This is a genomic window from Pseudomonas sp. GL-B-12 (assembly GCF_019955895.1).
GTDB lineage: Bacteria > Pseudomonadota > Gammaproteobacteria > Pseudomonadales > Pseudomonadaceae > Aquipseudomonas.
Window position 1 is genome coordinate 55,796 of the sequence record NZ_JAHBCX010000006.1, and the last position, 57,040, is coordinate 112,835.

Below are 57,040 nucleotides of genomic sequence, written 5' to 3' on the forward strand. Positions count from 1 at the left end.
TTTTTCTTCATAAGACGCTCGTGCAAGGTTTAGATCCTGTTCTAAGCTCTCTGTCGTGTTGTACATGGAAAAGGCCAAGGAGTTTGCATGGTGGTTCCCGGATTGAAAGTAGTAATGGCCTTGAGTGTCGTCACCCTGCTGACGGCTTGCGACGAGAAAAAACCCGTGCAGGAATACCTGCCCCGGGTGTTCGTACAAGTCGTCAAACCAGCGGATTACGCGGCCTCGGTTACCCTCACCGGTGATATCCAGGCGCGGATACAGACGGAGCTGTCTTTTCGTGTGGGTGGCAAGATCATCCAGCGTTCGGTTGACGTCGGTGATCGAGTGACAGCCAAGCAAGTGCTGGCCCGGCTCGACCCGAAGGATTTGCAGACCAGTGTCGATTCGGCCCAGGCGCAAGTCGTCGCCGAACAGGCGCGGGTGACGCAGAGTGCGGCGGCGTTCGTGCGTCAGCAAAAATTGCTGCCCAAGGGCTATACCAGCCAGAGCGAATACGATTCGGCCCAGGCCGCCTTGCACAGTAGTCAGAGTGCCCTGAGCGCCGCCCAGGCGCAGTTGGCCAACGCCAAGGATCAGCTGAGCTATACGGCGCTGATCGCCGATGCGCCGGGGATCATTACCGAGCGTCAGGCCGAAGTCGGCCAGGTGGTGCAGGCGACCATGCCGGTCTTCAGCCTGGCCCGTGACGGCGACCGGGATGCGGTGTTCAACGTCTATGAATCACTGCTGGCCGAGAAGCCGAAAGATCAAACCATCGTCCTCAGCCTGCTCGACAACCCGGCGATCAAAACCACCGGCACCGTGCGCGAAGTCACCCCCTCTGTATCGGCGCAATCCGGCACCGTGCAGGTCAAGGTCGGCCTCGACAAACTGCCCGACGGCATGCAGTTGGGCTCGGTGGTGAGTGCCACGGCCAGGGGATCGGGCAAGTCGGTCATCGAGTTGCCGTGGTCGGCGCTGACCAAAAACATCAGTGCCCCCGCTGTCTGGATTGTCGACGACAAGGGCAAGGCCCAATTGCATTCGGTCACGGTCAGCCGCTACCTGACCGGCAAGGTCATCATCAGCGACGGCTTGAAGGACGGGGACAAAGTCATCATCGCGGGCGGACAACTCTTGCACCCGGACATGGAAGTCGAAATTGCCGAAAACACTTACAAGGATCTGACGTGGGGAGCCAAGCCATGAAGCCTTTATGGGCGTTGTCCATCGGGCTGGTGCTGAGCGCCTGTTCCAAAAGCGAACCGCCGCCGGCACCGGTACGGCCGGTGCTGTCGATCAAGGTCCAGACCTTGAACGAAGAGGACCTGGGCCGCTTCGCCGGCAGCATCCAGGCGCGCTATGAAACCGATACCGGCTTCCGTGTGGGCGGGCGAATCGCCAGCCGTAACGTCGATGTCGGCACCGAGGTGGAGAAGGGTACGCTGCTCGCCACCCTCGATCCTTCCGACCAGCAGAACCAATTGCGCTCGGCCCAGGGCGACCTGGCGAAAATCCAGGCGCAACTGATCAACGCCAAGGCCACGGCCCAGCGTCAGCAAGCCTTGTTTGACCGCGGGGTTGGCGCGCAAGCGCAACTCGACGAGGCCAACACGGACCTGAAAACCACCCAGGCCTCACTCGATCAGGCCCGGGCGGCCGTCAACCAGAGCAAGGACCAATTGGGCTACACCGAGCTGCGCGCAGACCATAAAGCGGTGGTCACCCAGTGGAGCGCCGAGGCCGGGCAAGTGGTGTCGGCCGGTCAGCAAGTGGTGACACTGGCGCAACCGGACATCAAGGAAGCGGTGATCGACCTGCCGGATACCCTGGTCGATCAACTGCCCAGCGATGTGGTGTTCCTGGTCGCTGCGCAACTTGATCCGAGCATCAATACCACCGCCATCATCCGTGAGATCGAACCTAAGGCTCAAAGTGCCACACGCACCCGTCGCGCCCGCCTGACCCTGGCCGAAACGCCGCCCGGCTTTCGCCTGGGTACGGCCATCAGCGTCACCCTGAGCTCGGCGATCAAGCCGCGCATCGAGTTGCCTGTCACCGCGCTGCAGGAGGTCGATGGCAAGCCACGCATCTGGGTGATTGATGCACAAAGTAAAACCGTCTCCCCCCGTGACGTCACCGTGATCAGCCGCACCGACAGCACTGTGGTGCTGGCCGACGGCGTGAAGAACGGCGAGCGGGTGGTCAGTGCCGGTGTGAACAGCCTCAAACCGGGGCAACAAGTGAAAATCGACGAGGACAGTCAATGAAAGGGCCTTTCAACCTCTCGGAATGGGCCCTCAAGCATCAGTCGTTCATCTGGTATCTGATGTTCGTCGCATTGCTGATGGGTGTGTTCTCGTATTTCAACCTGGGGCGCGAAGAAGACCCTTCGTTCACCATCAAAACCATGGTGATCCAGAGCAAATGGCCGGGGGCGACCCAGGAGGAAACCCTCAAGCAGATCACCGACCGGATCGAGAAAAAGCTCGAAGAACTCGACTCCCTCGACTACGTGAAAAGCTACACGCGCCCCGGTGAATCCACGGTGTACGTGTACCTGCGCGACACCACCAGCTCCAAGGACATCCCGGAGATCTGGTACCAGGTACGCAAGAAGATCAACGACATCAAATACCAGTTCCCGCAAGGCATACAGGGGCCGTCGTTCAACGACGAGTTCGGCGACGTCTTCGGCTCGATCTACGCCTTCACCGCCGACGGCCTGACCCTGCGTCAGTTGCGCGACTACGTGGAACAGGCGCGCATGGAAATTCGCGGCGTGCCGGGGCTGGGTAAGATCGAAATGGTCGGCCAGCAGGACGAAGTGCTGTACCTGAACTTCTCCACACGCAAACTCGCAGCGCTGGGCATCGATGAGCGTCAGGTGGTGCAGAGCCTGCAAAGCCAGAACGCCGTGACCCCGGCGGGTGTCATCGAGGCCGGGCCGGAGCGGATTTCGGTGCGCACTTCAGGGAAGTTCGCTTCGGAGAAAGACCTGGCCGAGGTCAACCTCAAGCTCAACGACCGCTACTATCGTCTGGCCGACATTGCCGAAATCAGTCGCGGCTATGTCGATCCGGCCTCGCCGGAATTCCGCTACAACGGCAAACAGGCCATCGGCCTGGCGATTGCCATGCAAAAGGGTGGCAACGTCCAGGCGTTCGGCAAGGCCTTGCACGCCCGTATGGACCAGTTGACCGCCGACCTGCCGGTGGGGGTCGGCATTCACAACGTCTCCGACCAGGCCGTGGTGGTGGAAGAGGCCGTCGGCGGCTTTACCAGTGCCTTGTTCGAGGCAGTGGTGATCGTGCTGCTGGTCAGCTTCGTCAGCCTTGGCGTGCGCGCCGGTTTGGTGGTGGCGTGCTCGATCCCGTTGGTGCTGGCGATGGTGTTCGTGTTCATGGAATACAGCGGCATCACCATGCAGCGGATTTCCCTCGGTGCACTGATCATCGCCCTCGGCCTGCTGGTGGACGATGCGATGATCACCGTGGAAATGATGGTCACCCGTCTGGAATTGGGCGAGACCAAGGAGCAGGCGGCGACCTTCGCCTACACCTCCACGGCGTTCCCGATGCTCACCGGTACGCTGGTCACCGTGGCGGGCTTCGTGCCGATCGGCTTGAACGCCAGCTCCGCCGGCGAATACACCTACACCCTGTTTGCGGTGATCGCCTGCGCGATGTTGGTCTCATGGGTGGTGGCGGTTCTGTTTGCGCCGGTGATCGGCGTGCACATCCTCAGCACCAACGTGAAACCCCACGAAGGCGAACCCGGGCGCATCGGCAAAGCGTTCAACGGCGGGCTGTTGTGGTGCATGCGCAATCGCTGGTGGGCCATTGGCATCACCGTGCTGTGCTTTGTACTGGCGCTATTTAGCATGCGCTATGTGCAGAACCAGTTCTTCCCGTCTTCGGATCGCCCGGAAATCCTGGTGGACCTGAACCTGCCGCAAAACGCCTCGCTCGACGAAACCCGCCGGGCCGTCGATCGCCTCGAAGCCACGCTCAAGGACGATCCGGACATCGTGCGCTGGAGCACCTACGTCGGTCAGGGCGCGATCCGTTTCTATCTGCCACTGGACCAACAACTGCAAAACCCGTTCTACGCGCAGTTGGTGATCGTCAGCAAAGGCCATACCCGTGAAGCCATGATGCAGATGCTTCGCGAGCGCTTGCGCAACGACTTCGTCGGCATCGGCAGTTATGTCCAGGCGCTGGAAATGGGCCCGCCGGTAGGGCGTCCGATCCAGTACCGGGTCAGCGGCAAGGACATCGACCAGGTGCGCCGACATGCCATCGACCTGGCCACGGAGCTGGACAAGAACCCGCACATTGGCGAGATCATCTACGACTGGAACGAACCTGGCAAAGTCCTGCGCATCGACATCGCCCAGGACAAGGCGCGGCAGTTGGGGCTGTCTTCCGAGGATGTGGCCAACCTGATGAACGGCATCGTCAGCGGCCAGACGGTGACCCAGGTCGATGACGACATTTACCTGATCAACGTGGTCGGGCGCGCGGTGGATTCCGAACGCGGTACGCCGGAAACCCTGCAGAATCTGCAAATCGTCACGCCGAGCGGCACGTCGATTCCGCTGCTGGCATTCGCCACGGTGCGCTACGAACTGGAGCAGCCGTTGGTATGGCGTAGGGATCGCCTGCCGACCATCACCATCAAGGCGGCGATACGCGACGAGATCCAGCCGACGGACCTGGTGAAAATCCTCAAGCCGTCCATCGACGCTTTCGCTGCCAAACTGCCGGCGGGCTACAAGGTAGCCACCGGTGGTACGGTGGAGGAAAGCGGCAAGGCCCAGGGCCCGATTGCCAAGGTGGTGCCGCTGATGCTGTTCATGATGGCGACCTTCCTGATGATCCAGCTGCACAGCGTGCAGAAGCTGTTCCTGGTAGCCAGCGTTGCGCCGCTGGGGCTGATCGGCGTGGTGATCGCGCTGGTGCCGACGGGCACGCCGATGGGCTTCGTGGCGATCCTCGGGATTCTGGCGCTGATCGGTATCATCATCCGTAACTCGGTGATCCTGGTGACCCAGATCGAAGAGTACGAGCAGAAGGGCTACGCGCCGTGGGATGCGGTGGTACAGGCCACCGAACATCGACGTCGGCCGATCCTGCTGACCGCGGCGGCGGCGAGCATGGGGATGATCCCGATTGCCCGGGAAGTGTTCTGGGGGCCGATGGCCTACGCAATGATCGGCGGGATCGTCATCGCCACCTTGCTGACGCTGCTGTTTTTGCCGGCGCTGTATGTGGCCTGGTACAAGATTCGCGAGCCGAAGAAAGAGGCTGTTTAAAAAGCGAGCGCATCGCGCTCATCGTCGGAATTGACTACACAGCCTTACGCCAAACACTCGCCAACCAAGGCTGCTGCTCCCGCGGCAGCCCTGCCGGCCGGTAGTAATGCTCCAGCTCCACAAACCCCGCCTCGATCAACAATTGTTGCCAGGCCGCCAGGTCGTGATACGACCCATAACGCGGCCCGTTCCAGCCTTCCTGATTCTCGCCACGGGGATTGGAACTGAACAACACCCCACCCGGTTTCAGCGCTCCCCACAACTGCTTCAACACCCGCGGTAATTCCTGACGCGGAACATGAAACAGCACCGCGTTGGCAAAAATCCCGTCGAAACGCTCGGCCGGCAGATCAAGCTTCAAGAAGTCCTGCTGCCACACCTCGCACCCGCTGTCTTCACGGGCCATCTGCGCGAATTTTTCCGAACCGTCGAGGCCGACCGCCTTGTGGCCCATATGGGTGAAGGTTTGCAAATCCCGACCCGGTCCGCAGCCAAAATCGAGAATGTCGAAAGGCGCCTCGCCCTGAATATGGCGCAACAGGGCATCGATGTTCTGGCTGACGTCGTGATCACGGGTGCCTTCTCGGAAACTTTCGGCCGTCGAGTTGTAGTGGCCCAGGGTCGTGGTGGTGATCTGTTCGAGGTCGTCGGGTGTTTGCTTCATGGTCGGCTGCGCAGGCAATTTGGATTCACCGAATATACGCCATGGCGTCGGGGGCTGCTGCGCAGCCCATCGCGAGCAGGCTCGCTCCTACAATGATTCGCGCCGTGCATAAATTTGGTCTGCACTGAGGATCAACTGTGGGAGCGAGCCTGCTCGCGAAGGCGGTGGTACTGACAACAGATGGCTCAGCTCTTTTTCATCCCCAAACATTCAATGGAGTGATCCACCATCGCCTTGGCAATCTCCAGCAAATGCCAGATCGAGTACACCATCGCCCGGTCGGCGCCCTTGAGTTGATCGCCACACTGATACGCCGTGACCGAAGCACAACGCAGCAGGTCGGCGACATAGAGCTGGGTGTCTTCAAAGCTCACGTCTTTGCTGACGTTGTAGAAGCGCATTTCATCGGGTGGTGCGGGTTGTTTGCCGGTGAGGTAGAAATCAATGGCCCGGTAGAGCGCTGATCGATCCCTGAGAGGGTCTTCAGTTCCGGTTTCGTTGGTGGGATTTTCAGGTGGTGGATCGGGGACAGATCTTTTCATTGGTAAAACTCCGATGTAGTTGGAGCCAACCGATATCGCGACTAAACGAATAGGGGGTGGCGGCTGCACGCAGGTTAGTCGACCGGACACCGGGAACCGGCGCACCCGAAGGTGCCCTGCGCACAGCCACCATAGATTTCAGGCGATAAAAAATACCTGAATATGGGTAGCACTATGCGTCCGGTCCGGGCGACTAAACCCGATCACTGATAAGCAGTGACGGACCGAGACTAGCCACGGAATTTGGCGGGCGCAAGCGAGCGAAATGATCTAGGAAATGTCCTGCAAAAGAAAGGGAACAGGCCTGCAAAACCGCTGATTTTCCTGTACGAAAACTTCCCTCTGGAAGTCTGTGATCACCTGTGGCGAGGGGGCTTGCCCCCGTTGGGACGCGAAGCGGCCCCAAAAACCGTTCAATGAGGTGTGTCAGAAAAACAAGGTCGCAGGTTTTGCGACTGCTGCGCAGTCGAACGGGGGCAAGCCCCCTCGCCACAAAGGGTGTTCGCAATGTGCTTAGCGCTTGTTCAACCCCCGCGCCAACCGGTCCCCACCCAACTGAATCACCGCCACCAACACCTCAATCACCGTCAACATGATCTGGCTGACAAACCACGGATATCCATTCGGCGCGATTCATTGTGGGAGCGAGCTTGCTCCGGGCGGCGTTCCGACGATGGCGATTTCACAGGCGCCGACCTGTTACTTCTTACAGTTTCGCCCCTGCCAAAAAAAGCCCAGTCTTTCCTCAGTCAAAGCGAAGGACCGTCAATGCCGTGAACGCTTATCACCACACCGCGACACCAACACTCTCGGTCATCGATCCACGCGCCCTGACGGTTCGCAGCGTCGGCTATTGCCGTCATCCCGACAGCCCGGAGATTGACCCGCGCATCACCCGGCAACGCTTCGACGCGGCAGGCCGCTTGGTCGAGTCGTGGGACCCACGGTTGTGGGGCACGGCGCCGAAGCCGAACCTGACCACGATTTACGGCTTGAACGATCAACCGTTGCTGACGGACAGCGTCGATGCCGGGTGGCAGTTGAGTGTGCTGGATCAGGCGGGTTCGCCCTGTTCACTCTGGGATGCACGAGGCAGTCAGCGTCATACCGAGTTCGACGAACAACAGCGACCGATCACCGTCACGGAACAGGACGCGGGGGAACGACCTCGTGTGGTGGAACGCTTGACCTACGGAGATTGCAGCCCTGCATTCGCCGAACACAACCAGTGCGGGCAGGTGATCCGTCATGACGATCCGGCGGGTACTCAAATCTTTCCCGACTATGGGCTTGCCGGTGCCGTGCTGGTTGAAGATCGACACTTCCTCGTTGACCTCGACACACCTGATTGGCCCCTGGATATCGCTGACCGCGAGGCGTGTCTGGAAGCTCAATCATTCATCACTCGCCACATCTTCAACCCCACCGGCGAGCTTCAGGAACAAACCGATGCCATGGGCAACGTCAGAACCTTTGCCTACGACGTGGCAGGAAAATCGAGTGAGGCCTGGCTGCAATTGGCCGGAGTAGGGCAGTCGCCGCAATGCCTGGTCAGGAACATTCGCTACAACGCCCAGGATCAGATCGAACGCGAAACCGCTGGCAATGGCGTGCTGACCCGCATCGAATACGCTGCCGAAGACGGCCGGCTGATCCGGTTGTTGGCGGCGGTCGAGAACCAGAACCCCTTGCAGGACCTGAACTACGTCTACGACCCGGTGGGCAACATTGTCGAACTGCACGACCAGTCCCAAGCCGTCAGCCATTTCAACAACCAGCGCATCGAGCCGATCAATCGCTACCGCTACGACAGCCTGTATCAACTGGTCGAAGCCCAGGGCTGGGAGGCCAGCCAGCCGAGTCATGGCCCGGCATTGCCGACACTGCTACCCACGCCGCTGGACCCCAGCCAGCGGCGTAATTACACCCAGCGCTTCGAGTACGACCGGGCCGGGAATTTGATTACCCGCCACCACAGCGATGCGCCCGGCTTCTCGATGTTCACCTCGACACGAAGCAACCGTAGCCTCGCGCAACGCGATGACGGCTCGCTGCCGGGCGAGCCAGATATCGACTCGGGTTTTGATGCCGGTGGCAATCAACAGGAACTGCAACGCGGGCAAGCCATGACCTGGGACAGCCGCAATCAATTGAGCCGCGTGACGTTGGTCAAACGCGAAACCGAGCCCGACGACTACGAATGCTATCGCTACGACCGCCCCGGCCACCGCTTGCGCAAAACGGGGTTCGCCCACAGCAGCGGGCGCACCCTGCGCAGCGAGGTCCGCTACCTCCCCGGCCTGGAAATCCACCGCCAGGCCGATGGTGAGGAACACCACGTCATCAGCGTCGAAGCCGGGTGCAGCAACGTGCGGGCGCTGCACTGGCCCGAAGGTGCTCATGACGATCAATGGCGCTACAGCCTCGGCGATCACCTCGGCTCCAGCACCCTGGAACTGGATGACGAAGCGGGCGTGCTGACCCAGGAGCACTATTACCCCTTTGGTGGCACGGCGTGCTGGGCGGGCAAAAGTGCACTGGTGGCGCAGTACAAGACCATTCGCTATTCGGGCAAGGAACGGGATGCGACGGGGCTCTATTACTATGGTTATCGATATTACGCGCCATGGTTGCAACGCTGGATAATCCCGGATCCGGCGTGGGACGTAGACGGGGTTAATCTGTTCAAAATGGTTAGAAATAATCCGGTGATACTTCAAGATGTAGATGGGCGAATGCCCTTTGGAAAGCCGAATAATAAATCGATTACGACTGGTGAGAATTCTGAGTCATCTGCAAACGCAACAGAACCCTATGTATCAGCGATAGCGCACAACGCTGAAAGCTTGGCAGTTGTAGAGAGCTCAGGGGATGAAGCGTCAATAGAAATTCCGGGGGGAAGTGTAATGAGACCTGACAGGCGAGGACCCAGAAGAAGCAACTCTGTTCGGGAAATAAGTACAGTGTACCGATATGATTTCCGTTCCCCCGGGGAAGTAATGAGAAGCGGATTTGAGGGAACCAATTCTGATAAGCACGCCTTTGCCCGGTACGGTAGTCTGACTGTTTTTACCTCTACCCTTCGGGCAGGAGCTGATATATATCGAAAAAGTTTGGAAAAGGTAGCAAGTAAAAAAAACCCTCTGTTTTTATATGAGATTTCACTTGCGGATATGGAATATTTTGATTTTTATCGTGGATTTACAGTGTCGGGGGATAAGTTTATTGGAGAGGTTTCCAGGTTGCTGTTTGAACAGAAGTCGGAGGAATATATGTCAACGAATAAATACAAAAAAATAGGGCGTGAAGCTTTTGAGAACTATCTATTCGATAAGTTGCGCGATCGAATAGTTGATGGCTTTGTTGTAGTCAATGAGTTACACATTAAAGGTCCTGTGCAGCCTCGGAATATAAGTCCACTCATGCCCCCAAGACTCGAATATCTTGATCTAGCAGTTAAGAATTATAGAGGTAAATCCACTAGTGTGAGCCTCAATCCATGATGTAACTCCGCTGCCACACGTACTTCGGCAATCGACGTTCGGCTCCTCGTTTGTCGAGGGTTAGGCATTGTGATCTCAACGCTTGTTCAACCCCCGAGCCAACCGATCCCCACCCAACTGAATCACCGCCACCAACACCACCAGCAACACAATCACCGTCAACATGATCTGGCTATCAAACCGCTGATACCCATACCGATAGGCGATGTCCCCCAGCCCACCCGCGCCAATCGCGCCGGCCATGGCTGACGAATTGATCATCGTCACCAAGGTAATCGTGAACCCGCCAACAATCCCTGGCAGCGCTTCCGGCAACAACACATGCCAAACGATGTGCCAACGCCGGCAACCCATGGCTTGCGCCGCTTCGACCAATCCATGATCGACCTCACGCAAGCTGACCTCGGCAATGCGCGCAAAGAACGGCGTGGCAGCGATGGTCAACGGCACCACGGCCGCCCACACGCCGTAGGTGGTGCCAACGATCAGGCGAGTGAACGGAATCAGCGCCACCATCAAAATCAGAAACGGAATCGAGCGAAACAGGTTCACGAACGCACCCAGTGCGCGGTTCAGCGCCGGAGCTTCGTAGATGCCGCCCTTGGAGCTGGTGACCAGGATCACCGCCAGCGGAATGCCCGCCAACAGCGCGATCAACGACGACACGCCGACCATCAAGAACGTATCGATGAAACCCTGTAGCAAGCGATCAAACCACATAGCCCAGTACCTCTACTTGTTGAGCCCAATGGGAGGCGCGTTGACGCAACTCTTCGGCACCGAGAGTCGAGCCGGTTACCGCCAGCAGCAGTTGCCCGAGGGCATGGCCCTGAATCCGTTCCACGCCGCCTTGGAGCAATCGCACACGGCCTCCGAGGGCGCTGAACAGTGCCGCCAGGTCCGGCTCGTCGCGTTGGCTGCCGGTGAACTGCAAGCGCAGGACCACGGCGGCGTCCGGGGAATCTGGCTGCGCCTGCAAACGGCTTTGCAGCTCTTTGGGCAATGCGTGTTGCAACGGCGCCAGCAATGTCTTGCTAACCTCATGCTGCGGATTGCCGAACACTTCCCAAACCGGCCCTTGCTCGACGATGTGCCCGTGTTCCAGGACAACCACTCGATCACAGATCTCACGGATCACCGCCATCTCGTGGGTGATCAGCACAATGGTCAGGCCCAGGCGCTGATTGATCTCGCGCAGCAGGCCGAGGATCGACTGCGTGGTCTCTGGGTCGAGCGCCGAGGTGGCTTCGTCGCACAGCAGAATTTCCGGGTCATGCACCAGCGCCCGGGCAATGCCCACGCGCTGTTTCTGCCCGCCGGACAATTGCGCCGGGTAAGCCTTGTGTTTGGCCTGCAAGCCCACCAGCTCCAGCAGTTCACGGACCTTCTGTTCGCGTTGTTCCTTGGGCACGCCGGCGACTTTCAAGGGCAGCTCGACGTTTTGCCAAACGGTCTTGGCCGACATCAGATTGAAGTGCTGGAAGATCATGCCGACGCGCCGACGCAACGCCACCAGGCGGTCTTCGTCGAACTCGCCGATGTCCACTTGATCGATCAGCACCCGACCGCTGCTCGGCTGTTCCAGGCGATTGATGGTGCGGATCAGCGACGACTTGCCGGCGCCGCTGCGACCAATGATGCCGAACACTTCGCCGCGCTGGATGGCCAGGTCGATGCCGTGCAACGCGGCCACCGGGCCTTGCTGGCCGTTGTAGGTTTTACCCAGATTGATGAAGCGCACATGAGCACGATTGAGCTCGGGATGCAGCTCGGTTTGTGCAGCTTTTGCAGGCTCTGGAAGCTCCAGTCGCCGTTGGATGGCGGCGGTCATGTTCAGCTTTCCCAACCGGCTTGATAGAGCTTGCCGTGAGCTTTATCCAGTGCGGCGCGCACAGCGGGTGAGTGCTGGTAGATGTCGACGAACTTGATCAGGCGCGGGTCGGTTTTGCTCTTGGGCTGGATCACGAACTGAATCACGTACTCCTTATGATCGAGGCCGTCGAACAGCAGCGCGGAGCCCGCATCGAAGGTTTTCGACAAGCGAATGTAGGCCGGGTAGCCCTGCACCAGATCGGCATCGTCATAGGCGCGTACCAGTTGCACGGCTTCGACCTGGAGGATCTTGATGTGCTTCGGGTTGGCGATGATGTCTTCTTCGGTGGCCTTGTAGCCGACGCCGGGTTTGAGCGTGATCAAACCGGCCTTGGCCAGCAACTGCAAGCCACGACCGCTGTTGATCGGATCGTTGGCGATGGCCACGCTGGCGCCTTGCGGCAGTTCGTCGAAGCTTTTGTATTTCTTCGAGTAGAGGCCGACGTTGTTGATGATGCCCGGTGCGAACGGCACCAGATCGAAACCGGATGCTGCCTTGGCGTTTTCCAGGAACGGGATGTGCTGGAAGTAGTTCACGTCGATGTCGCCGGCTGCGAGGCTGACGTTCGGCGCGATCCAGTCGGTGAACTCCACCAGCTCGACTTTCAGGCCTTGTTTGGAGGCTTCTTCGACGGCTGCTTCAAGGGGAATGGCGAAAGCGGCGGTGGTGCCGATTTTCAGTGGGGCGTCGGCGGCGAAGGTCACCGAGCTGAACAGGCCGAGGGCCAGGGCCAGTGCTTTGACTGGGTGGGAGAGGTAGTTCTTTTTCATGATGAGTTATCCAGTCAGTGCATTAATTTTTTGGTGTCTGGTGGGGCCTCTTCGCGAGCAAGCCCGCTCCCACATTTGGAATGCATTCCCCTGTGGGAGCGGGCTTGCTCGCGAAGCTTTTAGCGGCGGTAAGCCGAACCGGTATGTTGCTCAGGCAAATGCGCCTCCCGCTGAAACAGCTTTTCGCGCATGGTGCCGCTGTCGTACGCCGTCTTGTACGAGCCCCGCCGTTGCAACTCGGGAATCACCAGCTCGATGAAATCCTCATAGCTTTCCGGTGTGACGATGCGGGTCAGGTTGAAACCATCGAGACCGGTTTCGGCGATCCAGGATTCCAGTTCATCAGCCACTTGCGGCGGTGAGCCGACCACGGTGATGTAACGCCCGCCGAGGGCGTGTTGTTCCAGCAGTTTGCGTCGGGTCCAGTCGTTGTTTTGCAGGTGTTTGGTGGCGGACTGGATCGCGTTGCTCTTCACGTACTGGATCGGCTCGTCGATTTCATATTGGGAAAAATCGATCCCGGTGGACGCCGAGAAGTGCGCCACGCCGGCCTCGGCACTGGCGTAGCTCAGGTATTCGGCGTGCTTGGCCCAAGCCAGCTCTTCGGTGGCGTCAACGATCACGTTCAGACCCATGAACACCTTGATGTCCTCGGGATTGCGCCCGGCTTCGACGGCGCTGGCGCGCACCTTGTCCACCTGCACCTTGGTCGATGCCTTGGTCTGGCCGCTGATGAACACGCACTCGGCATGTCGCCCGGCGAACAGCAAACCGCGATCCGAACTGCCGGCCTGGAACAGCACCGGCGTGCGTTGCGGCGAGGGTTCACAGAGGTGATAACCCTCGACCTGATAGAACTCGCCCTTGTGCTGGACCTTGTGCACTTTGTCTGGCTGCACGTAGATCCGTTGCCGTGGATCGTTGAGCACAGCGCCGTTTTCCCAACTGCCTTCCAGGAGTTTGTAGAGCACCTCCAGGTACTCATCGGCCTGGTCATAGCGACGGTCATGCTCGACCTGTTCGCTCAGGCCCATGGCCTTGGCGGCGCTGTCCAGGTAGCCGGTGACGATGTTCCAGCCGACCCGCCCACGGCTCAGGTGATCCAGCGTCGACAGGCGGCGGGCGAACAGATACGGCGCTTCGTAGGTGAGGTTGGCGGTCAGGCCGAAACCGAGGTTTTTCGTCACCGCCGCCATCGCTGAAACCAGCAACAGCGGGTCATTGACCGGCAACTGGATCGACTCTTTCAGCGGTACGTCCACCGAGTTCTGGTAGACGTCGTAGACCCCGACGATGTCGGCGATGAACAGACCGTCGAACAGCCCGCGCTCTAGCAGTTGCGCCAGTTCGGTCCAGTATTCGAGGGTGTTGTATTGGGTGGATGTGTCGCGCGGGTGCGTCCACAAACCGTGGTTGATGTGCCCGATGCAATTCATGTTGAAGGCATTGAGCAGAATTTTCTTCTTGGCCATCAGATGGTCCCCCGCAGCGGCGGGTTTTCATCGTTGAGGTAGTAATTGCCGACGGCGTGGTACTTCCAGCGCACCGGGTCGTGCAGGGTGTGCACCCGGGCGTTGCGCCAGTGGCGGTCGAGGCCGTGTTCGATCAAGGTCGCCTGGCTGCCGGCCAGTTCGAACAGCGTGCTGCCGGCGGCCAGGGAAATTTCGGTGCTGAGGGCACGGGCTTCGGCGACGGCAATCGACGCAGCCGCGACGGTCTGTGCATGGGTGTCGGCCTGGGCCTGGTCGAGGTATTCACCGGCACGCTCCAGCAGTGCCTCGGTGGCATGCAGGCGAATGCTCAGGTGGCCGAAGCTCTTGAGGGTCAGTGGATCGTCCGTGGCTTTTTCGTGGGTGGCGTCGATCCACGGCCGGGTTTTGGTACGCACGAAGTGCAGCGCATCTTCATACGCGGCGCGGGCGATGCCGGTGTCGATGGCGGCATGGAGAATCTGCGCCAGCGGGCCGACCGGAGTCGGGCGCTCGAAAGCGCTTTGAAAGGGGATGACATCTTCGGCGGCGACGTAGACATCTTCGAACACCACCGAACCGCTGCCGGTGGTGCGCTGGCCGAAGCCGCTCCAGTCGTCGATCACGCTCAGGCCCTTGCTGTTGCGCGGGACGAACGCCAGTTGCTGCACGCCGTTTTCATCCACCACCGAGGTGGGAATGCGCTGGGCGTAGATCGCGCCCGTGGCGTAGAACTTGCGACCATTGATGCGATAGCCGCAGCCGTCGCGAGTCAGGCTGGTGACGCGATCGTGTGCGGTTTTGGTGCCGAGTTCGGCCAACGCATTGCCGAAGCGCTGGCCGGCCAAAACCTCGGCATACAGGCGTCTCTTCTGCTCGTGGCTGCCGTTCACCCGCAGTACTTCGAGGGCGTAGAAATGGTTCTGCGGGATCTGCCCCAGGGAGCCGTCGGCCCGGGCGATAAAGGCGATGACCTTGGCCAGGGTGACGTTGGAAACACCGGCGCCGCCGTATTCCTTTGGCACGCTGATGCCCCACAGGCCCGAGCGGGAGAACACCTCCAGTTCCGGGTGTGGCAAACGGCGCTCGCGGTCGCGTGTGGCGCTGTCGCGTTTGAAGTCTTCGGCAAGGTCGCTGGCGACGATCAGGGCTTGTTCATCGCTGGTGATGACCGCGACGTGGTGAGAACGTGTCATATGTTTCTCCAGATGTCTGGTCGTCAGATCCAGGAATGGCGATTAGGCAGCGTGCCGTTGAGGCGATAGGCGCCGACCGCGTGATACTTCCAGCGCACCGGATCGTGCAGGGTGTGCACCCGGGCGTTGCGCCAGTGGCGGTCGAGGTTGAATTCGGCGAGGGTCGCGCGGCTGCCGGCCAGTTCGAGCAGCTTTTCGCTGGCCAGCAACGAAATCTCGGTGGTCAGTACTTTGGCTTCGGCCACGGCAATCGAGGCGCGGGCGGCGGACTCGGCGGTGAAGGGTGCGGCACTGACGTCATCGAGCACTTGCCCGGCCTTGCGCAGCAGCGCTTCGGCGGCGTGCAATTCGATTTTCAACTTGCCGATATCGGCGATCACGTAGAGGTCATCGCTGGCCCGTTCGACCTTGGCGTCGATCCACGGCCGGGCGCGGGTTTTCACGAAGTCGATGGCGTCGTCGATGGCGCCTCGGGCGATACCGGCGTCGATGGCCGCTTGAATCAGCTGCGAGACGGCACCCTGGATGTTCGGCGTGTCGTTGATCCGCCAGTTATCCACCACCAGTTCGGGATCGGCCTGCACGTTGTTGAGCAAAATCGTGCCGCTGGCGGTGGTGCGCTGACCAAAACCGGACCAGTCATCGACGATGCGCAATCCCGGTGTGCCGCGCCGGATGAACGCCAACACTTGTTTGCCGTCATCGTTCAACGCTTTGACCGCGACCCAATGGGCGAACAGTGCGCCAGTGGAATAGAACTTCTGGCCGTTGAGGACGCCGTCAGCGGTGATGCGAGCCTTCAGTTCCAGGGTGTTTTTGGTGCCGCGTTCCGGTCCGGCATTGCCGATGCGCCAGCCATCCAGGACGCTTTTGAACAGCAGATTTTTCTGTGCTTCGGTGGCGCTGCCGAGTACCAGGTTCAGAATGCCGAACTGGTTTTGCGGGATCTGCCCAAGCGCCGGGTCGGCCGCGGAAATGATCGCGAAAACCTCGGCCAGGGTAACGAACGAAACCTGCGGGCCACCGTACTCGCGGGGAATGAAAATGCTGCCCAAGCCGCTGCGGGTGAACTGTTCGATTTCCGCCCACGGCAGCTTGCGCTGCCGGTCACGTTTGGCCGCATGCAGACGGGCGACTTGCGCCAGTTCGTGGGCCGCCTTGATGGCTTGAGCGTCATTGCGCAAGACTTTTGCGGGCAACAACAGCGGGGCGATGTCCAGGTCACTCTGGACGATTGCATCTGCCAGACTAGACATCAGTGCCGCTCCTTGGCTGCACGCAATGCCCTGGCGATCTGCACTGGGGTGATTGTGTTCCGGACCATACCTACCTCACATCTTATGGAAGCGCCGCTTGTGGCCGCGCATGAAAACAAGGATGTCCGGTGGTCCGGTGTATATACCCTAAACGTGTATAAATATTTTATGAACTAACTTTTAGGAATATACATAGAAGGGTGTTCTCGGGGGTGGCGCAATCCCTGTGGCAAGCCCCTTCGCCACAGGGGTTGTGATCATTTTTCGCGGGGTTCAGCAGCCTTGAGGGGCTGCTTCTTCGGGACTTTCAGATAGGTATTTGCACAACCAATCTTCAGCGTACGGGCCGGCGCCCAGCGGGAGTTGTTGCCCACCCGGTCGAGAATGCAGTACGTCACTTCCAGCCGCAGATCTTCGCCGGCTTCGAGGATGATGGCCGGCGGTATCCAGACCTGAATCGGTTGACCCACATCGGCGGACTTGAGCCGTGGCAGATCCATGCGCACATCGCCCCAGCGCAGGGTGATTTCGTCGTCGACGGCCATGTTCAGGTACGGCTCGATGGTCAAGGGCACACCGCGTTTGACCTGGCTCGGATTGACCCCCTGACGGCGAATCGCCTCGGGAATGCTCACCGGTGCCAGGCACTGGTTTTCATCGCCGCACAGCGCGGAGGGTTGGCCGCCAGGGCAGTCGAGTTTGATCTGCACGTTTCGACTGGCCGAAACCACCGGGTCTCGACCAATCTGCATGACCCGGTAGTAAATGCGCGAAGTACCGTTGGCGACAAAACTTTCAGGCACGCGCAACTGCACCGATCGATCGACATCGCTGGCCGTCAGCACGCGGGAGGCCACGTAGCAGTTGTCCCAGAACAGTTCGATCAGGTCGCCTTCGTCCATGGCGGGGTAGGGCGCTACCTCGATCAGCAAGTGAGCCGCACAAGTGACGCTGATGCCGGTCTTGTTGGATTGCGCCAGGGTCGGGGCCACAAGCCCGGATTTGTTCGAGGTGCTTTTCATGAAGTCTCCTTGAGGTCTTGCAACGAAGTCCGTTTCTGGAATATCAAAAAACTAATAGTCGAACAGAAAACCGTTCATTACTTTGAGTTTAAATAATGATTGAAGCGTGATGAGTATCGCTGGCTGGAGACTAGATAAGAGCCAGGAAGATCAGGTGTCAATAAGATTTGTTAGTTGTGGGTGGTGTGTGGTGCTATTCAGAAAGTTCCTACGATCACAAGTAAGTAAACCACGCCGTTGCGTCGAATTTATCTGCTGAAATCGGGGGGATATGGGCGGGTTTGTGCAAGTCACAAGCACTGTCTTGCGATGGGCGATCTGATTGGATTAGAGCTTTTTAATTGTGGAGATGCATATGTATGTGCCGCGTGCGCGCACAAGATATGCATCTCGAATAGATAAGTTTAGTTTGATATTAATGACGCGTATTTCGAGGGGGTAGGTAACTTCCATCCGTGGAAGATTACCGTTGTTGCGCAGGATTATTAGTTGTGAGCGTTATTCAGGAACTTGCTCAGGAACTGTTTGGTTCGTTCTTCTTTCGGGTTGGCAAACAACGCCTTCGCTTCGCCTTGCTCGACGATCACACCCTTGTCGAAAAACACCACACGGTTGGCCACGTCCCGGGCAAAGCCCATTTCGTGGGTGACGATCACCATGGTGCGCTTCTCTTCGGCCAGGCCGCGGATGGTTGCCAATACCTCGCCCACCAGTTCCGGGTCGAGGGCCGAGGTCGGCTCATCGAACAGGATCACTTCCGGCTCCATCGCCAGCGCCCGGGCAATCGCCACGCGCTGTTGCTGGCCACCGGAGAGGCGACGCGGGTAAGCGTCCTCCTTGCCCGCCAGACCGACCTTGGCCAACAGTTTTTTACCCAGGGCAATGGCTTCGGCATGTGGGGTCTTCTTGACCACGATCGGGCCTTCGATGACGTTTTCCAGGGCGGTGCGATGGGGGAACAGGTTGAAGTTCTGGAACACGAAACCTACGTGCTGGCGCAAACGCCGCACCAGGCTCTGCTGCTGGTTCAGGGGACGGCTGGTATCGACTTCGATATCGCCGACCTTGATCCGGCCGCTGGTGGGTTCTTCCAGAAAATTCAGGCAGCGCAGGAAGGTGGTCTTGCCCGAACCGCTAGGGCCGATGATCGCGACCACCTCGCCTTCCTTTACCTCAAGATCGATGCCGTTGAGCACGACTTGACCCTTGAACTGCTTTGTCAGTTTTTCCACGACAATCATCGGGTCAGGACTCCTGGTCGTGCCGATTGACCCGCGCTTCCAGCTGGTTCTGCAGGTGCGAAAGCACCGTGGCCAGGACCCAGTAGATCAGTGCGGCGGCAAGATACATGGTGAAGATTTCGAAGGTGCGGGCGGTGATCAGCTGTGCCTGACGGAACAGTTCCGGCACCTGGATGGTAGCGGCCAGCGCGGTGTCCTTGACCAGCGAAATGAAGCTGTTGCCCAGCGGCGGCAATGCGGTACGCATCGCCTGCGGCAGGATGGCCCGGCGCAGGGTTTGCGCGCGGGTCATGCCGATACTGGCAGCCGCTTCCCACTGGCCGCGCTCGATGGAGCTGATCGCGGCACGCAGGATTTCACAGGCGTAGGCGGCCATGTTCAGCGAGAAGCCGATCAGGGCCGCCGGCAGCGGATCCAGTTCCAGACCCAATTGCGGCAAGCCGTAGTAGATCACGAACAGTTGCACCAGCAACGGCGTGCCGCGAAAGAACGACACGTAGATGCGGGCGATCCAGCTCACCAGTTTGAAGCGCGACAGGCGCATCAGCGCCAGGCCGAACCCCATCACCAGGCCGAAGAACATCCCGCCCAGGCTGAGAATGACCGTGTAATACGCGCCCTTGAGCAGAAAGGGCGCGGAGTCCAGTGCGAGTTGGAAAGCTTCTCCCATTATTGAGTGACGTCAGCGTTGAAGTATTTTTCCGAGAGCTTTTTCAGGGTGCCGTCGGCGCGCAGCTTATCGATTGCCTTGTTCACCGCGGCCAGCAGTTCAGGCTCGCCTTTACGCAGGGCGATGCCGGCTTCCTGACGGGAGAACGCATCACCGGCGGCGGTGGTGTCCTTGGCCTTCTTGGCGTATTCGAGCGCGGCCAGGCGGTCGATCAGAATGGCGTCAATACGGCCGACACGCAGGTCCTGGAACTTGGTCGGATCATCTTCGTAGGTGCGGATGTCAGCGGTCGGCACATTAGCCTTCACCCACTCTTCGTAGTTGGTGCCCAGGCCTACGCCGACTTTCTTGCCAGACAGGTCAGCGGCGGACTTGATGTTCAGCTCGGCGGCCTTCTTCGTCAGCACCAGCGCCTGAATCCCGGAAACGGTGTATGGCTCGGAGAAGTCATACTTCTTCTTGCGCTCTTCGGAGATGGTCACCTGGTTGATCACTGCGTCCAGACGCTTGGATTCCAGGGCCGCGAGGATGCCGTCCCATTTGGTCGGTTGCAGCTTGACCTTCACGCCCAACTCTTTGGCCAGGGCTTCAGAGAACTCGACTTCGAAGCCGGTCAGTTTGCCGTCGGCGTCGACGAAACTGAACGGTGGGTAAGTGCCTTCCAGGCCAACGTTGATCACGCCGGCGTCTTTGATTTTTTGCAGTTGCTCACCGGCAACCGCCTGGCCAATCAGGCCGGCGCTCAGTGCCAGGCCCAGCGAGCCCACCAGCAGATTGCGACGTAATGCGGAAAAATTCATGACAAGCCCCTGTGTTTTCTTATGGAAGACGCTTTAGGAAAGTTGGCAAATTCGGGATTTGGACGACTGCGATATCCTGCCCTAATGCAGCTTATGCGTCTCGCTGCAAATTCGCCTGCGGCGTGACTATAAGATGATGCCTTTAGATAAGAAAATAATAAATATACTATTTGTTATTCTTATATTGAATATGTCTCGATCCATTTGTGGCGAGGGAGCTTGCTCCCGCTCGGTTGCGCAGCAGCCGTAAAAACCTGCCATTGCGATTTAACTGAAATACCGCATCGCAGGTTTTAGGGGCGCTTCGCACCCCAGCGGGAGCAAGCTCCCTCGCCACAGGCAAGCTCTCCTGCCACGCAAGCGCGTCAACCCGTCAGATAATCCTTATAGGCAAACAAAGCCGGCGCCCCGCCGGTGTGCAGGAAGATAATCGGACCCTCGTCGAAACGCTGACGGCCGATCCCGTCCAGCAAGCCCGCCATGGCCTTGCCAGTGTAGACCGGGTCCAGCAGCAAGCCTTCCTGACTCGCCAGCAGCTTCACCGCTGCCAGTGTCCCGGCATTCGGCTCGCCATAACGCGGGGCGAAATACTCGTCCCACAACTCGACTTTGAAAGCGTCCGGCAGGCTGACGCCCAGCAACTCGGCCGTGCGTTCGGCCAGGCCTTGAACCTTTGGCCGCTGATCTTCATCGCTGCGCGAAACCGTCACGCCGATCACTGGCAGATCCGGCAGTGCTTCACTCAAGGCCAGTGCCAGGCCGCTGTGGGTACCGGCGCTGCCCGAGGCCAGGACCACGGCGGCGAACTTCAGGCCGGTGTCCTTGATCTGTTCGGCCAGTTCCAGCCCGGCGCGCACGTAGCCCAGGGCGCCCAGCGCATTGGAACCACCGATCGGCACCAGGTACGGCTTCTTGCCGTTGCTGCGCAGTCGGTTGGCCAGGGCTTGCAGTTGTTCGTCGGCGTTGTCGAGGTTTTCCACCAGTTCGACCTTGGCATCGAACAGGTCGAGCAACAGGCGGTTGCCGTTGCCGGTGTAATTGCTGTCGTCAGTGCCGAGAGGATTTTCCAGAAGGGCTACGCAGCCCAGGCCCAACTTTGCGGCAATGGCGGCTGTCTGGCGCACGTGGTTCGATTGCAGCGCGCCCGCCGTGATCAAGGTGTCGGCACCCTGGGCCAAGGCATCGGCGGCCAGGTATTCGAGTTTGCGCAGCTTGTTGCCGCCCATCGCCAGCGGCGTCAGGTCATCGCGCTTGACGTACAGGTCTCGGCCCAGCCAGGTCGACAAGCGTTCGAGTTTTTCCAGGGCGGTGGGCTGACCGAGCAGGTCAAGGCGGTTAAAGCGGGCGAGCTGTTGTTTGATCATGAGTCCGTACTGGCGGTTGAAGATCTCAGGACTATAGGCACGCCAAAAAGTTGGGGCAACCGCCAATCGCTTATAGCCAATCGAACTGAGCACAGCACTATTGGTTCTTAATTTGCCTCGCGGCCCTTGCCGTAAAGTAATCGCGGTCAGTGCGGCCAGACAGTCCGGCCGCCCGTGAGGAGTTTTTTACCGTGAGTGAGCGTTCCAGCCATTGGCAATTGCAGACCATCGTCAGCCAGCTGCGCACGGCACGTGAACAGTGGCGAGCACAAAACGGCCGGGCCAGCGGCGAGCAGGGCGGACGCGAATTGCCGTCCCGCGCAGCCATGGCGGACATTCTTGAAGCCCTGTGCGGTGCGTTGTTCCCTATGCGCCTGGGGCCGGTGGATTTGCGTGAAGAGAGCGAAGACTTCTACGTCGGCCACACCCTGGATGTGGCGCTGAATGCGCTGTTGGCCCAGGCACGGCTCGAATTGCGCTACGCCGCGCGCCACAGTGCCCAGGCCGAGACTGAAGTCGAAGCCCGGACCATCCAGATCATTCAGGACTTCGCCCTCGCTTTGCCCGGGTTGCGCAGCCTGTTGGACACCGACGTATTGGCCGCCTATCACGGCGACCCGGCGGCCCGCAGTGTCGATGAAGTGTTGTTGTGCTATCCGGGGATTCTGGCGGTGATTCACCATCGTCTGGCCCACCATTTGTATCGCGCCGGGTTGCCGCTGCTGGCGCGGATCAGCGCGGAAATCGCTCACTCGGCCACCGGCATCGACATTCACCCCGGTGCGCAGATCGGCCGCAGTTTCTTCATCGACCACGGGACGGGTGTGGTGATTGGCGAAACCGCGATCATCGGCGAGCGTGTACGGATTTATCAGGCCGTGACCTTGGGGGCCAAGCGCTTCCCGGCGGACGAAGACGGTCAACTGCAGAAAGGCCAGCCTCGGCATCCGATTGTCGAGGATGACGTAGTGATTTATGCCGGGGCGACGATTCTCGGGCGGATCACCATCGGCCAGGGCTCGACCATTGGCGGCAACGTCTGGCTGACCCGTAGCGTGCCGGCGGGCAGCAACCTGACCCAGGCGAATCTGCAGCATGATGATGGGGCGCAGAAGTAGTCTCCTGAATCTTCGCTGACTGTTCTGGCCTCTTCGCGAGCAGGCTCGCTCCCACAATGGATCTCTGGTGCACACAACGTTGTGGCCAACCAAGAACCCTGTGGGAGCTAGCCTGCTCGCGAAGCTTTTAAATCCTACTTACTTCCTCCCTTGAGCTAGCGTAAGAACACCACCGCCGAGCCCTGCGATTAGTCCTTAGCCCCCTATCCATGTTTAACTTGAACGTTCATTCAAGTTAAACCGGCGGTTCGCTGCCCGCTCACAACAGGAGGCTTGCCTTTGCTGAGTCCGATTTCTACAGCCACGTTTTACCCCTTCGAGGTGCACCGAACATGAGTGCATCGTCCATCCCTCCAAGCGGCCTGATCCGCATGAATCCGCCGGTGTTCTGGTTCTCGGCGAGTTTCATCCTGTTGTTTGGTGTCGTTGTCATCGCCATGCCCGAGCAGGCCGGTGCCTGGTTGCTGGCGGCGCAAAACTGGGCGGCCAATACGGTCGGCTGGTATTACCTGCTGGCGATGACCCTGTATCTGGTCTTCGTGGTGGTCACCGCCTTATCCGGCTACGGCAAGATCAAGCTCGGTGCCGACCACGACGAACCCGAGTTCAGTTATTTGTCCTGGGCCGGCATGCTGTTCGCCGCCGGGATCAGCATCACCCTGTTTTTCTTCTGCGTGTCCGAGCCGCTGACCCACATGCTGCAACCGCCCCAGGGTGAGGCCGGTACGGCGGATGCGGCGCGTCAGGCGATGCAGATTCTGTTTCTGCACTGGGGCCTGCATGGCTGGGGCGTGTTCGCCTTTGTCGGCATGGCGCTGGCCTACTTCGCCTACCGGCATAACTTGCCACTGGCCCTGCGCTCGGCGCTGTACCCGCTGATCGGCAAGCGCATCAATGGCCCCATCGGCTACGCGGTGGATGGCTTCGGCATCATCGCCACGGTGTTCGGCCTCGGTGCCGATATGGGCTTCGGTGTGTTGCACCTCAACTCGGGCCTGGACTACCTGTTCGGCATCGCCCACACCCAATGGATTCAGGTCGGCCTGATCACCTTGATGATGGGGGCTGCGATCATCGTTGCGGTCTCCGGCGTCGACAAGGGCGTGCGGGTCATGTCCGACATCAACATGCTGCTGGCCTGCGCGCTGCTGCTGTTCGTATTGTTCGCCGGCCCCACGCAGCACTTGCTCAACACCCTGATCCAGAACCTCGGCGACTACCTCGGCGCCTTGCCGATGAAGAGTTTCGACCTCTACGCCTACGACAAACCCAGCGACTGGCTGGGGGGCTGGACGGTGTTCTACTGGGCCTGGTGGATTGCATGGTCGCCGTTCGTGGGCTTGTTCATCGCACGGATTTCCCGTGGTCGCACCATTCGCGAGTTCGTCTTCGGCGTGCTGTTGATTCCGCTCGGCTTCACCCTGGCGTGGATGTCGATCTTCGGTAACAGCGCCATCGATCAAGTACTCAACCATGGCATGAGCGCGCTCGGCATGTCGGCCATCGACAATCCGTCGATGACGCTCTACCTGCTGCTGGAAACCTACCCGTGGAGCAAAACCGTCATTGCGGTCACGGTGTTCATCAGCTTCGTGTTCTTCGTCACCTCCGCCGACTCCGGCACCGTGGTGCTGTCGACGCTGTCCGCCAAGGGCGGCAACCCGGATGAAGACGGGCCGAAATGGCTGCGAGTGTTCTGGGGCGCGATGACCGCATTGGTGACCAGCGCGCTGCTGTTTTCCGGCAGCATCGATGCGTTGAAGTCGGCGGTGGTCCTCACCTCGCTGCCGTTCTCGCTAATCTTGCTGTTGATGATGTGGGGGCTGCACAAGGCGTTTTATCTGGAGTCGCAGAAGCAGATTGCGCAGATGCATTCCTTGGCACCGGTGTCGGGTTCACGGCGGGGCGGTTGGCGTCAGCGTTTGAGTCAGGCGGTGCATTTCCCGTCGCGGGATGAGGTCTATCGCTTCCTCGATACGACGGTGCGCCCGGCGATTGAAGAAGTGTCTGCCGTGTTCATCGAAAAGGGTTTGCACGTAGCGACACACCCGGACCCGGCCAATGACAGCGTCAGCCTGGAAATCGGCCACGGCGACCAGCATCCGTTCGTGTATCAGGTGCAGATGCGCGGCTATTTCACGCCGTCGTTTGCCCGTGGCGGCATGGGTTCCAAGCAACTCAACAATCGCCGCTACTACCGGGCCGAAGTGCATTTGAGCGAGGGCAGTCAGGATTACGATCTGGTGGGCTACACCAAGGAGCAGATCATCAACGACATCCTCGACCAGTACGAACGGCACATGCAGTTCCTGCATCTGGTGCGTTGATCAGACCCTCACGTCTCGGTGGTCAACACCATGAACAATACCAGCGCCGCCACCGGGACACCGAACACGGCGCTACCGACCACCAGTTCGGTGCTCAAAGGCTGGCCGGCATGCACTATGCCGACTGCGCCATTGATCAGCGTCAGCGCCAGCCACAGCACGATAAAACTGTAGGCCAGGGTTTGGCGGGTGAAGCCGATGTTCTCGCCGATGTAGACCATCAGCGCCAGGAGGATCAGGCCGAAGGTGATGATGATGGTGGTGTGCATGGTGTGTGCTTCCCATGGATTTTTTTGCCTGACAAACCGCTATCGCGGTGTCTGTCTGAGCATAGTTAAACCAACCCACCATTGACCCGCAAAATCTGCCCATTGACCCACGTCGAATCCGGCCCGGCGAGGAAGGACACGACACGGGCAATGTCTTCTGGCTGAGCCAGGCGTTCCAGTGGCGCCATCCTGGCGAAGGTCTGGATCTGTTCTTCGCTCTTGCCGTGCAGGAACAAGTCGGTGGCCACGGGGCCCGGGGCTACGGCGTTGACGGTGATGTTGCGGCCGCGCATTTCCTTGGCGAACACCTGGGTCAGGGATTCCACTGCCGCTTTGCTGGCGATGTACACCGCGTAGCCCGGCAGGTTCATGCCGACGGTGCTGCTGGAGAAGTTGATGATCCGGCCACCGCTGTTCAGACGGGTCGCCGCTTCACGCAGGGTATTGAAGGTACCGCGAGCGTGGATGTTGAAGTTCTGCTCGAACAGTTCGTCGCTGTGTTGCGCCAGTGGCAGCACCTTGAGGATGCCGGCGTTGTTCACCAAAACATCGACCTTGCCGAACTGGGTTTCAACCTCGTCGAACATCCGGCGCACGTCGTCGGCATTGGCCACATCGGCCTTGATCGCTATGGCCTGGTGGCCGGCCTGACGCAACTCCACCACCCGTTTCGAGGCTTCGGTGGCGCTGCTGGCGTAGTTGATGGCAACGGCGAAACCTTCGCTGGCCAGTTGTTTGGCGATGACCGCGCCGATGCCGCGGGAGGCGCCGGTCACGATGGCAACTTTCAGAGTTTGATGAGCCATGTTGGTGTTCCTGTTGATGGGGTGTGAAGCCAATTTCACATGTTTACTCAGGTCGATAAATGCACGAGAGTTGCCTTGACTGTTCAATAATCGCCAACAATTGAATGCCTGGAGTGAGCTGTGGACCAAGTCAAAGCGATGAAGGTTTTTGTGCGGATCTACGAGCGCAGCAGCTTCACGTTGGCGGCCGATGACCTGAACCTGCCACGCGCGACGCTGACCCACACCTTGAATCAGTTCGAGGCCTGGCTGGGTACGCGTTTGTTGGAGCGCAGCACGCGTAAAGTGCGTCCGACGCTGGATGGCGAGGCCTACTACCTGCGTTGCGTGCAACTGCTGGCAGAGCTGGAAGAAGCGGAATTGGCGTTTCGCGGCGTGGCACCGAAGGGGCGGTTGCGGGTGGACTTGCACGGGACATTGGCCAAGCACTTCGTGGTCCCGGCATTGCCGCAATTCATGGCGCGTTATCCCGACATCGAACTGTCCATCAGCGAGGCTGACCGCCAGGTCGACCTGATCACCGAAGGTATCGATTGCGTGTTGCGGGCAGGAACATTGGGTGACTCCACGCTGATCGGCAAGCGTGTCGCCAACCTGCGTCAGATCACCTGCGCCAGCCCCGCCTATTTGCGCAAATACGGCGAACCGAAAAGCCTTGCCGACCTGAGCCAGCACCGTGCGGTGAACTACGTTTCGCGCACGACAGCCAAGTTGTTCCCGTTTGAATTCATGGTGGACGGTGAACTCAAGGAAGTGGCCATCGACGGTGCGATCTCGGTGTTCGGCGCAGAAATCTACGCCGCCTCGGCGATTGCCGGGCTGGGCCTGATCCAGTGCCCGCATTACCGGATGGAAACGCAAATTGCCCAAGGGTTGATCAAGGAAATCCTCACCGACACCCCACCGCCATCAATGCCGGTTTCAGTGCTGTACCCGCACAACCGACACATGTCGCCCAGGGTCCGGGTGTTTGTGGATTGGTTGGGGGAGGTGTTTGCGGAGGGCACGGTAGCTTGTCAGCCGGGAAATATATGAAACGTTTCAGCAATTAGTCGAGTCCGGGGTTTTCTGGCGTTTGTCTGAGCGTATGCTGGGCGACTGGCGAAGCAGTCGATACCAGATTCAAGACAGACAAGAGAGGATTCGATGACATACACCGCTGCCGAAAACCGCTACGACTCCATCCCTTACCGCCGCGTGGGCCGCAGTGGCCTGGTGCTGCCGGCGCTGTCGTTGGGCCTGTGGCACAACTTCGGCGACAGCACGCCGATCGATACCCAGCGCGCGTTGTTGCGCACGGCATTCGACCTGGGCATCAACCACTTCGACCTGGCCAACAACTATGGCCCGCCGTACGGCAGCGCCGAGATCAACTTCGGCCGTTTACTGCGTGAAGACTTCAAGCAGTACCGCGACGAGTTGATCATTTCCAGCAAGGCCGGTTGGGACATGTGGCCCGGCCCTTACGGACAGGGCGGGGGTTCGCGCAAGTACGTGCTGGCCAGCCTCGACCAGAGCCTGCAACGCCTGGGCGTGGATTATGTGGACATCTTCTACTCCCACCGTTTCGATCCGGACACCCCGCTGGAAGAGACCGCCAGCGCACTCGCCACAGCGGTGCAGCAGGGCAAGGCGTTGTACATCGGCATCTCTTCGTACTCCGGAGTGAAAACCCGTGAAATGGCGGCGCTGCTCAAGGAGTGGAAAGTCCCGTTGTTGATTCACCAGCCGGCCTACAACCTGCTCAATCGCTGGGTGGAAAAAGACCTGCTGGATACCACCGACGAACTCGGCACCGGCGTGATTGCCTTTACCCCGCTGGCCCAGGGTTTGCTGACCGACAAATACCTCAACGGCGTGCCGTCGGATGCGCGGGTCAACCGTCCGGGCGGTGGTTCGTTGCAGGCGTCGCATTTGTCCGAGGCCAACATTGCCCAGGTGCGGGCACTCAACGAAATCGCCAAGCGTCGTGGCCAGAGCCTGGCGCAACTGGCACTGGCCTGGACCCTGCGTGATCCTCGGGTCACTTCTGCCTTGATTGGCGCGAGCCGGCCGGAGCAGATCATCGAGAATGTCGGGGCGTTGAAGAACCTGAGCTTCAGTGCAGAGGAGCTGGCGGAAATTGACCGGTTTGCCCAGGAGGGCGGAATCAATCTTTGGGAGAAGCCTTCTACTGCGCAATAAGTGATCGGCACTGGATTTCTGGTGCCTGCTCCGGCCTCTTCGCGGGCAAGTCGAATCGTCGCACCGCCGCTCCCACAGGTTCGGCGGTGTTCACAGATTATGTATACGACTCGAACACTGTAGGAGCGGGCTTACCCGCGAAGGGGCCATCAGCGTCACTACAAAAACAGGCGGTTCAGCGAAAAAAAGGCGCATCCCCCAACACCGTCGCCCGCTGCATCACCCGCCGCGCCGGGCGGTAATCGTCCACCGCGTAATGCTGGGTCACGCGGTTGTCCCAGAACGCGATGTCGTCCTGCTGCCAGCGCCAGCGAATGGTGAATTCCGGTCGCGTTGAATGGGCGAACAGGAACTTCAGAATCGCCTCGCTCTCGGTTTCCGACAGCTCGTTGATCTTCGAGGTGAAACCTTCGTTGACGAACAGCGAGCGGCGCCCGCTCACCGGGTGCGTGCGGATCACCGGGTGCGACAGCGGCGGATTCTTGCGCCGTGCTTCTTCCCATTGGGCCAGTGCTTCAGGCGTGTTGCCATAGCGCTCCAGCGGGAACGAACGGGTGAAATCGTGGGTGGCGGTCAGACCTTCGAGCAAGGTTTTCATCGGCGTCGACAGGGCTTCATACGCCGCAATCCCGCTGGCCCACAACGTGTCGCCGCCGAACTCCGGCAGCAGCTTGGCGCTGAGCACCGCACCCATGGCCGGGGTCGGCAGGAAGGTGACGTCGGTGTGCCAGATCGCGTTATCGCGCACGTCGGTGACGGCGGTGTCGAGGATCAGCACTTCGGGTTGCTCCGGCACATTCGGGTAGATCGGGTGAATGTGCAGGTCGCCGAAATTCGCGGCGAATCGCGCCTGTTGTTGTGGCGTGATCGGCTGGTTGCGGAAGAACAGGACTTGATGCTTGAGCAGGGCCTGTTCGATGGTATCGCGCTGCTCCAGGTTCAGCGGCTGGCTGATGTCGATGCCACTGATTTGTGCGCCGAGGGCGGAGCTTAATGGGACGATGGTCAACTGGCTCATGGTGGTTCTCTTAAATCCGGGTGCCGTGCTTTTTGTGGGAGCGGGCTTGCTCGCGAAGAGGGCGTGTCATTCAACATTTATGTCACTTGATACACCGCTTTCGCGAGCAAGCCCGCTCCCACAGGTTCATTCAGTAATCAGTGGGCCTGGCCATGCCATGGCACCAGTTTGCGCTGCAGGGCACGCAGGCCCAACTCCATCGCGAAGGCGATCAGTGCAATCACCAGAATCCCCAGTACCACCACATCGGTGACCAAAAACTGCGCGGCCGATTGCACCATGAAGCCCAGACCGCTGGTGGCGGCGATCAATTCGGCGGCGACCAGCGTCGACCAACCCACGCCCAGGCCAATGCGCACACCGGTCAGAATGTCCGGCAAGGCACTCGGCAAGATCACGTGGCGAATCAACTGCACACGCGTCGCGCCCAGCGACTGCGCGGCACGCAATTTGGCCGGGTCGACCGTGCGCACACCGGTGGCGGTGGCGATGGCAATCGGGGCGAAGATCGCCAGGTAGATCAGCAGCACTTTCGACAATTCACCGATGCCGCACCAGATCACGATCAGCGGCAGATAAGCCAACGGTGGAATTGGCCGGTAGAACTCGATCAGCGGGTCAAGCACACCACGGGCGATACGGTTGGCGCCGATGGCGATTCCCACTGGCACGGCAGTGAGAATCGCAAAACCGAGGCCCAGGCCGATGCGGCTCAGACTCGCGCCAAGGTGCTGCCACAGGGTTGAATCCATATAACCCGAGGTCGCCAGCAGCCAGCCTTTTTGCAGCACGGCGGAGGGCGGCGGCAGGAACAGCGGCTCGATCAAGCCGGTCGCCGTCACGGCCCACCAAATAGCAACGAGAACAACCAGCGTCAGCACACTGATCCAGCGAGTGCTCAAACGGCGACTCGCCGGAATCACGGCTGAGCCTGGCGTTATCGCTGCGACGGGAATTTCGTAGCTGCTCATGCGCGCTCCTGCCGCTGGGCGGCACTGCGTTGGGAGAACACTTTGGCGAGTACGTGTTCGCGGGTTTCGATAAAACGCGGGTCGGATTTGATCGAGCGGGCCGACTCACCGGCGGCATAACGCTGACCGAAATCGAGGGGCAGGCGCTCGACGATTTGCCCAGGGTTCGGCGCCAACAGAATCAGGTCGGTGGCGAGGAATACGGCTTCTTCGATGTCATGGGTAATCAGGAACACCGGTTTGGCGGTGCGTTGCCAGACTTGCAGCAACAGCTCCTGCATCTGCTCGCGGGTGAAGGCGTCGAGGGCGCCGAAAGGTTCGTCCATCAGTAACACGCGTGGGTCGGCGGCGAGGGCACGGGCCAGGCCGACACGCTGCTTCTGGCCGCCCGAAAGCTGCCAGATGCGGCGCTGTTCAAAACCGGAAAGGTCGACCAGGGCGAGCATTTCTCTGGCGCGAGCTTCGCGTTTGTCCCGAGCGAAACCGGCCAGTTCCAGGCCGAACCCGACGTTGGCCAGCACGTCTTGCCACGGCAGCAGCGCGTCGTCCTGGAACACCACGCCGCGCTCGGCGCTCGGGCCATTGACTGGCACGCCGTCGAGGGTGATGCGCCCGGCGCTGGGTTCGACGAAACCGGCAATCAGGTTCAATAGCGAAGTTTTGCCACTGCCGGACGGGCCGAGGGCGACCAGCAATTGCCGGGGCCCCAGGCTCAGGGAGATATCCGCCAACACCGGTTCCGGGTTGCCGGGGTACTGTGCGCTGATGCGCTCCAGCTGTAGCAAGGCCATCGCGTTGACTCCCGATCAGTTGGTGATGAACTTGGCGCTGACGTACGGCGCGTAGTCCGGCAGCACGGCCTCGACCTTGCCTTGTTCCTTGAGGAACGCCGCGGTGTCGGTGATGGCTTTGGTGGTCGGCGCGCCGAGGGTGAGCACCTGGTCAGCCGCCAGCGGGTAGACGTTGCCTTGCAGCAGCAGCGGAATGTCGCTGGCCTTGGCGCCAGACAGTTTTACAAGCTTGTCGACGTTGCTCTGGTTGGCGAGCCAGGCTTGCGGGTCTTTGCGGTAATCGGCGTAGGCGTCCAGGGTCACTTTGGCGAACGCGGTGACGATCTCCGGGTGCTTCTCGGCGAAATCCTTGCGCACGATCCAGGCGTCGAAGGTCGGTGCGCCGAACTTGGCCAGCTCGCCGGAGGTGATCAGTACCTTGCCGTTTTCCTTGGCGACACCGAGGGCCGGGTCCCATACGTACGTGGCGTCGATGTCACCGCGTTTCCAGGCGGCAATGATCGCGGGTGGAGCCAGGTTGAGAACGGTGACTTTCGACGGGTCGATGTTCCAGTGCTTCAGCGCGGCGAGCAGGCTGTAGTGGCCGGTGGATACAAACGGCACGGCGATCTTCTTGCCGATCAGGTCTTGCGGGGTCTTGATCCCGGAACCGTCGCGGGCGACCAGGGCTTCGGCGGCACCGATCTGGGTGGCGATGAGGAAGGTTTCCACCGGCACTTTGCGGGTGATGGCAGCGGTCAGGGGACTGGAACCGAGATAGCCGATCTGCACATCGCCGGAGGCGATGGCGGCGATGATATCGGCACCGTTGTCGAATTTGCGCCAGCTGATATCGGCCTTGGTGGCCTTTTCGTAGGCGCCGTCAGCCTGGGCGACTTTCGCCGGGTCAACGGTGGTCTGGTAGGCGACGGTGAAGTCGGCCGCCTGGGCAAAAAAACTCGCGGTAGCCAAGGAAGCGGCCGCCAGCAAGCGTAGAGGGAAAGTCAGTTTCATCAGAAAGCTCCTTGTCAGGCGACCGATTGTCGGCGTGAGAAAGAGACTAAATGATCTAAGAATTAGAAAATAAATAACTTTTTCGAATTAGCTTATGAGGGGAATATTGAGGAGCGACAGCTGAATTGTGGCGAGGGGGCTTGTCGGAGCGCCGAACCGCCCCGTTCGGCTGCGAAGCAGTCGTAATGCAGGCAACTCGGTTTACCCGAAATACTGCGGTGTCGGTCTGATCTGGGACTGCTGCGCAGTCCAGCGGGGGCAAGCCCCCTCGCCACAGGGGACCTGTGTTTGACGGTTAGTTACTGATCGCCAGAATGCTCGCCTGATACGCCCCGACAAACACATCGAAATCACCGACTTCGTTCTGTTCCAGCTCAGCCTGCTGAGCCAGCGACGAACGCGCCCGCTCTTCAAATTTCGTCTGCTCCTCAGCCGGCAACGGCTCGCTGCGGAAGAACTCGGCATGGGCCTGGCTCTGGCGCAGGGAGAACTGGGCGAAGCTTTCCTTGTGTTCGGCCATCGCCGCCAATACCTGGGCCGACGGCGTCAGGGACGGGTCCTGGACCTTGGCCATCTGGGCGTCCAGCGCCTTGCTGTGGGCATCGACGCCATGGCTCTGGTCGAGCATCGTCGCCAGAGGAGCGATTTTTTCCAGCAGCTCGCCGGCCCATTCCTTCAGGTCAACCGGCTGGCCATCCCGTTGCAGTTGCAGGCCTGGGCGACGACCTTCCTTGACCACGCTGAGGAAGTTCGAGGTCGCGTTGCCGCAACTGGTGTTGGTCAGCAGCGGGCTGTCATTGAGCGCGCAGTACAGCAGGAACGCATCGAGGAAGCGCGACTCGGTAAGGTCGATGCCCATTGGCAGGAACGGGTTGATGTCCAGGCAGCGTACTTCGACGTACTGGATGCCACGGGCCACCAGCGCCTGGATAGGGCGCTCGCCGGTGTAGGTCACGCGTTTCGGGCGGATGTTGGAGTAGTACTCGTTTTCGATCTGCAGGATGTTGGTGTTGAGCTGAACCCACTCGCCATCCTGGTGGGTGCCGACTTCGACGTACGGCGCATACGGCGTAGCCACCGCTTTGCGCAGGCTGTCGGTGTAGCTGTTCAGATCGTTGTAGCACGGCGTCAGACCGGCCTGGGCGTTGCTCTGGTAACCCAGGTCGCTCATGCGCAGGCTGGTGGCGTACGGCAGGTACAGGGTATGCGGGTCCAGTTGTTCCAACTGGTGCGAACGACCGCGCAGGAAGCCGGCGTCCAGTGCGGGTGAAGCACCGAACAGGTACATCAGCAGCCAGCTGTAGCGGCGGAAGTTGCGGATCAGCGCGATGTAGGACGACGACTGGAAATCGCGGTCGGTGCCGACAAAGCCTTCGGCCTGCTTGAGCAACGGCCAGAGTTTTTCCGGCAGGGAAAAGTTGTAGTGGATGCCGGCAATGCATTGCATGGTCTTGCCGTAACGCAGGGCCAGGCCCTTGCGGTAGACGTACTTGAGCTGCCCGATATTGGACGTGCCGTAATAGGCGATCGGGATGTTTTCCTCGGCCGGCAACGGGCACGGCATCGATGGGCTCCACAGGTACTCGTTGCCGAGCTTGCTGTAGGCAAAGCGGTGAATGCTGTCCAGGCTCGCCAGCGTATCAGCAGGATCGGGCAGGGCCGGGGTGATGAACTCCAGCAGCGACTCGGAATAGTCGGTGGTGATCTGTTCATTGGTCAGCGCGGAACCCAATTCTTCCGGGTGCGGCGTTTGCGCCAGGCGACCTTCATCGGTCACGCGCAGGCATTCACGTTCGATGCCGTGAAGGCACTGTTCGAGCAGAGAGAGGTTAGCGCGCTCGCCGAGCAGAGCCAGGCGGCGGTTGAGAAGTTCGCTCAAGTTGGATTCCTTCACGCGTCAGTCGCCCCAATATGGGGGTGGGCAAGACGGTCTACAAGGGTGAAGTTAAAACTGGCGTTTTCGCCTGGTTTTGGAACTCGCCGCAATCGATGTGGGAGCGGACCTGTGGTGAGGGGGCTTGTCGGAACGCCGCATCGCCCCGTTGGGCTGCGAAGCAGCCCCAAAACCTCTGATGTTCCAAGATATTGTGAGTGCTACGCACTCAAACGGGGGCAAGCCCCCTCGCCACAGCCGCTCCCACAGGAAACTCCGACGCTGCGGTCACAACGCCGAAATTAACTCAAATCGATGACGAGTAGCTACAGGACAGCGAACGTGCCTTGTGCTTTTGCGACCAGTTTGTCGCCCTGCACCACATCGGCCTCGACCACCAATGTGCGCCGGCCCGGGTGGATCACCCGCGCCGTGCACATCACCTCGCCGTCAGAGACGGCGCGGATGTAGTTGATCTTGCACTCGATGGTCGCGCTCTGCTGGTCAAAGCCGTGGGTGCTGGAACAGGCCAGCCCCATGGCAATGTCCACCAGGCTGAACAAGGCCCCGCCGTGCAGCTTGCCACCGCGATTGCGCAGCTCCGGTTCCAGCGCCAGGGCGACTTGCGCCACCCCGGTTTCCAGACTGTGCAAGCGGCAGCCCAGTAGCTTGAAAAACGCGCTTTCGGTGAGCCCGGCGGGAATGTCCATCAGCGTTTCTTCAACTGCTTGGCATTGGCGAACAGCGAAGCCATGGCATTGTTGCTCGGTGCTGCCGCCGTGGTTTCCTTGCGCGGTGCGGTGTTCTGGGACTGGCGTGGCGCCGACCCCGGACGCGCACCGCGAGCGCCGTCGATTTTCTCGCCTGGGGTGTCGCTCATGCGCATCGACAGGCCCACGCGTTTGCGCGGGATGTCGACTTCCATGACCTTCACTTTCACCACGTCACCGGCCTTCACCGCTTCGCGAGGATCCTTGATGAACTTCTCCGAAAGTGCGGAGATGTGCACCAAACCGTCCTGATGCACGCCGATATCGACGAAGGCACCGAAGTTGGTCACGTTGGTCACCACGCCTTCGAGGATCATGCCCAGTTGCAGGTCCTTGAGGTCTTCGACGCCTTCCTGGAACTCGGCGGTCTTGAACTCGGGGCGCGGGTCGCGGCCGGGTTTTTCCAGTTCCTGAAGGATGTCGGTCACGGTTGGCAGACCGAAGGTTTCATCGGTGTACTTCTTCGGATCGAGACGCTTGAGGAACGCGGCATCGCCAATCAGCGAGCGGATGTCACGGTCGGTTTCGGCGGCGATGCGCTGAACCAGCGGATAGGCTTCCGGGTGAACCGCCGACGAGTCCAGCGGGTTTTCGCCGTTCATGACGCGCAGGAATCCGGCGGCCTGTTCGAAGGTTTTTTCACCCAAGCGCGCGACTTTTTTCAGCGCAGCGCGGGTCTTGAACGCGCCATGCTCGTCGCGGTGGCTGACGATGTTCTGCGCCAGGGTCGCGTTGAGGCCGGAGATCCGTGCCAGCAGCGCCACGGAAGCAGTGTTCACGTCGACGCCGACGGCGTTCACGCAGTCCTCGACCACCGCATCCAGGCCACGGGCCAGTTTCAGCTGCGACACGTCGTGCTGGTACTGGCCGACACCGATGGATTTCGGATCGATCTTCACCAGCTCAGCCAGAGGGTCTTGCAGGCGACGGGCAATCGATACGGCGCCACGGATCGACACGTCGAGGTCCGGGAATTCCTTGGAAGCCAGTTCCGATGCCGAGTAAACCGATGCGCCGGCCTCGGAAACCATGACCTTAGTCATCTTCATGGCCGGATATTTTTTGATCAGTTCAGCGGCCAGCTTGTCGGTCTCGCGGCTGGCGGTACCGTTGCCGATGGCGATCAGGTCCACCGAGTGCTTGGCGCACAGGGCGGCGAGCACGGCGAGGGTCTGGTCCCACTTGTTGTGTGGCACGTGCGGGTAAACCGTGGCGTGATCCAGCAGCTTGCCGGTGGAGTCGACCACGGCGACCTTGCAACCGGTGCGCAGGCCCGGGTCGAGGCCCAAAGTGGCGCGCGGGCCGGCCGGGGCCGACAGCAGCAGGTCGTGCAGGTTGTGGGCGAACACGTTGATCGCTTCGGTTTCCGCGCCATCGCGCAGCTCGCCCAGCAAATCAGTCTCCAGATGGGTGTAGAGCTTGACCTTCCAGGTCCAGCGCACCACTTCGCCCAGCCATTTGTCGGCGGCGCGGTTCTGGTTCTGGATGCCGAATTGCTGGCCGATCATGCCTTCGCACGGGTGCATGGTGCCCGGCAGTTCGTCGCCGACTTTCAGCGCGGAGCTGAGGATGCCTTCGTTGCGGCCACGGAAAATTGCCAGCGCGCGGTGCGACGGCATGCTTTTGAGTGGTTCGTCGTGTTCGAAGTAATCGCGGAACTTGGCGCCTTCCTCTTCCTTGCCGGCAATCACGCGGGCACTGAGGGTGGCTTCCTGCTTGAGGTAGTTGCGCAGCTTGTCCAAGAGGCCTGCGTCTTCGGCGAAGCGTTCCATCAGGATGTACTTGGCGCCTTCGAGGGCAGCCTTCACATCGGCCACGCCTTTTTCTGCGTCGATGAAACGTGCGGCTTCGGTTTCCGGGCTCAGGGACGGGTCGTTGAACAGGCCGTCGGCCAGCTCGCCGAGGCCGGCTTCCAGGGCGATCTGGCCCTTGGTGCGGCGCTTCTGCTTGTACGGCAGGTACAAGTCTTCGAGACGGGTCTTGGTGTCGGCGAGCTTGATGTCGCGTTCAAGTTGCGGGGTCAGCTTGCCCTGCTCCTGGATGCTGGCGAGGATGCTGATACGCCGTTCGTCGAGTTCTCGCAGGTAGCGCAGGCGCTCTTCCAGATGACGCAATTGCGTATCGTCGAGGCTGCCGGTCACTTCTTTCCGGTAACGGGCGATGAAGGGAACGGTAGAGCCTTCATCGAGTAGCGCGACGGCCGCTTCGACCTGTTGTGGGCGTACACCGAGTTCCTCGGCGATGCGGCTGTTGATGCTGTCCATAAAACCACCTGACAAATTGTGAAAGCAGGCTCGCAGGCGCAGAGATAGGGCCTCGGCGAGTCTGGTTGAGCGGCCTGGCCTGCGCCGCTACCTGGATCAAAAGGTATCCCGTTGACCCGTGAAATCGAACAATTACTGCCGACGCCATGAAAATAAATGGTGTCCGTCTGTAGTACCTGTCTGATGTTGCCTGACACAAAAGGCCGCGCATTATAACCAGCGTTACGGCATTCGGGGGCATCGCGGGTTGCCGGTGCAATGGCCGGTTTTCTGGCGGTATAGGAAAAATCTGCTAACAATGCACACGGTGCGTATAACGGCAGCTACGCCATAATGCGTGCCGAGATCAAAGGAGCATCCAATGAGCAGCACTGCACAAACTGCTGAAGGCGAAAAAATTCTTATCGTTGACGACGATCCGGGGCTCAGCAGCCTGCTGGAGCGTTTTTTCGTCAGCAAGGGCTACCGCGCCCGCGCCGTACCGAACACCGAGCAAATGGATCGCCTGCTGGCGCGCGAAGTGTTCAACCTGGTCGTCCTCGACCTGATGTTGCCCGGCGAAGACGGCCTGACTGCCTGCCGCCGCCTGCGCAACGCGAACAACCAGATTCCGATCATCATGCTCACCGCCAAGGGCGACGAACTGAGCCGCATCAAGGGCTTGGAACTGGGCGCCGACGATTACCTGGCCAAGCCGTTCAACCCGGATGAACTGATGGCTCGCGTCAAAGCGGTCCTGCGTCGCCAGTCAGCTCCGGTGCCGGGCGCGCCAGGCAGCGAAGACGAAAGCGTGACCTTCGGTGACTACGAATTGTCCCTGGCTACCCGCGAGCTCAAGCGCGGCGAAGAAGTACACATGCTCACCACCGGTGAGTTCGCTGTACTCAAGGCCCTGGTGATGAACGCGCGTCAACCGCTGACCCGTGACAAGTTGATGAACCTGGCCCGTGGCCGTGAGTGGGATGCCCTGGAGCGTTCCATCGATGTGCAGATTTCCCGTCTGCGCCGGATGATCGAGCCCGATCCGTCCAAACCGCGTTACATCCAGACTGTCTGGGGCGTGGGTTACGTGTTTGTACCGGATGGTACCGCCACCAAGTGATTGGTGATTTGTAGGAGCGGGTCATGCGGACAGCGGATCAATCGATCCTGTCCGCAGACTCGCGATCCGCAATATGCGAGCATCGCTCGCTCCTGCAAGTGTTTAACGGTTATCCATGAAAACCCCCGTTTGGTTCCCCCAGAGCTTCTTCTCCCGCACCCTTTGGCTGGTGCTCATCGTCGTACTCTTCTCCAAGGCACTGACCCTGGTTTATCTGCTGATGAACGAAGACGTGCTGGTGGACCGCCAGTACAGCCACGGTGTCGCCCTGACGCTGCGCGCCTATTGGGCTGCCGATGAAGAAAACCGCGGCAAGATCGCCGAGGCTGCGACCCTGATCCGGGTGGTGGGTGCCGGCGTGCCGGAAGGTGAACAGCACTGGCCTTACAGCGAGATCTACCAGCGGCAGATGCAGGCGGAGCTGGGTGCCGACACTGAAGTCCGGCTGCGCATGCATTCGCCACCGGCGCTGTGGGTCCGGGCGCCAAGCCTGGGCGATGGCTGGCTGAAAGTGCCGCTTTATCCCCATCCGTTGCGCGGCCAGAAAATCTGGAACGTGCTGGGCTGGTTCCTCGCTATTGGTCTGCTGTCCACCGCTTCGGCCTGGATCTTCGTCAGCCAGCTCAATCAACCTTTGAAGCGCCTGGTGTATGCCGCGCGGCAACTCGGCCAGGGCCGCAGCGTGCGCCTGCCGATCAGCGATACGCCGAGTGAAATGACCGAGGTTTACCGCGCCTTCAACCAGATGGCCGAAGACGTCGAACAGGCCGGTCGCGAGCGTGAACTGATGCTGGCCGGGGTGTCCCACGACTTGCGTACGCCGCTGACACGCTTGCGCCTGTCCCTGGAACTGATGGGCGATCGCACCGACCTGACTGACGACATGGTGCGTGACATCGAAGACATGGACGCGATTCTCGATCAGTTCCTGGCGTTCATTCGCGACGGGCGTGACGAGTCGGTGGAAGAGGTTGACCTGAGTGACCTGGTCCGTGAAGTTGCCGCGCCGTATAACCAGACCGAAGAAAAAGTGCGATTGCGTCTGGAACCTATCCAGCCGTTTCCATTGCGTCGTGTGTCGATGAAGCGGCTGCTGAACAACCTGATCGGCAACGCGCTGCATCATGCTGGCAACGGTGTGGAGGTGGCGGCGTATGTATCCGGGGACACCAGCGCACCGTATGTGGTGCTGAGTGTCATGGACCGTGGTGCCGGGATCGATCCGTCGGAGCTGGAGGCGATTTTCAACCCGTTCACCCGGGGTGATCGTGCCCGGGGAGGCAAAGGTACCGGATTAGGTCTGGCGATCGTGAAGCGGATTGCTTCGATGCATGGCGGCAACGTTGAGCTGCGTAACCGCTCGGGTGGTGGGCTGGAAGCGCGGGTGCGGTTGCCGTTGGGGTTGATGTTGCCGCGGGATGCCGTTTAGCAAACACAGAGGCCTTTGTGGCGAGGGAGCTTGCTCCCGTTCGGCTGCGCAGCAGCCGCAAAACCAGACAACCGTGTCTGAAGTACAAGAACACGATTGTGGGATTTGGGAGTCCTTCGGCCTCCAGCGGGAGCAAGCTCCCTCGCCACAGTTGATGAGCCTCAGCCCTTGCCCTTGGTCCGCGTCATATTCGGTCCACCATTCTTCTCCAAATGCTCAATGATGATCCCCGCCACATTCTTCCCGGTGGTGGTCTCAATCCCCTCAAGCCCCGGCGACGAGTTAACTTCCATCACCAACGGTCCGTGATTGGAGCGCAGGATGTCGACGCCTGCCACTGCCAGCCCCATGACCTTCGCCGCACGCAACGCTGTCATGCGTTCTTCCGGCGTGATCTTGATCAGGCTCGCGCTGCCACCGCGATGCAGGTTGGAGCGAAACTCGCCGGGCTTGGCCTGGCGCTTCATCGCTGCAATTACCTTGTCACCGACGACGAAGCAGCGAATGTCCGCACCACCGGCTTCCTTGATGTACTCCTGAACCATGATGTTCTGCTTGAGGCCCATGAACGCCTCGATCACCGATTCCGCGGCCGTGGCGGTTTCGCACAGCACCACGCCGATGCCCTGGGTGCCTTCCAGCACCTTGATCACCAACGGCGCGCCGTTGACCATTTCGATCAGGTCGGGAATGTCATCGGGGGAGTGGGCAAACCCGGTCACCGGCAAACCGATCCCGCGACGGGACAGCAATTGCAGCGAACGCAGCTTGTCCCGCGAACGGGCAATGGCCACCGATTCGTTGAGCGGAAATACCCCCATCATTTCGAACTGGCGCAGCACTGCGCAGCCATAAAAGGTCACGGATGCGCCGATCCGTGGAATCACCGCATCGAAGCCTTCCAGCGGTTTGCCGCGGTAGTGGATCTGCGGCTTGTGGCTGGCGATGTTCATGTAGGCGCGCAAGGTGTCGACCACCACCATTTCATGGCCACGCTCGGTACCGGCTTCGACCAGACGACGGGTGGAATACAGACGCGGATTCCGCGACAGCACAGCGATCTTCATGCAACACCTGTGGAGGAGGTAGATACCGGGAACACCGGCTTGTCTTGTACATACTTGATGCCCGGATTGACCACCAACTGGCCGTGGATCAGGGCTTTGGAGCCGAGTAGCAGGCGATAACGCATGGACTTGCGGCAGGCGAGCGTGAATTCGACCCGCCAGACCCGATCACCAAGGGCCAGGGTGGTGCTGATCACGTATCGCACCTGCGCGTGACCGTTTGAGCTTTTAATGGTTTTCCTCGTCACCAGCGGTGCTTCGCAGCGCCGGTGTCGCAACTGAACCACCGTGCCCAGGTGCGCCGTGAAACGCACCCACTGCTCACCGTCCCGGTCAAATGTCTCGATGTCGGTGGCATGCAGGCTGGAGGTGCTGGCGCCGGTGTCGATTTTTGCCCGAAGGCCGGCGACTCCCAAATCAGGGAGCGCCACCCACTCGCGCAGACCGACAACGGTCAAATGGTCAAATGTCTTCAAAATTGCTCAACCGGTAGAAACCGCAGTGGCCGCAGGCGGCCAAATTCGCGGTATTCACGCAGAATAATGGTTAAAAGGCGACAGATATCTACAGCCCGGATTTCCAGTCTCGCAAGGAGGTTATGGAATGTCAGCATTGTAGTCCGGGATGGAGTAATTCTTGGTACGACAGAAACGGTAGTACAGTTCACCAATATTTCAGAATGAGGAAATTCCATGGCACAAAAAAACGAAGAGGACGACAAAGTCCGCCTCGATAAATGGTTGTGGGCTGCACGATTCTACAAAACCCGCGCCTTGGCCAAGGCGGCGATTGAAAGCGGCAAGGTGCATTGCCGGGGCGAGCGTTGCAAGCCGGGTAAAGAGCCGCGGGTCGGCGATGAGTTTGTGATTCGCACCGGTTTCGAGGAGCGCACGGTGGTGGTTCAGGCGTTGTCGATCGTTCGCCGCGGCGCGCCGCAAGCGCAGACCTTGTATGCCGAAACCCTGGCCAGCATCGCCAAACGCGAAGAGGCCGCGGCGCAAAGAAAAGCCGGAGCCCTGGGTGTGAGCACCGACGGTAAGCCGAGCAAGAAACAGCGGCGGGATTTGTTCAAGTTTCGTGGCAGCAGTAACGACGACTAATACAGATATTTCTCGGGCGAGTGCCGCGTACTCACCCGGCCTCACCGCGTCTTAAGGCCAAGACTTGCAATTGACCCGGTGCGCATCCATATCTGTGCTTCGCCAGCAGTGCATCGCATGGACGATATCGCCGCTCGTCGAAAATCACACACAGTCTCTGACCTGTAGGCCATAACCACATTGCCAGCAGTGCAGGGCGGGAAACGACCCAAAACCCATCAGCGCTTTTTCCACCTTGCTTGGATCAGGCCCGGATTGTTCATAAAATGCCTTTCATGGCTGAACGTTGCGCATCCGAGGGGTGGCGCAGGGTAAATTTCTTGTTTCCTGTAACCTTTTTCACTAATTCAGATACCCAGACCTATGACCGATCACGCGGATAACGACTTCACCCAACGCTTCATCTTCGATGACAGCGACACCCGTGGCGAACTGGTCTCGTTGGAGCTCAGCTACGCCGAAGTCCTGGCCAAACACGCCTACCCGCAGCCGGTCGCGCAACTGCTCGGCGAGCTGATGGCGGCCGCATCGTTGCTGGTCGGCACGTTGAAGTTCGATGGCTTGCTGATTCTGCAGGCACGCTCCGAAGGCCCGATCCCGCTGCTGATGATCGAGTGCTCCAGCGAGCGCGACATCCGTGGCCTGGCCCGTTACGAGGCGGACCGCATCGCACCTGATGCTACCCTGGCTGACCTGATGCCGGACGGCTCGCTGACATTGACCGTCGACCCGAAACGGGGCCAACGCTACCAGGGCGTCGTCGATCTGGATGGCGAAACGTTGTCCGACTGCTTCACCAACTACTTCGTCATGTCCCAGCAGATTGGCACCCGCATCAAGCTCTGCGCCGATGGTCGTCGTGCCCGTGGCCTGTTGCTGCAACAACTGCCGGCCGACCGTTTGAAAGACGAAGACGAACGCGCCGCCAGCTGGCAGCACATCACCACCCTGGGCGGTACGCTGACCGCCGACGAGCTGTTGAGCCTGGACAACGAAACCGTGCTGCATCGCCTGTACCACGACGAGCAGGTGCGTCTGTTCGATGTGCAGAAGCTGCGCTTCCGTTGCAGCTGCTCGCGCGAACGTTCGGCCAATGCGCTGGTCAGTCTGGGTATGGAAGACGCGCAGCAATTGGTGGTCGAACACGGTGGCAACATCGAAATCGATTGCCAGTTCTGCAACCAGCGCTACCTGTTTGACGCGGCCGATGTCACTCAATTGTTCGCCGGCGCGGGTATCGAGACGCCGTCAGATACCCGTCACTAAAACGGTTCAGCGCAGGTAAATTCACTGCCTTGCGCCGGATTAACGCCGTTACGACAGGAGGGGTCTACTTTTTTTGGGCTTTTCTGGCATAATCCGGCCCACTTTTTCCGCGGTAGTAGTGCGCGACTTTCTACTACAAAAACGTTTGGAGCACTCGGCCACTGGCCGACGGGGAACCTCATGACGCAAGCCAACAATGCCGTGTACACCGATCTGAGTGTTGATGATCTGGTTAAAGAAGCCCTCAACCGCGGTGAAGGCGAGCTTGCCGATACCGGCGCACTGGTCGTTCGTACCGGTCACCGTACCGGCCGTTCGCCAGTCGATCGTTTCATCGTTGAAGAGCCAAGCACTCAGGCCGCCATCGCCTGGGGCCCGATCAACCGCAAGTTCCCGGCCGACAAGTTCGACGCCCTGTGGGCTCGCGTTGAGGCATTCAACAACGCGCAAGAGCATTTCGTTTCCCACGTGCATGTAGGTGCGGCTTCCGAGCACTACCTGGCCGTGAAGATGACCACCCAGACTGCCTGGCAGAACCTGTTCGGCCGTTGCCTGTTCATCAACCCGGCTCAGTACAACCCGGCGGGTCGTGACGAGTGGCAAGTGCTCAACGTTGCCAACTTCGAGTGCGTGCCAGAGCGTGACGGCACCAACTCCGACGGCTGCGTGATCCTCAACTTCGCACAGAAGAAAGTGCTGATCGCCGGCATGCGTTACGCCGGTGAAATGAAGAAAGCCATGTTCTCGGTGCAGAACTTCCTGCTGCCGGCTGCCGACGTACTGCCAATGCACTGCGCCGCCAACATCGGCGAAGAAGGCGACGTGACCCTGTTCTTCGGTCTGTCCGGCACTGGTAAAACCACCCTGTCGGCCGACGAAAGCCGTTACCTGATCGGTGACGACGAACACGGCTGGGGCGAAGGCGTTGTGTTCAACATCGAAGGCGGTTGCTATGCCAAGTGCATCGACCTGTCCGAGAAGAACGAGCCGGTTATCTGGAAAGCCATCAAGCACGGCGCGGTATTGGAAAACGTCGTTATCGACGATGCCAAGCACGCCGACTACGCCGATGTCAGCCTGACCCAGAACAGCCGCGCCGCCTACCCGCTGGAGCACGTTGCCAAGCGCTCCGAGAAGAACCTCGGTGGCGAGCCGAACGCTGTGATCTTCCTGACCTGCGACCTGACCGGCGTGCTGCCGCCAGTGTCGATCCTCAACGAAGAACAAGCGGCTTACCACTTCCTGTCCGGTTACACCGCTCTGGTCGGTTCGACCGAAATGGGTTCGGGCAGCGGCATCAAGTCGACCTTCTCCACCTGCTTCGGCGCACCGTTCTTCCCGCGTCCGGCCGGCGAATACGCTGAGCTGCTGATCAAGCGCATCCGCGGCTTCGGCTCCAAGGTCTACCTGGTCAACACCGGCTGGACCGGCGGTGGCTACGGCGTCGGCAAACGCTTCAACATCCCGACCACCCGTGCCGTGATCGCAGCGATCCAGAGCGGCGCGCTGATCGGTACCGAGACCGAGCACCTGGACACCATCAACCTCGACGTGCCAGTGGCCGTACCGGGCGTTGAGACTGACCTGCTGAACCCACGCAACACCTGGGCCGACAAAGCCGCCTACGACGAAGCCGCCAAAGCACTGGCCGGCCTGTTCATCGAGAACTTCAAGAAGTTCGAAGTGAGCGACGCGATCAAGGCTGCTGGTCCAAAGCTGTAAGCGTTGGATTGAGCTAACGAAGAAGCCGCCCCTCGGGGCGGCTTTTTTGTGCGCAAAATTCAGTTTTTCGCGGGCAAGTCAGAATGCGCCGGGCCGTTACAGGCCTTCGAGCTCATCCGTGTCCCAGCGTTGGGCCTTGATGGCCCGGTAGAGCATGCCGATGGTCAATGGCACCTTCTCGCCGCGACCCTTGGCTTTTCGCTTCAGATTCACGTCAAAGCCGTCGGGCTGGAAATAGCGATAGCTGTCGAAATCCACGAAATCGATGGCGAAGTGGTCTTCCAGGGTTTCGATCAAATGCCGGGCGTCTGCACCGTTGCAGTCCAGGTCGAAATTGATCGAGGTGCTGAGGCTGATGGTTTTGCGTTCGGGGAAGCCGAGTTCTTCATGCAGCAGTTGCATGAGTTGCTGCATCAAGTGGTCGTCGGGGAGGTTGGGGGCGAGGTTCATTGGAGGTTATTCCGATAGGCTAGGGCAAGAATCAGATTCAACTGTTTTGCTCTCTCGGTATTTTTCGAGTGCCTGTTCTCGCGAGATTAGCGGCTTGTTGAGGCCTGTCGGAGATGTATCAAATCCGGAGAGGTGCAGGCTGGCCAAGTAGTTTGAACGGCGGACCTTTTCGTAATGAGCTTGTTTTTGTTTGAAGGTTAATTCGCTCATGGGCAGTACCGAAGGAGTTTCAGGGCCATCGTTGTCTGGCATGAATCAGTCTCACCATTTCCACTGCCTCGTCTCCGATCACATAGATCATGACGTAGTTAGCGGTTGCAACGATCTCCCGCGTCCCTGGGACTTTGCCTTTCCTGTAAAGGGTCGGACGCTGCCGAGCGTTTTCCGATTTCAATTCGAAAATTTCGTCGAGGGCAATGGCTGCTTCAGGGTTGTGCAGAATGATGTGATCCATGATTTTGCTTCGGTCATCAAGCGCCGTTCGACGCCAGACTAGCCTCATCAGCGCGTTCTCTGACGTATGGCATCACGTTTGGCGGCGAATATTCGGCGGGCCTCTTCGTCGCTCACCGTCGGCCTTGAATCATCAAGCCCAATTTGGACCTGCTCCTTGAACCACTCCTCGTATGCGGCGGCATCGTGTGCCTGTTTCATCGCCTCGGAACGATCGGGACGCGTGTAGGTTTTGATTTGGAGTGGATCATAGTTCGATGCGTCCACATCGAAGGTGGTGATGCCTACGTCTTGCAGATAAGTCACCAACGTTTCAAGTCGTTTGAACAGTCGTACCTGTCGACTACGTTGCGCTGTCAGGGAGCATTGTTTGTTCCCGTACGGAATTTGAATCGACCACCCTCCCGGATTCGCGACGATATGCGCGCTGTTTACCGAGCCTTTCTCAACCAATCGTGTGAGGGTGCTGTGATCGATAGTTTCGGCTGTCATGAGAGCGAGTCCATGGGTGAACAATGGCTCACATGCTACGCAATCAATAATAGTTTGCAATATTCGGCTCCTATGTGGGACGGCAGGAATACATCATTGATCAGGCAGGCCGTCCTACTTGGGAACGGAACCTGCCTGAACGAGCGCGTTAAGCGGGGGCTTTCCAGTTCAGCATGCGTTGCTGGGCAACCTTGAGCAGGTCGCAGCCGTCCTGGGTCAGCAGATAGAGCGCATGGGTGATGTGCGGGATGTCTTCGAGGTCGCCGTGTTTGAAGCATTGGCAGTGCAGGGTTTGTAGCAGGTCGCTGGAGGCCCGGATGCGCTGGAGGGCGGCTTCGAGGATGTCTTGCGGGTTGGCCTCTGTGTCGATGATCAGGGGCGGGGAATCGGTGAGGTTGGTGTGGAGTGGTAGATAGCGTTCGTTGGTGAACGGATTCCATTTATTCATGATGTGCAATCTCGGATGTGCCAGAAAGGACCGCCATCATCGTGACCAATCGATGGGAGGCGACTGTGTTCGGGTTGGTCAACCGGTGAGATCTACGCACAGAACCGGCATGCCCGAAGGCATCCCAAACACAGCCGCCATATAGCGTGCAGACACAAAAAAGCGTCGGCAGCATACAACGGGTGCGTACGTAGATCTAATTCGGGTGACCAAGCCCGAGTCGCTGATTTGGCAGCGACACTCCAGACTATAGGAGTGAGCGATCGGTCATTGATAGCCGACAAGTTGTCTTGTTTTGTAGGACCTTGCCGAAGCTTCCATAGGTCGTTGCTGACGGAGTTATCCACAGCGAAATTTCCAGCATTTGCATGTCCTCAGAAGGACCGCGTTATCGTTCTTCGCGAGCAGGCTCGCTCCCAGGCGGTTGTGGTGTTCTTCAGCCGGTGAGTTTCGGCAAGCGCTGTCGGGCGATGTCGAGCAGGTCATTGCCGTCCTGGGTCAGCAGGTATAGCGCGCTGACGATCTTGGGGATGTCGTTCGCTTCGGCCTGTTTGAAACATGTGCAATAAAGGGTTTCGAGCAGGTCGCTGGCGGCGCGGATGCGTTGTCGGGCGGCGTCGAGGATCTCGAAGGGGTCGGCCTCGGTATCGATGACCAGCACCGGGGTTTCGCTGTAGCGGGTCTTGAGTGGGTGGTAGCGGGTTGTCAGTGAGTCGGGGTTTTTCATTGAGTGGGTCCTGTGCGAAATCGGCGAGTGTTCCCGGCAGGCCGAGACACTGTTTTCAGCCGCGCTGGAAACTATAGGAGGGTATGGCGTTACGGGACAAGACGGCTGAGATCGACAGGCTTTGTAAGGGTTTTGTCATATTTTGAGGAAGGGGACTACACGTTGGTGCTGGGTTTTCAACGTGGAATGGCGAGAGGTAAAAATGCTTACAGCGTTTTCAGGCGCTTCGCAGTAAATCTCGGTAGAGGGGGCCTCGGACATTGTCGGGTATTTCGAATTTTGCGGTGGGTGTGCTGGCCTCTTCGCGAGCCTGCTCGCGAAAGCGATCTGCCAGTTACCCGATTCCTCAAGCCCTTTGAATCATCCGCTGTATCATCCCCTATCGTTTTTGCCCCCGACCTTTTCTCGACTCGCTGCGATCGCCGGTCAGGCTTTTGACTCCGCAGCGGTCAACGGAGTGACAGCTAATGCACAACACCCTGGAACAGGTTTTCGGTTATCCACAATTTCGACCCGGTCAGGAGGCGGCCGTCAGTGCCGTGCTGGCCGGGCGTTCGGCGGCGGCGATTTTCCCCACCGGTTCCGGCAAATCCCTTTGCTACCAATTGCCGGCGCTGTTGCTGCCGCACCTGACGCTGGTGGTCTCACCCTTGCTGGCGTTGATGCAGGATCAACTGGCGTTCCTGCAACGCCACGGCATCTCGGCGGGCAGTATCGATTCGGCCCAGAGCCGCGATGACGCCAGCGATGTCATGGCCCGGGCAAAATCCGGCGAGCTGAAGATTTTGATGATCTCCGTGGAACGCCTGAAGAACGAGCGCTTCCGGCATTTTTTGCAGCAAGTACCGATCTCGTTGCTGGTGGTGGATGAGGCGCACTGCATTTCCGAATGGGGGCATAACTTTCGCCCGGACTACCTCAAGCTTCCCGACTATCAACGCCAGTTCAACATCCCGCAGGTGTTGCTGCTGACCGCAACGGCGACGCCCAAGGTCATCGCCGACATGCAGGCGAAGTTCGCCATCGCCGCCGACGATGTGGTGACCACCGGTTTCTATCGCCCGAACCTCAATTTGCTGGTGGAGCCGGTTCGCGGAGCGGACAAACGCCGACGCCTGGTCGAGTGGATGAGCCAGCGTCCGGACCAGCCGAGCATCGTCTATGTCACCTTACAGAAAACCGCCGAGCACATCGCTGAACACCTGAACCGCAACGGCATTCAGGCCGAGGCTTATCACGCCGGGTTGCCCCATGAGCAACGGGAAGCGATCCAGCGTCGATTCATGGGCGGGCAGTCCAATTGCATCGTCGCCACCATCGCCTTTGGCATGGGCATCGACAAGAGTGACATCCGCAATGTGGTGCATTTTGACCTGCCCAAATCCATCGAAAACTACAGCCAGGAAATCGGCCGCGCCGGGCGTGACGGGCAGCCGTCGGACTGCCTGGTGTTGGCCAACCGCGACAGCCTCAACGTGCTGGAGAACTTCGTCTACGGCGACACGCCCGAGCTGGATGGCATCCGTTGCGTGCTTGACGAGATGCATGCCGCAGCCACCGAAGGGCAGTGGGAATTTCTGCTGGGGCCATTGGCCGATCAGAGCAATATTCGCCAGTTGCCGCTCAAGACCTTGCTGGTGCAACTCGAGTTGCGCGGGCTGATCGCCCCGCGCTACGCGTACTACGCCGAGTACCGGTTCAAGTATGTGCAGGAGCCCGAGGTGCTATTGGCGCGTTTCGAAGGCGAGCGCAGGGATTTTGTCGCTGCGATCATCCAGACCTCAAGCCGCGCACGGACCTGGGCCACGGTGAATTTCGAGGCGTTGTACGAACAGCATCAGGCCGAGCGCAGTCGGGTGGTCAAGGCGCTGGATTATTTCCAGGAGAAGGGCTGGGTGGAGCTGGAAAGCAAGCAGATGACCGAGGTCTACAGCGTGCTGCAAAGCGGGTTCGACAGCGTCGCGTTGGGCGAGGAACTGCACGGCTGTTTCACTCGGCATGAGCGCACCGAGGTCGCGCGGATTCACGCGATGCTGGACCTGTTCGCCACCGACCGCTGCCTGGGTTATCGCCTGGCCGAGTATTTCGGTGACCACAATGCACCGCAGCAATGCGGACATTGTTCGGTGTGTCATGGGCAAGTGGCGCGGCTACCGGCACCACCGGAGTTGCCGGCCCTTGTGGATAAGAATTTCGAGGCGCTGTGTGGCGGTTTTATCCACAGGCACGAGCAGCACACGGGCAACGTGCCCTCGGCTGAACGCGTGACACGGTTTCTGTGCGGGATCAGCGTGCCGTTGTTCACCAAGCTCAAGGCGCGGTCGATTCCCGGGTTCGCGGCGCTGGAAGATTATCCGTATGCCGGGGTGCGGGAGTGGGCCCAGCGGCATCTGGCAGGCTGAACCACAACCCTTGTGGGAGCGAGCCTGCTCGCGATGAGGCCGGCACATTCAACAGTGATGGCGACTGGCACACCGATATCGCGAGCAGGAATCTCAGGGCCTCGCAGGGGCATATCCATCCGCTGAATGTTGCTCATCACAGGAGTAAATTTCAAAAAACCCCAGTGGCTGACTATGGTGATGGCTGTCTTCGGATCGCCAACAAGAGAACAAAACATGAGCCAGACACCGTCGAATATTCAGCGCGCCGCCGTCATCGGCGCGGGCACCATGGGCCGTGGCATTGTCATGTGCCTGGCCAACGCCGGAGTGGCCGTGCAGTGGGTCGACAATAATCCGCAAATGCTGGAGCAAGCGCTGGCCACCGTAGCGGACACCTACGCCCACAACGTGCGCCAGGGCCGCATTGACCAGAGCGAAGCCGATGCCCGTGTCGCGCGCGTTACGGCGGCAGATAGTTATACGGCCATCCGCGATGTCGACCTGGTCATCGAAGCGGTGTACGAAAACCTCGAGCTCAAGCAGAAAATCTTCCGCGAGCTCGATGACCTGCTCAAACCCGAAGCCATTCTGGCCAGCAATACCTCGGCGCTGGACATCGACGCCATTGCTGCGGTCACACGCCGACCGCAGCAAGTGCTGGGCCTGCACTTCTTCAGCCCGGCGCACATCATGAAGCTGCTGGAAATCGTCCGTGGTGCACAGACGGCGCCGGCGGTGCTCGACGCGGCACTGGCGCTCGGCCAGCGCATGGGCAAGGTCAGTGTGGTGGCGGGCAATTGCGACGGTTTCATCGGCAACCGCATGCTCAACACCTATGTGCTTGAAGCGCGAAAAATGCTGCTGGAAGGCGCTTATCCCTATCAGGTGGACGCAGCGCTGCAAGGCTTCGGTTTCGCCATGGGGCCGTTCCGCATGTTCGATGTGGTGGGCGTCGACCTGCAATGGCGCGCGCGCCAGTTATCCGGTATCGGGCAGGATGCGCCGCAAGTTCAGGTGGATAACCGTTTGTGTGAGCAGGGACGTTTCGGTCAGAAGAGTGGTAACGGTTTTTACCACTATGAACCGGGCAGTCGTCAGGCCGAACATGATCCACAGGTGGATGCGCTGGTGCTGGAAGTCAGTGAAGGCCTGGGGTTCCAGCGCCGCGAGATCGGCCCGGAGGAGATTCTCGAGCGCTGCTTGCTGGCACTGGTCAACGAAGGCGCGAAGATCCTGCAGGAAGGCATCGCCGGGTCGGCTCACGATATCGATCTGGTCTACCTCAACGGTTACGGTTTCCCGGCAGACAAGGGCGGGCCGATGGCCTGGGCGGATCAGCAAGGGTTGGCGGACATTCACCGGCGCTTGATGGACCTTGAGACGCGTCAGGGCGATCACTGGCAACCGGCGCGGTTGATTGGAGAGTTGGCGGCAGCCGGCAAGGGCTTTGCTGACAAGTGATTGTTGTGGCGCCTGTGAGGGCGCCTTCGTCGGATCGCCGCCCGGAGCAAGCCCGCTCCCACATTGGATATCGGTCGGACACAAAATCTGTGTTCACCGAAGATCCAATGTGGGAGCGGGCTTGCTCGCGAAGAACGATAACGCGGTTTTCGCCTTAGACTGGCGAACCCACTCAGGAATCAACACTAATGCCCCAGCGCACCGACTACCCCCACTTCCAGCCCATTACCACCCGCTGGCACGACAACGACGCCTACGGTCACGTCAACAACGTTACCTACTACAGTTTCTTCGATACGGCGGTGAACACTTATCTGATCGAAGTCGGCGGCCTGGATATCCATCATGGTGAGGTGGTGGGGTTCGTGGTGAGCTCGGCCTGTGATTACTTTGCTTCCATTGCCTTCCCGGATCGCATCGAGATCGGTCTACGGGTGGGCAAGTTGGGCAACAGCTCGGTGCAATACGAACTGGCCGTGTTCAAGCAAGGGGAAGATGAAGCCTGTGCGGCGGGGCGCTTCGTGCATGTGTTTGTCGATCGTGCGTCGAATCAACCGGTGGCGATTCCTGCAGGGTTGCGTGGGGCGCTGGAGCGTCTGGCGGTTCAGTAAGGCAAAAAAAATCGCAGCCCTTGGGCTGCGATTTTTGATGTACCAGTTATAGCTAGGCGATGGATGCCTTAGTCGTCGTCGTGCCAGCGATGCTTGCGGTGGCCATAGGCATGGCCGCGGCCCGGATGGCCGTCACGGTAGTAACGACGATCACCATGGCCGCGATAGTAACGACGATCGCCGTCATCATCATTATCGTACTCTTTGCCCATGTGGTTACCCAGCGCGCCACCAGCGCCGCCGCCTGCTGCGGCGCCGATCAGGCTGCCGGTGGTGCCGCCCAAGCTGCGGCCGACCACGTTACCGCCTGCAGCACCCAACGCGCCGCCAATGGCTGCTTCGCCACGGCTGTGTTTGTTTGCGCCGACGGCGCTACCACCCGCGCCACCCAGGGCCGCGCCGATGGTGGAACCTGTACTGCCGCCTAACGACTGACCGACGACCGAGCCTAAAACCCCGCCCAATGCGCCGCCTACGCCGGCTTCGGTAGTGCCGCCAGCAGACGCAATACCGCTGACCAGGCCAAGGGACAACAAGAGAATCGAGGAGAACTTCATGGAGGAACCTCAAGGGGATGACGGCGCGATCCTGAGGCTCTGGAATGGGCGTGACAATCGAAATCCGACGAATAACACGACCTGTATACAATATTGCAAGTTACTGTTTTTTGGGCGGAACTTAACGTTTTTTTGCCGGTCTTTTACTACTTCGCAAAGGCCGTTTTCATGAGGAAACGGTCTTTTTTGTGGGCGAAAGGAAAGTGCAGGGTCCGGAAAGTTTGTTGTTTGATCTACCGTATTCGCGAGCAAGCCCGCTCCCACATTTAAATCTCCGTTCGCCGAAGATCCAAATGTGGGAGCGGGCTTGCTCGCGAAGTGGCCGGCACAGACGAAGCGTTACGCCGACCTGGCCATGATCAGCCCAGTCTCACTCGCTGCCTCCAACCGGATCGCCACGAACTTCGAAGTCGGCGTATGGCTGCCATCGCCGGTGCTTTCCAGCGGCACCAACGGGTTCACTTCCGGATAGTAGGCCGCCGCTTGCCCGGCCGGGATATCAAACGCCAGCAGCGTGAAGCCTTTTACCCGACGTTCAACGCCATCGTCCCAGAGCGAAACGATGTCCGCCTTTTGCCCAGGCTTGAAGCCCAGGCGAATGATGTCGGCTTCGTTGACGAACAACACGTCCCGCTGACCCTTCACGCCGCGATAACGGTCGTTGAGGCCATAGATGGTGGTGTTGTACTGGTCGTGGGAACGCATCGATTGCATGATCAGGTCCGGTAGCACACCGGTGGCGCGGGTGCGTTCGTGCACCAGGTCTTTGGGCAGCGCGTTCGAGCGGAAATTGGCCCGGCCCGAGGCGGTGTCCCACTTGCGTGCACCGGCACTGTTGCCCAGGTAGAAACCGCCAGGGTTCTTGATCTTCTCGTTGAAGTCCTTGAAGCCGGGAATGGTCTCGGCGATCAGGTCGCGGATGCGGCTGTAGTCGGCCACCAGCCAGTTCCAGTCCACCGGGTGGCTGCCCAGGGTCGCGGCAGCGATACCGGCCAGGATCGCCGGCTCCGAGCGCATCTGGTTCGACAGCGGCTGCAGCTGGCCATTGGAGGCGTGGACCATGCTGAACGAGTCTTCGACGGTTATCGCTTGCGGGCCTTCGGTCTGGATATCGATGTCGGTGCGGCCCAGGCACGGCAGGATCAGCGCGTCCTTGCCGTGGGTCAAATGGCTGCGGTTGAGCTTGGTGCTGATCTGCACGGTCAGGTCGCAGTTTCGCAGGGCCTGGAACGTGCGCGGGCTGTCCGGCGTGGCCTGGGCGAAGTTGCCTCCCAGACCGATGAAGACTTTCGCCCGGCCTTCAGCCATCGCATGAATCGCCTCGACCACGTTGTGGCCGTTGTCGCGTGGCAACTTGAACTGGAAGCGCCGCTCCAGGGCATCGAGGAACGCGACAGGAGGGCGTTCGTTGATGCCCATGGTCCGGTCGCCCTGCACGTTACTGTGGCCACGCACAGGGCACAGGCCGGCACCCGGCCGGCCGATGTTGCCGCGCAGCATCATCAGGTTGGCGATTTCCTGGATGGTCGCCACCGAATGGCGGTGTTGGGTGATGCCCATGGCCCAGCACATGATCACGTTCTTGCCCTTGGCGTACATGCGCGCGGCTTGCTCGATTTCCACCAGGCTCAGGCCGGACTGCTCGACGATCTGCTCCCACGGGGTGTCGTCGATGACGGCCAGGTAATCCAGCACGTTGACGCTGTGCTCGTTGAGGAAGTCGTGGTCGAACACCGCCGGGGTGCCGGTTTTCTGCGCGTCGCGCTCCCACAGCAGGAGGAATTTCGCCATGCCACGCATGATCGCCATGTCGCCACCCAAGGCCGGGCGGAAGAACGCTGTGTTGGTCGGCTTGTCGCCGTTGGTGAGCATTTCGATCGCGTGCTGCGGATGCTGGAAGCGCTCCAGGCCACGCTCCTTGAGCGGGTTGATGCAAACCACTTGCGCGCCACGTTTCACCGCTTCGCGCAGCGGTTCGAGCATCCGTGGGTGGTTGGTGCCGGGGTTCTGGCCCCAGACGAAAATCGCATCGGCGTGTTCGAAGTCGTCGAAGGTCACGGTGCCTTTGCCGACCCCGACGCTTTGCGACATCGCGACACCGCTGGCCTCGTGGCACATGTTCGAGCAGTCAGGGAAGTTGTTGGTGCCGTAGGCGCGCACGAACAGCTGATAGAGGTACGCCGCTTCGTTGCTGGCGCGTCCCGAGGTGTAGAACTCGGCCTGATCGGGGCTCGACAGGCCGTTCAGATGCCTGGCGATCAGGGCGAATGCGGCGTCCCAACTGATCGGCTTGTAGCGATCGGTCTCGGCGTCGTAGCTCATCGGTTCGGTCAGGCGGCCCTGATATTCGAGCCAATAGTCGCTTTGCTCCAGCAGCGAAGTGACGCTGTGTTTGGCGAAGAATCCGGCATCGACACGGCGTTTGGTCGCTTCCCAGTTCACCGCCTTGGCGCCGTTCTCGCAGAACATCACCATGCCGCCTTCCAGGGAATCGCCCCAGGCGCAACCAGGGCAGTCGAAGCCGCCGTTCTTGTTGGTCTTGAGCATCATGCGCAGGTTTTTCAGCGCGTTGTCGCTGGTCAACCAGGCCTGGGCCACGCTGATCAGTGCGCCCCAGCCACCGGCCGCGCCTTTGTAGGGCTTGTAGCGAGGGACGGGTTTCTGATCGGCTTGACGGTGTTGACTCACGCTTGATTCTCCAACGTTGGGCTGTAGACCCGCGGTGCATTCTTCTGTGGCAGATGGATGAGATTGAGGTTGTGGCGACGGGCCCATTGCACGGCCAGGCCGGTGGGTGACGACAGGCTGACCAGGGTCTGGATGCCGGCACGCAAGACTTTCTGGATCAGTTCGAGGCTGCAGCGGCTGGTGACAATCGCCAGGCCGCCAGCGGTCGGGATCTTCTGGCGGATCAATCCGCCGATCAGTTTGTCGAGGGCGTTGTGCCGGCCGATGTCTTCGCGGCCGAGCAGTAACTCGCCCTTGTCATTCATGAACACTGCGGCATGCACCGCACCGCAATGTTGGCCCAACGGCTGGAAGGCGCCGATGCGCTCGCGCAGGCCATCAAGCCATTCGACCGGCGGCAACGGGGCGCCGGGCAATACCTGAAGGTCCGGCAGTGCCTGCTCGACCGCTTCCACACCGCACAACCCGCAACCGCTGGTGCCGGCCAGTTGCCGACGCTGCTGCTTGAGGTTCCAGAAGGCGCGGTTGGCGATGGTCACTTGCGCGTATTGCGCCGACCCCGAGCCGCTAAGTTGCAGGTCGTAGATATCCGTGGCGTCCTGGATGATGCCGCTGCCCAGGCTGAAGCCGACGATGAAATCTTCCAGGTCCGTGGGCGTTACCAGCATGACCGCCTGGCTGATGCCGTTGTAGGCAATCGCCAGCGCGACTTCCTCGGCCAGCGCGGTGCTGTCCGATTCCGAGTATTCAAGGTTGCTGTAGCTGTACGTCTGGCTGGCGGCGGGCGCGGGCGTTTCGAGGGCAGGCGCCGCGCAGGCTGGGCGCTTGGTGTTCATGGCATCACCGGCGGTTTGATCAGCTTTAAGACTAGGCGCGGCAAGTTGTCACGTCTAATCGCTAATACTGATCTACCGATAGATACCGTCGATCAAGCACCGATCAGCGATTGCTGATAGAGCGCGAAACAGGCTTCTGCAAGCGCCGAGCGTGGCGCGCTGCGACGCATGATCAGCCCCAGGCGGCCAAGGGTCTGGGCGTTTTCGATCGGTTGCAGGCGCAAGTGTTCGGTCAGCCCTTCGAGGCCACCGTCCAATGGCATCACGGCGCAACACAGGCCGCCGTGCACGGCTTGTAACAGTTGATGCACGGCATCGGTCTGCAACAACGGTTGTGGGGTGAGGCCGCGGCTGTGGAAGTTATGGTCGATGGATTGGCGAAAATGCATGCCGCTGGTGAGCATGCCCAGTGGCAGTTCGATCAACGATTCCCAGCTCAGCGGCGCCTCGCCAAAGGTGAAGAAGCGTTGATCGTAGAGCAGACCCATGCGGGTTTCGCTGAAGGCCAGAGAGTCGAAGTGTTCGGTGTCGAGGCGCTCCAGATAGGAAACACCGAGGTCCAGGCGATTGTTCGCCAGTTGCTCGAGGATCTGCTCCGAACTCAGGGCCGAGAGTTCGAAACGCAGGTTCGGGTGATCGGCGTGCAAGCGTTGCATCAGTGGCAGCGGATCGAAGCTCGACAGCGGCACCATACCCAGCCGCAACGTACCGACCAGATTGCCGCGACAGGCGGCCGCCTCGGCGTATAAGCCGTCGTAGGCCGCCAGTACGGTGCGCGCCCAGGCCAGCACCCGCTCGCCCGGCGCGGTGAAGCCTTCGAAGCGCTGACCGCGATTGACCAGTGGCAGGTCGAGCTCTTCTTCGAGGCTGCGCAGGCGCATGGACAGGGTCGGCTGGGTGATGTGGCAGCGGGCGGCGGCCTGGCCGAAATGACGGGTTTCGTCGAGCGCGATGAGGAATTTCAGCTGCTTGATGTCCATCTGCGCTCCAGGGGGTGGGAAGGTGCGGATTCTATCGCATGCGGGGTCATTGGTCGGGTTGGATTCGCAGGTGACGACCGTGGTCTAGGCTTTGGCGTCTGGAATCCGAAACCCAAGGAGAGTGCACCATGAGTCTTTTGAGCTTTGTGAAGGAAGCGGGCGAAAAACTGCTGGATTTGCTGACGCCAGGCAACGCCAATGCCAGTGAGCAATT

At 60.0% G+C, this 57,040-nt stretch carries 51 protein-coding genes and 1 pseudogene (1 of these 52 only partly in view); 17 read left to right on the forward strand and 35 right to left on the reverse strand.

Going from position 1 to position 57,040, the window contains the following annotated elements; all coding sequences use genetic code 11:
- The first annotated feature begins 87 nt into the window (after positions 1–87).
- The 3 genes from KGA85_RS03640 to KGA85_RS03650 are packed head-to-tail and all read left to right on the forward strand — an operon-like array spanning position 88 to position 5,299.
- Entirely contained in the window at positions 88–1,191 is a 1,104-nt protein-coding gene (locus KGA85_RS03640) for an efflux RND transporter periplasmic adaptor subunit (protein ID WP_223457304.1), read from the forward strand.
- Positions 1,188–2,252, forward strand: a complete 1,065-nt coding sequence (locus KGA85_RS03645) for an efflux RND transporter periplasmic adaptor subunit (protein ID WP_223457306.1) — start codon at positions 1,188–1,190, stop codon at positions 2,250–2,252. Before KGA85_RS03640 ends, KGA85_RS03645 begins: the two co-directional genes overlap by 4 nt.
- Complete coding sequence (locus KGA85_RS03650) at positions 2,249–5,299, forward strand: efflux RND transporter permease subunit (protein ID WP_223536349.1); 3,051 nt, start codon at positions 2,249–2,251, stop codon at positions 5,297–5,299. Before KGA85_RS03645 ends, KGA85_RS03650 begins: the two co-directional genes overlap by 4 nt.
- Positions 5,300–5,333: 34 nt before the next feature.
- Here the strand turns inward: KGA85_RS03650 and KGA85_RS03655 are convergent, their stop codons facing one another.
- From KGA85_RS03655 to KGA85_RS03665, 3 genes and pseudogenes are all read right to left on the reverse strand, one after another.
- Positions 5,334–5,963, reverse strand: coding sequence for a class I SAM-dependent methyltransferase (locus tag KGA85_RS03655; protein WP_223533346.1), 630 nt, complete (start codon positions 5,961–5,963; stop codon positions 5,334–5,336).
- Between the two features lie 185 nt (positions 5,964–6,148).
- Positions 6,149–6,505 carry a DUF6124 family protein gene (locus tag KGA85_RS03660; protein ID WP_223533345.1) on the reverse strand — a complete coding sequence of 119 codons (357 nt, stop codon included), beginning with the start codon at positions 6,503–6,505 and terminating at the stop codon, positions 6,149–6,151.
- A gap of 513 nt (positions 6,506–7,018) precedes the next feature.
- Positions 7,019–7,126: pseudogene (locus KGA85_RS03665) on the reverse strand (ABC transporter permease); the annotation flags it as partial.
- Between the two features lie 152 nt (positions 7,127–7,278).
- Here KGA85_RS03665 and KGA85_RS03670 point away from each other — a divergent pair.
- On the forward strand, positions 7,279–10,008 hold the full coding sequence (locus KGA85_RS03670) for an RHS repeat domain-containing protein (protein ID WP_223457314.1): 2,730 nt from the start codon (positions 7,279–7,281) through the stop codon (positions 10,006–10,008).
- A 75-nt stretch (positions 10,009–10,083) separates the two neighbouring features.
- Here the strand turns inward: KGA85_RS03670 and KGA85_RS03675 are convergent, their stop codons facing one another.
- The 11 genes from KGA85_RS03675 to KGA85_RS03725 form a co-directional block, all read right to left on the reverse strand.
- Positions 10,084–10,728: a methionine ABC transporter permease gene (locus tag KGA85_RS03675; protein WP_223457316.1), complete on the reverse strand. Its 645-nt coding sequence runs from the start codon at positions 10,726–10,728 to the stop codon at positions 10,084–10,086.
- Complete coding sequence (locus KGA85_RS03680) at positions 10,718–11,839, reverse strand: methionine ABC transporter ATP-binding protein (protein ID WP_223533344.1); 1,122 nt, start codon at positions 11,837–11,839, stop codon at positions 10,718–10,720. The genes KGA85_RS03675 and KGA85_RS03680 overlap by 11 nt, the downstream gene beginning before the upstream one ends.
- A gap of 2 nt (positions 11,840–11,841) precedes the next feature.
- Positions 11,842–12,651 carry a MetQ/NlpA family ABC transporter substrate-binding protein gene (locus KGA85_RS03685; RefSeq protein ID WP_223457320.1) on the reverse strand — a complete coding sequence of 270 codons (810 nt, stop codon included), beginning with the start codon at positions 12,649–12,651 and terminating at the stop codon, positions 11,842–11,844.
- A 119-nt stretch (positions 12,652–12,770) separates the two neighbouring features.
- Complete coding sequence (locus tag KGA85_RS03690) at positions 12,771–14,123, reverse strand: LLM class flavin-dependent oxidoreductase (protein ID WP_223542917.1); 1,353 nt, start codon at positions 14,121–14,123, stop codon at positions 12,771–12,773.
- On the reverse strand, positions 14,123–15,316 hold the full coding sequence (locus KGA85_RS03695; protein WP_223457323.1) for an SfnB family sulfur acquisition oxidoreductase: 1,194 nt from the start codon (positions 15,314–15,316) through the stop codon (positions 14,123–14,125). The genes KGA85_RS03690 and KGA85_RS03695 overlap by 1 nt, the downstream gene beginning before the upstream one ends.
- A 23-nt stretch (positions 15,317–15,339) precedes the next feature.
- A complete protein-coding gene (locus tag KGA85_RS03700; RefSeq protein ID WP_223542918.1) occupies positions 15,340–16,572 on the reverse strand; it encodes an SfnB family sulfur acquisition oxidoreductase in 1,233 nt (410 codons plus the stop codon).
- A gap of 257 nt (positions 16,573–16,829) precedes the next feature.
- A complete protein-coding gene (locus KGA85_RS03705; RefSeq protein WP_223542919.1) occupies positions 16,830–17,594 on the reverse strand; it encodes a hypothetical protein in 765 nt (254 codons plus the stop codon).
- A 485-nt stretch (positions 17,595–18,079) separates the two neighbouring features.
- Positions 18,080–18,835 carry an L-cystine ABC transporter ATP-binding protein TcyN gene (gene tcyN, locus KGA85_RS03710; RefSeq protein ID WP_223542920.1) on the reverse strand — a complete coding sequence of 252 codons (756 nt, stop codon included), beginning with the start codon at positions 18,833–18,835 and terminating at the stop codon, positions 18,080–18,082.
- Positions 18,836–18,839: 4 nt separating this feature from the next.
- Positions 18,840–19,505, reverse strand: coding sequence for a cystine ABC transporter permease (tcyL, locus tag KGA85_RS03715; RefSeq protein WP_046040764.1), 666 nt, complete (start codon positions 19,503–19,505; stop codon positions 18,840–18,842).
- On the reverse strand, positions 19,505–20,305 hold the full coding sequence (gene tcyJ, locus KGA85_RS03720) for a cystine ABC transporter substrate-binding protein (protein ID WP_223457337.1): 801 nt from the start codon (positions 20,303–20,305) through the stop codon (positions 19,505–19,507). Before tcyJ ends, tcyL begins: the two co-directional genes overlap by 1 nt.
- A 365-nt stretch (positions 20,306–20,670) precedes the next feature.
- Entirely contained in the window at positions 20,671–21,669 is a 999-nt protein-coding gene (locus tag KGA85_RS03725; RefSeq protein ID WP_223457339.1) for a D-cysteine desulfhydrase, read from the reverse strand.
- A gap of 191 nt (positions 21,670–21,860) precedes the next feature.
- Here KGA85_RS03725 and epsC point away from each other — a divergent pair, with 191 nt between their 5' ends.
- On the forward strand, positions 21,861–22,787 hold the full coding sequence (gene epsC, locus KGA85_RS03730) for a serine O-acetyltransferase EpsC (protein ID WP_223457340.1): 927 nt from the start codon (positions 21,861–21,863) through the stop codon (positions 22,785–22,787).
- Positions 22,788–23,158: 371 nt separating this feature from the next.
- Positions 23,159–25,114: a choline transporter BetT gene (gene betT / locus KGA85_RS03735; RefSeq protein ID WP_223532864.1), complete on the forward strand. Its 1,956-nt coding sequence runs from the start codon at positions 23,159–23,161 to the stop codon at positions 25,112–25,114.
- 8 nt (positions 25,115–25,122) lie between these two features.
- On the opposite strand, the gene KGA85_RS03740 is transcribed toward betT, so the two are convergent.
- Together KGA85_RS03740 and KGA85_RS03745 are read right to left on the reverse strand one after the other, a co-directional pair.
- On the reverse strand, positions 25,123–25,383 hold the full coding sequence (locus KGA85_RS03740; protein ID WP_223457342.1) for a hypothetical protein: 261 nt from the start codon (positions 25,381–25,383) through the stop codon (positions 25,123–25,125).
- Between the two features lie 65 nt (positions 25,384–25,448).
- The gene (locus KGA85_RS03745) at positions 25,449–26,189 is read right to left on the reverse strand and encodes an SDR family oxidoreductase (protein ID WP_223457344.1); all 741 of its coding nucleotides are present in this window, start codon (positions 26,187–26,189) and stop codon (positions 25,449–25,451) included.
- Positions 26,190–26,309: 120 nt separating this feature from the next.
- Here KGA85_RS03745 and KGA85_RS03750 point away from each other — a divergent pair, with 120 nt between their 5' ends.
- Positions 26,310–27,224 carry a LysR family transcriptional regulator gene (locus KGA85_RS03750; protein WP_223457346.1) on the forward strand — a complete coding sequence of 305 codons (915 nt, stop codon included), beginning with the start codon at positions 26,310–26,312 and terminating at the stop codon, positions 27,222–27,224.
- Between the two features lie 111 nt (positions 27,225–27,335).
- Positions 27,336–28,373 (forward strand): L-glyceraldehyde 3-phosphate reductase, encoded by a 1,038-nt coding sequence (gene mgrA / locus KGA85_RS03755; protein ID WP_223532859.1) that lies wholly within the window; start codon positions 27,336–27,338, stop codon positions 28,371–28,373.
- A 175-nt stretch (positions 28,374–28,548) separates the two neighbouring features.
- Here mgrA and tauD read toward each other — a convergent pair whose 3' ends face one another.
- The 7 genes from tauD to KGA85_RS03790 all read right to left on the reverse strand — a co-directional run bounded on the left by tauD (position 28,549) and on the right by KGA85_RS03790 (position 37,053).
- Positions 28,549–29,391 (reverse strand): taurine dioxygenase, encoded by an 843-nt coding sequence (tauD, locus tag KGA85_RS03760; RefSeq protein ID WP_223457350.1) that lies wholly within the window; start codon positions 29,389–29,391, stop codon positions 28,549–28,551.
- Between the two features lie 137 nt (positions 29,392–29,528).
- Positions 29,529–30,362, reverse strand: coding sequence for a taurine ABC transporter permease TauC (gene tauC, locus KGA85_RS03765; protein ID WP_154910735.1), 834 nt, complete (start codon positions 30,360–30,362; stop codon positions 29,529–29,531).
- Positions 30,359–31,153, reverse strand: coding sequence for a taurine ABC transporter ATP-binding subunit (tauB, locus tag KGA85_RS03770; RefSeq protein WP_223457358.1), 795 nt, complete (start codon positions 31,151–31,153; stop codon positions 30,359–30,361). Before tauB ends, tauC begins: the two co-directional genes overlap by 4 nt.
- A 15-nt stretch (positions 31,154–31,168) precedes the next feature.
- Complete coding sequence (gene tauA, locus KGA85_RS03775; RefSeq protein WP_223457360.1) at positions 31,169–32,146, reverse strand: taurine ABC transporter substrate-binding protein; 978 nt, start codon at positions 32,144–32,146, stop codon at positions 31,169–31,171.
- A gap of 295 nt (positions 32,147–32,441) precedes the next feature.
- Entirely contained in the window at positions 32,442–34,025 is a 1,584-nt protein-coding gene (gene gshA / locus KGA85_RS03780) for a glutamate--cysteine ligase (protein ID WP_223457362.1), read from the reverse strand.
- A gap of 320 nt (positions 34,026–34,345) precedes the next feature.
- Positions 34,346–34,729 (reverse strand): PaaI family thioesterase, encoded by a 384-nt coding sequence (locus tag KGA85_RS03785; protein ID WP_056726920.1) that lies wholly within the window; start codon positions 34,727–34,729, stop codon positions 34,346–34,348.
- Complete coding sequence (locus KGA85_RS03790; protein WP_223542921.1) at positions 34,729–37,053, reverse strand: Tex family protein; 2,325 nt, start codon at positions 37,051–37,053, stop codon at positions 34,729–34,731. The genes KGA85_RS03785 and KGA85_RS03790 overlap by 1 nt, the downstream gene beginning before the upstream one ends.
- Positions 37,054–37,414: 361 nt before the next feature.
- On the opposite strand from KGA85_RS03790, the gene ompR reads away from it, so the two are divergent.
- Together ompR and KGA85_RS03800 are read left to right on the forward strand one after the other, a co-directional pair.
- Entirely contained in the window at positions 37,415–38,155 is a 741-nt protein-coding gene (ompR, locus tag KGA85_RS03795; RefSeq protein ID WP_007972873.1) for a two-component system response regulator OmpR, read from the forward strand.
- A 115-nt stretch (positions 38,156–38,270) separates the two neighbouring features.
- Positions 38,271–39,584 (forward strand): ATP-binding protein, encoded by a 1,314-nt coding sequence (locus KGA85_RS03800; protein WP_223457366.1) that lies wholly within the window; start codon positions 38,271–38,273, stop codon positions 39,582–39,584.
- Positions 39,585–39,745: 161 nt separating this feature from the next.
- On the opposite strand, the gene rimK is transcribed toward KGA85_RS03800, so the two are convergent.
- Both rimK and KGA85_RS03810 read right to left on the reverse strand, forming a co-directional pair.
- The gene (gene rimK / locus KGA85_RS03805) at positions 39,746–40,651 is read right to left on the reverse strand and encodes a 30S ribosomal protein S6--L-glutamate ligase (protein WP_007972871.1); all 906 of its coding nucleotides are present in this window, start codon (positions 40,649–40,651) and stop codon (positions 39,746–39,748) included.
- Complete coding sequence (locus KGA85_RS03810; protein WP_191624865.1) at positions 40,648–41,109, reverse strand: ATP-dependent zinc protease; 462 nt, start codon at positions 41,107–41,109, stop codon at positions 40,648–40,650. Before KGA85_RS03810 ends, rimK begins: the two co-directional genes overlap by 4 nt.
- A 234-nt stretch (positions 41,110–41,343) precedes the next feature.
- On the opposite strand from KGA85_RS03810, the gene KGA85_RS03815 reads away from it, so the two are divergent.
- From KGA85_RS03815 to KGA85_RS03825, 3 genes are all read left to right on the forward strand, one after another.
- Positions 41,344–41,751 carry an RNA-binding S4 domain-containing protein gene (locus KGA85_RS03815; protein ID WP_223457368.1) on the forward strand — a complete coding sequence of 136 codons (408 nt, stop codon included), beginning with the start codon at positions 41,344–41,346 and terminating at the stop codon, positions 41,749–41,751.
- Between the two features lie 363 nt (positions 41,752–42,114).
- Positions 42,115–43,017 (forward strand): Hsp33 family molecular chaperone HslO, encoded by a 903-nt coding sequence (gene hslO, locus KGA85_RS03820; protein WP_095942248.1) that lies wholly within the window; start codon positions 42,115–42,117, stop codon positions 43,015–43,017.
- Between the two features lie 180 nt (positions 43,018–43,197).
- On the forward strand, positions 43,198–44,739 hold the full coding sequence (locus KGA85_RS03825; protein ID WP_223532851.1) for a phosphoenolpyruvate carboxykinase: 1,542 nt from the start codon (positions 43,198–43,200) through the stop codon (positions 44,737–44,739).
- Positions 44,740–44,835: 96 nt separating this feature from the next.
- Here the strand turns inward: KGA85_RS03825 and KGA85_RS03830 are convergent, their stop codons facing one another.
- The 6 genes from KGA85_RS03830 to KGA85_RS03855 form a co-directional block, all read right to left on the reverse strand.
- Complete coding sequence (locus KGA85_RS03830) at positions 44,836–45,189, reverse strand: DUF1493 family protein (RefSeq protein WP_223532849.1); 354 nt, start codon at positions 45,187–45,189, stop codon at positions 44,836–44,838.
- Between the two features lie 6 nt (positions 45,190–45,195).
- Positions 45,196–45,399: a YhfG family protein gene (locus KGA85_RS03835; RefSeq protein WP_223532862.1), complete on the reverse strand. Its 204-nt coding sequence runs from the start codon at positions 45,397–45,399 to the stop codon at positions 45,196–45,198.
- Positions 45,400–45,418: 19 nt separating this feature from the next.
- A complete protein-coding gene (locus tag KGA85_RS03840) occupies positions 45,419–45,691 on the reverse strand; it encodes a type II toxin-antitoxin system RelE/ParE family toxin (RefSeq protein WP_223532847.1) in 273 nt (90 codons plus the stop codon).
- Positions 45,691–46,134, reverse strand: coding sequence for a hypothetical protein (locus tag KGA85_RS03845; protein ID WP_223532845.1), 444 nt, complete (start codon positions 46,132–46,134; stop codon positions 45,691–45,693). The genes KGA85_RS03840 and KGA85_RS03845 overlap by 1 nt, the downstream gene beginning before the upstream one ends.
- A 148-nt stretch (positions 46,135–46,282) precedes the next feature.
- Positions 46,283–46,582 carry a hypothetical protein gene (locus KGA85_RS03850; protein WP_223532843.1) on the reverse strand — a complete coding sequence of 100 codons (300 nt, stop codon included), beginning with the start codon at positions 46,580–46,582 and terminating at the stop codon, positions 46,283–46,285.
- 436 nt (positions 46,583–47,018) lie between these two features.
- Complete coding sequence (locus KGA85_RS03855; protein ID WP_223457374.1) at positions 47,019–47,309, reverse strand: hypothetical protein; 291 nt, start codon at positions 47,307–47,309, stop codon at positions 47,019–47,021.
- 467 nt (positions 47,310–47,776) lie between these two features.
- On the opposite strand from KGA85_RS03855, the gene KGA85_RS03860 reads away from it, so the two are divergent.
- From KGA85_RS03860 to KGA85_RS03870, 3 genes are all read left to right on the forward strand, one after another.
- The gene (locus KGA85_RS03860) at positions 47,777–49,711 is read left to right on the forward strand and encodes an ATP-dependent DNA helicase RecQ (RefSeq protein ID WP_223532841.1); all 1,935 of its coding nucleotides are present in this window, start codon (positions 47,777–47,779) and stop codon (positions 49,709–49,711) included.
- Between the two features lie 216 nt (positions 49,712–49,927).
- Positions 49,928–51,154: a 3-hydroxyacyl-CoA dehydrogenase gene (locus KGA85_RS03865; RefSeq protein ID WP_223457404.1), complete on the forward strand. Its 1,227-nt coding sequence runs from the start codon at positions 49,928–49,930 to the stop codon at positions 51,152–51,154.
- A gap of 188 nt (positions 51,155–51,342) precedes the next feature.
- Positions 51,343–51,765 carry an acyl-CoA thioesterase gene (locus KGA85_RS03870; protein WP_223457406.1) on the forward strand — a complete coding sequence of 141 codons (423 nt, stop codon included), beginning with the start codon at positions 51,343–51,345 and terminating at the stop codon, positions 51,763–51,765.
- 68 nt (positions 51,766–51,833) lie between these two features.
- Here KGA85_RS03870 and KGA85_RS03875 read toward each other — a convergent pair whose 3' ends face one another.
- From KGA85_RS03875 to KGA85_RS03890, 4 genes are all read right to left on the reverse strand, one after another.
- Positions 51,834–52,322, reverse strand: coding sequence for a glycine zipper domain-containing protein (locus KGA85_RS03875; protein ID WP_046040805.1), 489 nt, complete (start codon positions 52,320–52,322; stop codon positions 51,834–51,836).
- 339 nt (positions 52,323–52,661) lie between these two features.
- Complete coding sequence (locus KGA85_RS03880; protein ID WP_223532837.1) at positions 52,662–55,010, reverse strand: FdhF/YdeP family oxidoreductase; 2,349 nt, start codon at positions 55,008–55,010, stop codon at positions 52,662–52,664.
- Positions 55,007–55,846: a formate dehydrogenase accessory sulfurtransferase FdhD gene (fdhD, locus tag KGA85_RS03885; RefSeq protein WP_223457414.1), complete on the reverse strand. Its 840-nt coding sequence runs from the start codon at positions 55,844–55,846 to the stop codon at positions 55,007–55,009. Before fdhD ends, KGA85_RS03880 begins: the two co-directional genes overlap by 4 nt.
- 92 nt (positions 55,847–55,938) lie before the next feature.
- The gene (locus KGA85_RS03890) at positions 55,939–56,826 is read right to left on the reverse strand and encodes a LysR family transcriptional regulator (protein WP_223457416.1); all 888 of its coding nucleotides are present in this window, start codon (positions 56,824–56,826) and stop codon (positions 55,939–55,941) included.
- Positions 56,827–56,954: 128 nt separating this feature from the next.
- Between KGA85_RS03890 and lysM the strand changes: the two genes are divergently transcribed.
- A protein-coding gene (gene lysM, locus KGA85_RS03895; RefSeq protein ID WP_223457418.1) for a peptidoglycan-binding protein LysM crosses the window boundary here: on the forward strand, positions 56,955–57,040 show its start. Its footprint extends 355 nt past the window's final position; only the first 86 of its 441 coding nucleotides appear in the window; it begins with the start codon at positions 56,955–56,957; the stop codon falls past the right edge of the window.

Excerpts from the sequence above, each read along its gene's own strand:
- KGA85_RS03640 (WP_223457304.1), top strand. The coding sequence starts at position 88 with ATGGTGGTTCCCGGATTGAAAGTAGTAATGGCCTTGAGTGTCGTCACC.
- KGA85_RS03645 (WP_223457306.1), top strand. The coding sequence starts at position 1,188 with ATGAAGCCTTTATGGGCGTTGTCCATCGGGCTGGTGCTGAGCGCCTGT.
- KGA85_RS03650 (WP_223536349.1), top strand. The coding sequence starts at position 2,249 with ATGAAAGGGCCTTTCAACCTCTCGGAATGGGCCCTCAAGCATCAGTCG.
- KGA85_RS03655 (WP_223533346.1), bottom strand. The coding sequence starts at position 5,963 with ATGAAGCAAACACCCGACGACCTCGAACAGATCACCACCACGACCCTG.
- KGA85_RS03660 (WP_223533345.1), bottom strand. The coding sequence starts at position 6,505 with ATGAAAAGATCTGTCCCCGATCCACCACCTGAAAATCCCACCAACGAA.
- KGA85_RS03675 (WP_223457316.1), bottom strand. The coding sequence starts at position 10,728 with ATGTGGTTTGATCGCTTGCTACAGGGTTTCATCGATACGTTCTTGATG.
- KGA85_RS03680 (WP_223533344.1), bottom strand. The coding sequence starts at position 11,839 with ATGACCGCCGCCATCCAACGGCGACTGGAGCTTCCAGAGCCTGCAAAA.
- KGA85_RS03685 (WP_223457320.1), bottom strand. The coding sequence starts at position 12,651 with ATGAAAAAGAACTACCTCTCCCACCCAGTCAAAGCACTGGCCCTGGCC.
- KGA85_RS03690 (WP_223542917.1), bottom strand. The coding sequence starts at position 14,123 with ATGGCCAAGAAGAAAATTCTGCTCAATGCCTTCAACATGAATTGCATC.
- KGA85_RS03695 (WP_223457323.1), bottom strand. The coding sequence starts at position 15,316 with ATGACACGTTCTCACCACGTCGCGGTCATCACCAGCGATGAACAAGCC.
- KGA85_RS03700 (WP_223542918.1), bottom strand. The coding sequence starts at position 16,572 with ATGTCTAGTCTGGCAGATGCAATCGTCCAGAGTGACCTGGACATCGCC.
- KGA85_RS03705 (WP_223542919.1), bottom strand. The coding sequence starts at position 17,594 with ATGAAAAGCACCTCGAACAAATCCGGGCTTGTGGCCCCGACCCTGGCG.
- tcyN (WP_223542920.1), bottom strand. The coding sequence starts at position 18,835 with ATGATTGTCGTGGAAAAACTGACAAAGCAGTTCAAGGGTCAAGTCGTG.
- tcyL (WP_046040764.1), bottom strand. The coding sequence starts at position 19,505 with ATGGGAGAAGCTTTCCAACTCGCACTGGACTCCGCGCCCTTTCTGCTC.
- tcyJ (WP_223457337.1), bottom strand. The coding sequence starts at position 20,305 with ATGAATTTTTCCGCATTACGTCGCAATCTGCTGGTGGGCTCGCTGGGC.
- KGA85_RS03725 (WP_223457339.1), bottom strand. The coding sequence starts at position 21,669 with ATGATCAAACAACAGCTCGCCCGCTTTAACCGCCTTGACCTGCTCGGT.
- betT (WP_223532864.1), top strand. The coding sequence starts at position 23,159 with ATGAATCCGCCGGTGTTCTGGTTCTCGGCGAGTTTCATCCTGTTGTTT.
- KGA85_RS03740 (WP_223457342.1), bottom strand. The coding sequence starts at position 25,383 with ATGCACACCACCATCATCATCACCTTCGGCCTGATCCTCCTGGCGCTG.
- KGA85_RS03745 (WP_223457344.1), bottom strand. The coding sequence starts at position 26,189 with ATGGCTCATCAAACTCTGAAAGTTGCCATCGTGACCGGCGCCTCCCGC.
- mgrA (WP_223532859.1), top strand. The coding sequence starts at position 27,336 with ATGACATACACCGCTGCCGAAAACCGCTACGACTCCATCCCTTACCGC.
- tauD (WP_223457350.1), bottom strand. The coding sequence starts at position 29,391 with ATGAGCCAGTTGACCATCGTCCCATTAAGCTCCGCCCTCGGCGCACAA.
- tauC (WP_154910735.1), bottom strand. The coding sequence starts at position 30,362 with ATGAGCAGCTACGAAATTCCCGTCGCAGCGATAACGCCAGGCTCAGCC.
- tauB (WP_223457358.1), bottom strand. The coding sequence starts at position 31,153 with ATGGCCTTGCTACAGCTGGAGCGCATCAGCGCACAGTACCCCGGCAAC.
- tauA (WP_223457360.1), bottom strand. The coding sequence starts at position 32,146 with ATGAAACTGACTTTCCCTCTACGCTTGCTGGCGGCCGCTTCCTTGGCT.
- KGA85_RS03785 (WP_056726920.1), bottom strand. The coding sequence starts at position 34,729 with ATGGACATTCCCGCCGGGCTCACCGAAAGCGCGTTTTTCAAGCTACTG.
- KGA85_RS03790 (WP_223542921.1), bottom strand. The coding sequence starts at position 37,053 with ATGGACAGCATCAACAGCCGCATCGCCGAGGAACTCGGTGTACGCCCA.
- ompR (WP_007972873.1), top strand. The coding sequence starts at position 37,415 with ATGAGCAGCACTGCACAAACTGCTGAAGGCGAAAAAATTCTTATCGTT.
- KGA85_RS03800 (WP_223457366.1), top strand. The coding sequence starts at position 38,271 with ATGAAAACCCCCGTTTGGTTCCCCCAGAGCTTCTTCTCCCGCACCCTT.
- rimK (WP_007972871.1), bottom strand. The coding sequence starts at position 40,651 with ATGAAGATCGCTGTGCTGTCGCGGAATCCGCGTCTGTATTCCACCCGT.
- KGA85_RS03815 (WP_223457368.1), top strand. The coding sequence starts at position 41,344 with ATGGCACAAAAAAACGAAGAGGACGACAAAGTCCGCCTCGATAAATGG.
- hslO (WP_095942248.1), top strand. The coding sequence starts at position 42,115 with ATGACCGATCACGCGGATAACGACTTCACCCAACGCTTCATCTTCGAT.
- KGA85_RS03825 (WP_223532851.1), top strand. The coding sequence starts at position 43,198 with ATGACGCAAGCCAACAATGCCGTGTACACCGATCTGAGTGTTGATGAT.
- KGA85_RS03830 (WP_223532849.1), bottom strand. The coding sequence starts at position 45,189 with ATGAACCTCGCCCCCAACCTCCCCGACGACCACTTGATGCAGCAACTC.
- KGA85_RS03835 (WP_223532862.1), bottom strand. The coding sequence starts at position 45,399 with ATGAGCGAATTAACCTTCAAACAAAAACAAGCTCATTACGAAAAGGTC.
- KGA85_RS03840 (WP_223532847.1), bottom strand. The coding sequence starts at position 45,691 with ATGAGGCTAGTCTGGCGTCGAACGGCGCTTGATGACCGAAGCAAAATC.
- KGA85_RS03845 (WP_223532845.1), bottom strand. The coding sequence starts at position 46,134 with ATGACAGCCGAAACTATCGATCACAGCACCCTCACACGATTGGTTGAG.
- KGA85_RS03850 (WP_223532843.1), bottom strand. The coding sequence starts at position 46,582 with ATGAATAAATGGAATCCGTTCACCAACGAACGCTATCTACCACTCCAC.
- KGA85_RS03855 (WP_223457374.1), bottom strand. The coding sequence starts at position 47,309 with ATGAAAAACCCCGACTCACTGACAACCCGCTACCACCCACTCAAGACC.
- KGA85_RS03860 (WP_223532841.1), top strand. The coding sequence starts at position 47,777 with ATGCACAACACCCTGGAACAGGTTTTCGGTTATCCACAATTTCGACCC.
- KGA85_RS03865 (WP_223457404.1), top strand. The coding sequence starts at position 49,928 with ATGAGCCAGACACCGTCGAATATTCAGCGCGCCGCCGTCATCGGCGCG.
- KGA85_RS03870 (WP_223457406.1), top strand. The coding sequence starts at position 51,343 with ATGCCCCAGCGCACCGACTACCCCCACTTCCAGCCCATTACCACCCGC.
- KGA85_RS03875 (WP_046040805.1), bottom strand. The coding sequence starts at position 52,322 with ATGAAGTTCTCCTCGATTCTCTTGTTGTCCCTTGGCCTGGTCAGCGGT.
- fdhD (WP_223457414.1), bottom strand. The coding sequence starts at position 55,846 with ATGAACACCAAGCGCCCAGCCTGCGCGGCGCCTGCCCTCGAAACGCCC.
- KGA85_RS03890 (WP_223457416.1), bottom strand. The coding sequence starts at position 56,826 with ATGGACATCAAGCAGCTGAAATTCCTCATCGCGCTCGACGAAACCCGT.